Annotated in this window: 44 protein-coding genes, 5 pseudogenes and 1 riboswitch (1 of these 50 running past the window's edge); of the genes and pseudogenes, 25 read left to right on the forward strand and 24 right to left on the reverse strand. The window is 69.1% G+C overall.

The genetic code is table 11. From position 1 onward, the window contains the following. Positions 1-91: 91 nt before the first annotated feature. Positions 92-967: an oxidoreductase gene (locus tag ACFVXC_RS22235; protein ID WP_389907653.1), complete on the reverse strand. Its 876-nt coding sequence runs from the start codon at positions 965-967 to the stop codon at positions 92-94. Between the two features lie 79 nt (positions 968-1,046). Between ACFVXC_RS22235 and ACFVXC_RS22240 the strand changes: the two genes are divergently transcribed. Further along, the gene (locus tag ACFVXC_RS22240) at positions 1,047-1,715 is read left to right on the forward strand and encodes a DNA-binding response regulator (RefSeq protein ID WP_389907655.1); all 669 of its coding nucleotides are present in this window, start codon (positions 1,047-1,049) and stop codon (positions 1,713-1,715) included. Here ACFVXC_RS22240 and ACFVXC_RS22245 read toward each other — a convergent pair. Next, positions 1,702-2,286, reverse strand: coding sequence for a TetR/AcrR family transcriptional regulator (locus ACFVXC_RS22245; RefSeq protein WP_389907657.1), 585 nt, complete (start codon positions 2,284-2,286; stop codon positions 1,702-1,704). The genes ACFVXC_RS22240 and ACFVXC_RS22245 overlap by 14 nt on opposite strands. 102 nt (positions 2,287-2,388) lie before the next feature. Here ACFVXC_RS22245 and ACFVXC_RS22250 point away from each other — a divergent pair, with 102 nt between their 5' ends. Further along, positions 2,389-3,240: an SDR family oxidoreductase gene (locus ACFVXC_RS22250; RefSeq protein ID WP_389907659.1), complete on the forward strand. Its 852-nt coding sequence runs from the start codon at positions 2,389-2,391 to the stop codon at positions 3,238-3,240. A 522-nt stretch (positions 3,241-3,762) separates the two neighbouring features. Here ACFVXC_RS22250 and ACFVXC_RS22255 read toward each other — a convergent pair. Next, positions 3,763-4,785 carry an Lrp/AsnC family transcriptional regulator gene (locus ACFVXC_RS22255; protein WP_389907661.1) on the reverse strand — a complete coding sequence of 341 codons (1,023 nt, stop codon included), beginning with the start codon at positions 4,783-4,785 and terminating at the stop codon, positions 3,763-3,765. 92 nt (positions 4,786-4,877) lie between these two features. Here ACFVXC_RS22255 and ACFVXC_RS22260 point away from each other — a divergent pair, with 92 nt between their 5' ends. The 5 genes and pseudogenes from ACFVXC_RS22260 (at position 4,878) to ACFVXC_RS22280 (ending at position 9,932) form a co-directional block, all read left to right on the forward strand. Continuing rightward, entirely contained in the window at positions 4,878-6,176 is a 1,299-nt protein-coding gene (locus ACFVXC_RS22260) for an amidohydrolase family protein (protein ID WP_389907663.1), read from the forward strand. Then, positions 6,173-7,807 (forward strand): AbgT family transporter, encoded by a 1,635-nt coding sequence (locus ACFVXC_RS22265; protein WP_389907665.1) that lies wholly within the window; start codon positions 6,173-6,175, stop codon positions 7,805-7,807. The genes ACFVXC_RS22260 and ACFVXC_RS22265 overlap by 4 nt, the downstream gene beginning before the upstream one ends. Positions 7,808-7,983: 176 nt before the next feature. Continuing rightward, entirely contained in the window at positions 7,984-8,829 is an 846-nt protein-coding gene (locus tag ACFVXC_RS22270; protein WP_389907667.1) for an LLM class flavin-dependent oxidoreductase, read from the forward strand. Between the two features lie 86 nt (positions 8,830-8,915). Then, a pseudogene (locus ACFVXC_RS22275) lies at positions 8,916-9,026 on the forward strand (non-oxidative hydroxyarylic acid decarboxylases subunit D); the annotation flags it as partial. Positions 9,027-9,065: 39 nt separating this feature from the next. Beyond that, complete coding sequence (locus tag ACFVXC_RS22280; RefSeq protein ID WP_389907669.1) at positions 9,066-9,932, forward strand: LLM class flavin-dependent oxidoreductase; 867 nt, start codon at positions 9,066-9,068, stop codon at positions 9,930-9,932. A 1-nt stretch (position 9,933) separates the two neighbouring features. On the opposite strand, the gene ACFVXC_RS22285 is transcribed toward ACFVXC_RS22280, so the two are convergent. Continuing rightward, positions 9,934-10,560: a maleylpyruvate isomerase family mycothiol-dependent enzyme gene (locus ACFVXC_RS22285; protein ID WP_389907671.1), complete on the reverse strand. Its 627-nt coding sequence runs from the start codon at positions 10,558-10,560 to the stop codon at positions 9,934-9,936. Positions 10,561-10,726: 166 nt separating this feature from the next. Here ACFVXC_RS22285 and ACFVXC_RS22290 point away from each other — a divergent pair. Together ACFVXC_RS22290 and ACFVXC_RS22295 are read left to right on the forward strand one after the other, a co-directional pair. After that, positions 10,727-11,131: pseudogene (locus tag ACFVXC_RS22290) on the forward strand (YciI family protein); the annotation flags it as partial. A 13-nt stretch (positions 11,132-11,144) separates the two neighbouring features. Beyond that, entirely contained in the window at positions 11,145-12,392 is a 1,248-nt protein-coding gene (locus ACFVXC_RS22295; protein ID WP_389907673.1) for an RNA polymerase sigma factor, read from the forward strand. Positions 12,393-12,551: 159 nt separating this feature from the next. On the opposite strand, the gene ACFVXC_RS22300 is transcribed toward ACFVXC_RS22295, so the two are convergent. The 7 genes from ACFVXC_RS22300 to ACFVXC_RS22330 all read right to left on the reverse strand — a co-directional run bounded on the left by ACFVXC_RS22300 (position 12,552) and on the right by ACFVXC_RS22330 (position 19,609). Next, the gene (locus tag ACFVXC_RS22300) at positions 12,552-13,160 is read right to left on the reverse strand and encodes a chemotaxis protein CheB (RefSeq protein ID WP_389907675.1); all 609 of its coding nucleotides are present in this window, start codon (positions 13,158-13,160) and stop codon (positions 12,552-12,554) included. Positions 13,161-13,282: 122 nt separating this feature from the next. Beyond that, positions 13,283-13,957, reverse strand: a complete 675-nt coding sequence (locus ACFVXC_RS22305; RefSeq protein WP_389907677.1) for a hypothetical protein — start codon at positions 13,955-13,957, stop codon at positions 13,283-13,285. Positions 13,958-14,107: 150 nt separating this feature from the next. Further along, complete coding sequence (locus ACFVXC_RS22310; protein ID WP_389907679.1) at positions 14,108-15,385, reverse strand: MalY/PatB family protein; 1,278 nt, start codon at positions 15,383-15,385, stop codon at positions 14,108-14,110. A gap of 78 nt (positions 15,386-15,463) precedes the next feature. Then, positions 15,464-16,516, reverse strand: a complete 1,053-nt coding sequence (locus ACFVXC_RS22315) for an iron-siderophore ABC transporter substrate-binding protein (protein ID WP_389907681.1) — start codon at positions 16,514-16,516, stop codon at positions 15,464-15,466. A gap of 57 nt (positions 16,517-16,573) precedes the next feature. Next, positions 16,574-17,386, reverse strand: coding sequence for an ABC transporter ATP-binding protein (locus ACFVXC_RS22320; RefSeq protein ID WP_389908053.1), 813 nt, complete (start codon positions 17,384-17,386; stop codon positions 16,574-16,576). A 29-nt stretch (positions 17,387-17,415) separates the two neighbouring features. Further along, positions 17,416-18,483, reverse strand: coding sequence for a FecCD family ABC transporter permease (locus ACFVXC_RS22325; RefSeq protein WP_389908055.1), 1,068 nt, complete (start codon positions 18,481-18,483; stop codon positions 17,416-17,418). A gap of 43 nt (positions 18,484-18,526) precedes the next feature. Next, positions 18,527-19,609 carry a FecCD family ABC transporter permease gene (locus ACFVXC_RS22330; protein WP_389907683.1) on the reverse strand — a complete coding sequence of 361 codons (1,083 nt, stop codon included), beginning with the start codon at positions 19,607-19,609 and terminating at the stop codon, positions 18,527-18,529. A 196-nt stretch (positions 19,610-19,805) separates the two neighbouring features. On the opposite strand from ACFVXC_RS22330, the gene ACFVXC_RS22335 reads away from it, so the two are divergent. After that, positions 19,806-20,375, forward strand: coding sequence for an MSMEG_1061 family FMN-dependent PPOX-type flavoprotein (locus ACFVXC_RS22335; protein ID WP_389908057.1), 570 nt, complete (start codon positions 19,806-19,808; stop codon positions 20,373-20,375). A gap of 24 nt (positions 20,376-20,399) precedes the next feature. Here ACFVXC_RS22335 and ACFVXC_RS22340 read toward each other — a convergent pair whose 3' ends face one another. Both ACFVXC_RS22340 and ACFVXC_RS22345 read right to left on the reverse strand, forming a co-directional pair. Continuing rightward, positions 20,400-20,825 carry a peptidase inhibitor family I36 protein gene (locus tag ACFVXC_RS22340; protein WP_389907685.1) on the reverse strand — a complete coding sequence of 142 codons (426 nt, stop codon included), beginning with the start codon at positions 20,823-20,825 and terminating at the stop codon, positions 20,400-20,402. Positions 20,826-21,015: 190 nt separating this feature from the next. Further along, the gene (locus ACFVXC_RS22345) at positions 21,016-24,027 is read right to left on the reverse strand and encodes a family 16 glycoside hydrolase (RefSeq protein ID WP_389908059.1); all 3,012 of its coding nucleotides are present in this window, start codon (positions 24,025-24,027) and stop codon (positions 21,016-21,018) included. A gap of 407 nt (positions 24,028-24,434) precedes the next feature. Between ACFVXC_RS22345 and ACFVXC_RS22350 the strand changes: the two genes are divergently transcribed. After that, positions 24,435-25,640 (forward strand): helix-turn-helix domain-containing protein, encoded by a 1,206-nt coding sequence (locus tag ACFVXC_RS22350; RefSeq protein WP_389907687.1) that lies wholly within the window; start codon positions 24,435-24,437, stop codon positions 25,638-25,640. A 215-nt stretch (positions 25,641-25,855) separates the two neighbouring features. Here ACFVXC_RS22350 and ACFVXC_RS22355 read toward each other — a convergent pair whose 3' ends face one another. Then, positions 25,856-27,091, reverse strand: a complete 1,236-nt coding sequence (locus tag ACFVXC_RS22355) for an acyltransferase family protein (protein ID WP_389907689.1) — start codon at positions 27,089-27,091, stop codon at positions 25,856-25,858. A gap of 564 nt (positions 27,092-27,655) precedes the next feature. Here ACFVXC_RS22355 and ACFVXC_RS22360 point away from each other — a divergent pair. Further along, entirely contained in the window at positions 27,656-28,912 is a 1,257-nt protein-coding gene (locus ACFVXC_RS22360; RefSeq protein WP_389908061.1) for a glycosyltransferase, read from the forward strand. A gap of 9 nt (positions 28,913-28,921) precedes the next feature. Here ACFVXC_RS22360 and ACFVXC_RS22365 read toward each other — a convergent pair whose 3' ends face one another. After that, positions 28,922-29,611, reverse strand: a complete 690-nt coding sequence (locus tag ACFVXC_RS22365) for a DUF899 domain-containing protein (protein WP_389907691.1) — start codon at positions 29,609-29,611, stop codon at positions 28,922-28,924. A gap of 295 nt (positions 29,612-29,906) precedes the next feature. Between ACFVXC_RS22365 and ACFVXC_RS22370 the strand changes: the two genes are divergently transcribed. From ACFVXC_RS22370 to ACFVXC_RS22390, 5 genes and pseudogenes are all read left to right on the forward strand, one after another. Further along, positions 29,907-30,671, forward strand: a complete 765-nt coding sequence (locus tag ACFVXC_RS22370) for an IclR family transcriptional regulator (protein WP_389907693.1) — start codon at positions 29,907-29,909, stop codon at positions 30,669-30,671. Between the two features lie 240 nt (positions 30,672-30,911). After that, positions 30,912-31,975 (forward strand): annotated as a pseudogene (locus ACFVXC_RS22375) (aromatic ring-hydroxylating dioxygenase subunit alpha). Further along, positions 31,972-32,187 carry a hypothetical protein gene (locus ACFVXC_RS22380; RefSeq protein WP_389907695.1) on the forward strand — a complete coding sequence of 72 codons (216 nt, stop codon included), beginning with the start codon at positions 31,972-31,974 and terminating at the stop codon, positions 32,185-32,187. Before ACFVXC_RS22375 ends, ACFVXC_RS22380 begins: the two are co-directional and overlap by 4 nt. After that, entirely contained in the window at positions 32,184-33,155 is a 972-nt protein-coding gene (locus tag ACFVXC_RS22385) for a PDR/VanB family oxidoreductase (protein ID WP_389907697.1), read from the forward strand. Before ACFVXC_RS22380 ends, ACFVXC_RS22385 begins: the two co-directional genes overlap by 4 nt. A gap of 9 nt (positions 33,156-33,164) precedes the next feature. Further along, positions 33,165-33,248, forward strand: a pseudogene (locus tag ACFVXC_RS22390) (NUDIX hydrolase); the annotation flags it as partial. 108 nt (positions 33,249-33,356) lie between these two features. Here the strand turns inward: ACFVXC_RS22390 and thpR are convergent. After that, positions 33,357-33,962: an RNA 2',3'-cyclic phosphodiesterase gene (gene thpR, locus ACFVXC_RS22395; protein ID WP_389907699.1), complete on the reverse strand. Its 606-nt coding sequence runs from the start codon at positions 33,960-33,962 to the stop codon at positions 33,357-33,359. A gap of 224 nt (positions 33,963-34,186) precedes the next feature. On the opposite strand from thpR, the gene ACFVXC_RS22400 reads away from it, so the two are divergent. Further along, complete coding sequence (locus ACFVXC_RS22400) at positions 34,187-35,743, forward strand: hypothetical protein (RefSeq protein ID WP_389907701.1); 1,557 nt, start codon at positions 34,187-34,189, stop codon at positions 35,741-35,743. A 70-nt stretch (positions 35,744-35,813) separates the two neighbouring features. Here the strand turns inward: ACFVXC_RS22400 and ACFVXC_RS22405 are convergent, their stop codons facing one another. Continuing rightward, entirely contained in the window at positions 35,814-37,040 is a 1,227-nt protein-coding gene (locus tag ACFVXC_RS22405; protein WP_389907703.1) for a cytochrome P450, read from the reverse strand. A gap of 792 nt (positions 37,041-37,832) precedes the next feature. After that, complete coding sequence (locus tag ACFVXC_RS22410; protein WP_389907705.1) at positions 37,833-38,558, reverse strand: transglycosylase SLT domain-containing protein; 726 nt, start codon at positions 38,556-38,558, stop codon at positions 37,833-37,835. Positions 38,559-38,562: 4 nt separating this feature from the next. Continuing rightward, positions 38,563-38,755: riboswitch (cyclic di-AMP (ydaO/yuaA leader) on the reverse strand. A 1,279-nt stretch (positions 38,756-40,034) separates the two neighbouring features. Here ACFVXC_RS22410 and ACFVXC_RS22415 point away from each other — a divergent pair. The 3 genes from ACFVXC_RS22415 (at position 40,035) to ACFVXC_RS22425 (ending at position 43,504) form a co-directional block, all read left to right on the forward strand. Beyond that, positions 40,035-41,930 carry a glycoside hydrolase family 15 protein gene (locus ACFVXC_RS22415; protein WP_389907707.1) on the forward strand — a complete coding sequence of 632 codons (1,896 nt, stop codon included), beginning with the start codon at positions 40,035-40,037 and terminating at the stop codon, positions 41,928-41,930. Between the two features lie 306 nt (positions 41,931-42,236). After that, on the forward strand, positions 42,237-42,929 hold the full coding sequence (locus tag ACFVXC_RS22420) for a helix-turn-helix transcriptional regulator (protein WP_389907709.1): 693 nt from the start codon (positions 42,237-42,239) through the stop codon (positions 42,927-42,929). Between the two features lie 32 nt (positions 42,930-42,961). Then, positions 42,962-43,504 carry a DUF3291 domain-containing protein gene (locus ACFVXC_RS22425; RefSeq protein WP_389907711.1) on the forward strand — a complete coding sequence of 181 codons (543 nt, stop codon included), beginning with the start codon at positions 42,962-42,964 and terminating at the stop codon, positions 43,502-43,504. Between the two features lie 381 nt (positions 43,505-43,885). Here the strand turns inward: ACFVXC_RS22425 and ACFVXC_RS22430 are convergent, their stop codons facing one another. From ACFVXC_RS22430 to ACFVXC_RS22440, 3 genes are all read right to left on the reverse strand, one after another. After that, positions 43,886-45,100 (reverse strand): low temperature requirement protein A, encoded by a 1,215-nt coding sequence (locus ACFVXC_RS22430; protein ID WP_389908063.1) that lies wholly within the window; start codon positions 45,098-45,100, stop codon positions 43,886-43,888. 334 nt (positions 45,101-45,434) lie between these two features. Next, positions 45,435-46,721, reverse strand: coding sequence for an MFS transporter (locus ACFVXC_RS22435; RefSeq protein ID WP_389908065.1), 1,287 nt, complete (start codon positions 46,719-46,721; stop codon positions 45,435-45,437). 370 nt (positions 46,722-47,091) lie between these two features. After that, positions 47,092-48,582: an FG-GAP-like repeat-containing protein gene (locus ACFVXC_RS22440; protein ID WP_389907713.1), complete on the reverse strand. Its 1,491-nt coding sequence runs from the start codon at positions 48,580-48,582 to the stop codon at positions 47,092-47,094. Positions 48,583-48,981: 399 nt separating this feature from the next. On the opposite strand from ACFVXC_RS22440, the pseudogene ACFVXC_RS22445 reads away from it, so the two are divergent. Continuing rightward, positions 48,982-49,299: pseudogene (locus ACFVXC_RS22445) on the forward strand (transposase); the annotation flags it as partial. Between the two features lie 141 nt (positions 49,300-49,440). On the opposite strand, the gene ACFVXC_RS22450 reads toward ACFVXC_RS22445, so the two are convergent. Then, the gene (locus ACFVXC_RS22450; protein WP_389907715.1) at positions 49,441-49,788 is read right to left on the reverse strand and encodes a VOC family protein; all 348 of its coding nucleotides are present in this window, start codon (positions 49,786-49,788) and stop codon (positions 49,441-49,443) included. A 406-nt stretch (positions 49,789-50,194) separates the two neighbouring features. Between ACFVXC_RS22450 and ACFVXC_RS22455 the strand changes: the two genes are divergently transcribed. Then, the gene (locus ACFVXC_RS22455; RefSeq protein WP_389907717.1) at positions 50,195-51,148 is read left to right on the forward strand and encodes a threonine/serine dehydratase; all 954 of its coding nucleotides are present in this window, start codon (positions 50,195-50,197) and stop codon (positions 51,146-51,148) included. Between the two features lie 25 nt (positions 51,149-51,173). Here the strand turns inward: ACFVXC_RS22455 and ACFVXC_RS22460 are convergent, their stop codons facing one another. Continuing rightward, positions 51,174-52,151 carry a LacI family DNA-binding transcriptional regulator gene (locus ACFVXC_RS22460; protein ID WP_389907719.1) on the reverse strand — a complete coding sequence of 326 codons (978 nt, stop codon included), beginning with the start codon at positions 52,149-52,151 and terminating at the stop codon, positions 51,174-51,176. 216 nt (positions 52,152-52,367) lie between these two features. Between ACFVXC_RS22460 and ACFVXC_RS22465 the strand changes: the two genes are divergently transcribed. Next, entirely contained in the window at positions 52,368-53,732 is a 1,365-nt protein-coding gene (locus ACFVXC_RS22465; protein ID WP_389907721.1) for an NCS2 family permease, read from the forward strand. Between the two features lie 88 nt (positions 53,733-53,820). After that, complete coding sequence (locus ACFVXC_RS22470) at positions 53,821-55,539, forward strand: adenine deaminase C-terminal domain-containing protein (protein ID WP_389907723.1); 1,719 nt, start codon at positions 53,821-53,823, stop codon at positions 55,537-55,539. Positions 55,540-55,636: 97 nt separating this feature from the next. Here ACFVXC_RS22470 and ACFVXC_RS22475 read toward each other — a convergent pair whose 3' ends face one another. Then, positions 55,637-56,982, reverse strand: the 3' portion of a protein-coding gene (locus tag ACFVXC_RS22475) for a long-chain-fatty-acid--CoA ligase (RefSeq protein ID WP_389907725.1). Its footprint extends 247 nt past the window's final position; 1,346 of the gene's 1,593 nt are visible here — the last part of the coding sequence; its start codon lies beyond the right edge, outside the window; its stop codon occupies positions 55,637-55,639.

Here is a 56,982-nt window from a genome sequence, read left to right on the forward strand (position 1 = left end):
CTTCCAGGGCGCGGCGCGACGTGCGAGAGCGCCGGTCGGTGGCCTGGCTGCGAGCCGGGAGACCACCGACCGGTGAGCGCTACGAGGACTGTCAGGCCTTCAGCTCCGCGAGGTCGGTGGCGTCGAGGCGCAGCCCGGCCGCGGCGAGGTTCTCGGCGAGGTGCGCGGGTGAACCGGTGCCGGGGATGGCCAGCATGTTCGGTGAACTCGCGAGCAGCCAGGCGAGGGCGACCTGCGAAGTCGTCGCGTCGTGCCTCTTGGCGACCTGCGCGAGGCGGTCGTGCTCGATCGGTTCGAAGCCGCCACCGAGCGGAAAGAACGGCACGTAGGCGATGGCGTGCTCCACACAGCGCGCGAGCACGGCGGCGTCATCGTGACGATGCACGTGGTACTGGTTCTGTACCGCGACGACCGGCGCGATGCCCCGTGCCTCGTCGAGTTGCGCCACGTCGACGTTGCTGACCCCGAGGTGGCGGATCAGCCCCTCCTCGCGCAGTTCCGCCAGCGCCGCGAACCGGGCGGCCACGCTCTCGCCACCCGGCTTGTTCACTCCTCCGACCCGCAGGTACACGAGGTCGAGCCGGTCGAGGCCGAGGGCGCGCAGGTCCTCGGTCACCAGGGCGCGCAGCTGCTCGGGTCCTGCCTGGCCGCTGGGCACGCCGTCCGCCGCGAGCAGCGGGCCGACCTTGGTGGCGATCAACAGTTCGGCCGGGTAGGGCTCGAGCGCCTTGCGGATCAGTTCGTTGGCGCGTACCTCCCCCCGAACGTAGAAGCCAGCCGTGTCGATGTGGTCGACACCCGCGTCGACTGCCTGCCGCAGTACCGCGATACCGGTCTGCGGGTCGCGTGCGGGACCGGTGAAAGTGCCCGCGGGCAGCCGCATCGCGCCGAAGCCGAGGCGGTTGACGGAACGGTCGCCACCGAGCATGAACTGGCCGCTCGCTGCGGCCGTGATCTCTGTAGTCATGTCCCCACCCTCAACCCGCGAGGACCGTCGGCGGGCCATATGGCAACGTGTTGCCACGGTCATGAGCGAGACTGGGAGCGTGACCGACCACACCACGCTGACGGTGCACGGCGAGAAGGAGCTGGCCGCGCGGACCGCCGCGCTGTTCGGCGAGACGACGCGGGAGTTCTTCTGCGCCGCGAATGACCTGCACACCTGGGCACGGCCCGAGGCGAGGAAGGCGATGGTGCGCCGCCTGCGCCCCCGGGCCGCTGAAGGTGTGGCCGTGCGCAAGCTCTATACACCGGCCGTACTGGCCGACGAGGAACAGCGGTTGCACCTGTTCGATGTCGCGGACGCCGGTGGGCAGGTGCGCGTGCGTGCCGCGAGCCTGCCGCACGAGACGATCATCATCGACCGGCGGGTGATGATCCTGGCGGGCCGCAATGGCGCACGCGGCCGCGAGTTCACGATCACGACCGCACCGGCTCTGGTCGGGGGTGTCCACGCCCTCATGTGCGCCACGTGGGATGCCGGCACGCCTCTCGCGGACTACCTGCGGAGCGAGAACGAGGGCCTGGACGCCGACTCGTTCACCGTGCTGCAGGCGCTCGCGGCCGGACTCACCGACGCCGCGGGCGCGCGCCGCGTCGGCATGTCCGTACGGACCTACCGCAGGCGGGTGGCCGATCTGATGACGGTGCTGGAGGCCGACTCACGGTTCCAGGCCGGCGTCAACGCGAGCCGACTCGGCCTCACCGGCCGCTGATCCCGGTCGCATCCTTCGTCAGCGCGTCCATGAAGAGATCGACGAGCGGGCGGGCCTGCTCTTCGGTGCCGTGCTGCGCTGCATAGGCGATGCCGCCCATGAGGAGCAGGACATTCTCGGGGGCGACGTCGGTCCGCAGACTGCCGTCCCGGGCGCCGGCCGCGAGGAGCGTGGCGACGGCGTCGGTGAGGAGCGTGCGGCTGTCGGAGTACGGGTCGATCCCGGAGGCGATGACCGCGTTGAGGGCTTCGGACATACCGCTCTTGGCCGTGGCGTAGCGGATGAAGTGCTCCATCCACATCCGGGTGGCCTCGGCGGCCGGATGGCGGGCGAGGAGATCGTCCACCTTCTCGCACACCTGGGTGAGCTGGCGTCGGTAGGCGGCGTCGATGAGGACTTCCCGGGTCGGGAAGTGCCGATAGAGGGTGCCCACGCCGACCCCTGCCTGCCTGGCGATGGCGGCAGGCGCGGTGTCAAGACCCTGTTCGGCGAAGGCCTGAGCGGCGACCTCGAGCAGGCGCTCCCGGTTCTGCAGCGCGTCACTCCTGGTGCGGCGGGGTGCGGCGGGCATACGGGTTCCTTCGCTGTGGGTCGCCGATTGCTTTCCGGAACGTATTCCGCTTAACCTCTAAACGGAATACGTTCCGGTAACACTCTACTCCAGGAGCATCCCGTGCCCGCTCTCTCCGACAAGGCCGTACGCCACTGGTTCATCACCGGGGCCTCCGGTGGTCTGGGCCGCCACCTCACCGAACTCGCCCTCCGAAACGGCGACCGCGTCACGGCGACGGTCCGCCGGCCTGCGGCTCTGGAGGACCTGCGCGAAACGTACGGCGGACGGCTGGCCGTCGAGGTCCTCGACCTCGCCCGGCCAGCCGACGTCGGCGGAGTGGTCGCCAGGACACTTCGGTCAGGTCCGGTGGACATCGTGGTCAACAACGCCGGATACGCGGTCGTGGGCGCCGCCGAGGAGATGACCGCCGAGCAGATCCGCGACCAGATCGAGGTGCTCCTGCTCGCCCCGATGATGATCACCCGGGCCTTCCTGCAGCCGATGCGGGAGCAGGGTGGGGGCCGGATCATCCAGATCTCCAGCGTGGGCGGCCAGATCGGCATCCCCACCCACAGCTCTTATCACGCGGGCAAGTGGGGCCTTGAGGGCTTCACCGAGAGCGTCAGCCGCGAGGTCCGCGACTTCGGCGTTCACCTCACTCTGGTCGAGCCCGGCGCCACCCGCACCGGCTTCGCCTCGGCCCTGCACTACACCACCGAAACGGCCGCCTACCGTGACAACGCCGTCGGCCGGACCAGGCGCCAGCTGGAATCCGCCGACGAGAGCGCGTTCACCGGCGACCCGGCCAAGCTTGCCGCCGCCATCCACGCCACCACTCGCCACCCGAGCCCGCCCCTGCGCCTGGCCCTCGGCTCCGACACCTATGACGCGATCCACGCGGCACTCACCGAACGCCTGACCGCACTCGAGGCTCAAAAGGACCTAGCCGAGTCCGTCGCCTTCGCCAACTGACTGTCCTCGGTGACCCCGTTCCGCACCGTGAACGCGTACAGCAGCGCCCTGTCCTCGGCGACCGAGACATGGAAGACCGGGGTCTGCCGGCGCGCCTCGCTCCACGCCACGATCGCCCGGCCGCCACCGGCTGAAAGGGCCGTCGCGGGGGAGACGAAGCGCTCCGTGGAGAACGCGGTGGACGGGTCCTCGTCGAACCCGAAGCTCCCCCCGCTGCGGCCCGCCCGACCCTCAGCAGCGCCTTGGAGCTACGGGTGACCGTCGGCAGCAGCGCCCAGGCCTACGGGCCGGGGAACTCGCGGGCCAACGGCCAGAGGACAGCGGCCGCAAACGGCGGCTGCTATCGCTTCCGCCCGCTCACCCGCTGGCCCGCCCCTCCGCCCTGCGATCGGCGCACGACTGCACGCTCGGCGGCGCCCGCACGACCCCGAGAGCCGATGGGAAGACGGTCGACTGACGGGCAGCTACGAAGGAGACGGGCGCGTGAGCCGGTGCTTCGTACGGATGAACACCACAACGCCCCTACGCGTCCCAGTAGTTGAGCGGCGCAGACCCCACGCTGTGCCCCCGGCGGTCGAGGACCCGCCCCGCGTGCTTGACCGTGCGCAGCACCACGGCGCGCTCCGTGATCCGCAGATCCAGGTGTGCGAGGCGGCTGTTGAGCAGCGCTTCGGTGGTGTGGACCTCGGACAGGTCCGGCAGCCAGATGTCGAGCATCAGATTGTGCGCGCCCGCGGTGATGCTGCACATGCGCAGGCCGGGCAGGGTACGCAGCGCGCTCACCGTCTCGTCGAGATGCTGGGCGGGCACCGAGCCGAAGTAGACGACCGAGACCGGGAAGCCGGTCAGCGGCCGGGCCAGCGCACAGCGCAGCGAGAGCCGCCCGGTGCCGGTCAGGACGCGCAGTCGGCGCCGCACGGTCGCGGCGGATGCGCCGACGGTCTCGGCGAGGTCCGTCAGGGGCATCCGGCCGTCGGCGCCGAGCGCGAGGGCGATCCGGCGGTCGAGGGGCCGCAGCGGTTCGTCGGGCAGCGCGGGCCGTTCCACGGCGAGCGCGGTTCGCTGCTGCCGGGTGAGACTGCGCAGCCGCCACGAGGCCCCCTCGAAGGGCGCCGCGGTGATGACATGGCTGCGTACGGCGCGCACGCCGGGCAGCTGCGACACCCGCTCGCCGGAGAGGCGGGCGAGGCCGTCGAGGTCGACGGCGGCGACGATCGCGAGCAGATCACGCTCGCCCGAGGTCTGTTTGAGGCTCAGCACATGGGGGTCACGGGCGAGCTGCCCGATGGTGTCCTCGCTCAGTCGCCCGCCCATGTCGATCTCGACCTGGGCGTAGACGCCTTCGTCGTGGCCCGGGGACAGATAGCCGTCGACCCAGGCGATGCCCGCGCGCACCATGCGGTCCCAGCGGCGGGCGACCGTCACCGCGTCCACCTCCAGAACCTCGCCCATCCGTACCCAGGGCACCCGGGGCTGGATCTGGAGGGCGTGCACGATGGCCAGATCCAGCTCGTCGAGGTGGTGAGCCGACTGCTGCGTATCCATGAGAGGTGCCGAATCCTGCGTCGATGGCCTTGTGGTGAAGGATTCCGGCGATTTTACACAGTCGTCATCCCTGATGCCGAGGATCGTCGGCCATGAGCCACGCACAGTTTTCCTCCCTGCGCATCATCCGGGCCCGTCTTGTCGACGGCACCGGAGCGGACCCCGTGACGGACGCCGTCATCGACATCGACGAGGACGGCACGATCGTCCACGCGGGACCGGCGGCCACGGCACCGGAGGCTCCCGCCAGGGCCCGGACGGTGGACGCGGCCGGCCGCACGGTCCTGCCGGGGTTCATCGACACCCACGTCCACCTCGCCATCGAATCGCCCCGGCAGATGGTCCGCCGACACGAGAGCGACCAGACCCTGGAGACGTTCCGCACCGCCGAGCGGTTGCGGATCACCCTGGACGCGGGCATCACCACCGCCCGTGACCTGGGCGGTCTGCCGGCCGGCTACCGGGACGCGGTCGCGGCGGGCCTGACCACAGGACCCCGGCTGCACACTGCGGTCCGCATTCTCAGCCACACCGGAGGCCACGCCGACTTCCGTTCGGAGTGCGGCTTCGACCCCAGCGCCGGCGTGGGCGAGATCGCCGACACCCCGGACGAGGTGCGTATCGCGGTGCGGCGCCTGCTCCGCTCCGGCGCCGACGTCATCAAGGTCTGCGCGACCGGCGGGATGAGCAGCCCCTACGACCAGCCCGACGACGAGGGCCTGACCGTCGAGGAGATCCGCACGGTCGTCGACGAGGTGGCCCGGCACGGCGGCCGTCCGGTCGCTGCCCACGCGCAGGGCACCGCGGGCATCGTCAACGCGATCCGAGGCGGCGTGAGCAGCGTCGAGCACGGCTACGGCCTCACCGCGCAGGCGCGTGAACTGGCGGGTGAGCACGGCACGTTCGTGGTGCCGACCCTGTCGACGGTGTTCGACGGCATCGACCGCTCGACCATGCAGCCCTTCCACTACGAGAAGAAGATCCGCTGGTCCGGCATCACCCGGGAGAACATCGCTGCGGCCATCTCCGACGGCGTACGCATCGCGATGGGCACCGACGCGGCGATGGTGCCGCACGGCCGCAACCTGCGCGAGCTCTCCCACCTCGTGTCACTCGGCATGAGTCCGGCCCGGGCCATCGAGACGGGCACCCGCAGCGCCGCCGAACTCCTGGGCCTCTCCGCGGAGATCGGCACGCTCGAGACCGGCAAGCACGGCGACCTGGTGATGTGCGACGGCGACCCGATCGCGGACATCTCGCTGCTGTCCGACCCGGCGCGCGTCGTGCTGGTCGCCCAGCGGGGCGCCGTACGCAAGGACACGCTCGGCCTGGCACAGGCCACCCCCGCCCCCGCGGTCAGCGGCGCACCATCGGAAGGAGCCACCGGATGAGCACCTCGGTCACCTCCGCGAAGACACCGCCGGGCGGGCCGCCCAAGAGGTCCGTGCTCGACAGGGTCATGAACGGCATCGAGCGCGCGGGCAACAAGCTGCCCCACCCGGTGCTGCTCTTCCTCGGCCTGTTCCTGATCATCGGCACGGTCTCGACGGTCCTCGCCGCCACCGACGCCACCGTCACGGTGCCGGGCGAGGACGAGACACTCGCGGTCAAGGGCCTGTTCAGCGGCGAGGGTGTGCGCTGGCTGCTCGAGAACTTCATCCCGAACTTCACCGGCTTCCCCTCGCTCGGCACCGTCCTGCTGATGATGGCCGCGGTCGGCGTGGCCGAGAAGACGGGCCTCCTCGAGACGGCCGTACGCGCCTCCATCGCACGGGCCCCCAGGCGGCTGCTGCCCTACCTGGTCGCCTTCGTGGCCTGCCAGGCGCACCTGATGAGCGACGTGGCGATCCTGGTGATCCCGCCGCTGGCCGCACTCGCCTTCAAGAACGCGGGCCGCAATCCGATCGCCGGCCTCATCGGCGGCTTCGCCTGCACCTGCGCGGGCTACGCCGCGGGCTTCTCGATCGGCGCGCTCGACGCGCTCTACACCGGCATCACGCATCAGGCCGCCGCGGTCGTGCCCAGCGGCGAGAGCGCCCCCACGCACATCCTCATCAACTACTTCTACACGGCAGCTGCCAGCTGCGTACTCGCCCTGATCGGCGGCTTCCTGATCTCCCGCGTCCTGGAGCCCCGGCTGCCCCAGCCGGACCCGGACGCCGAAGCCCAGGCTGCGGCCGAGGAGGCGAGCCAGGCCGAGACCGAGGCCGAGGGCGAGGCAGGCACGGACGCGGCGGCCGCCGCACGCCCCTCCGTCGTCGTCACGGCCAGGCAGCGCACGGGCCTGCTGCGCTCAGGTCTCGCCGTCCTGCTCTACGCGGCCGTCGTGGTCATCTGTTGGCTGCTGCCGGGCTCCCCGTTGCGCGGCGAGGGCGGCGCGCTGGTCCCGTCGCCGGTCCTCGACGGCATCGTCCCTCTGTTGTTCGTCGCGTTCGTCCTCGCCGGTGTCGTCTACGGCCGCACCGTCGGCACGCTCAAGCGAGCCGAGGACGCTCCCCGCATGATGGCCGAGTCGATCACGGGAATGTCCGGCTACATCGTGTTGATCCTGGTGATCTCCCAGGTCATCGGCGTCTTCGATTGGTCCAACGTCGGCACGCTGCTCGCGGTGAACGGCGCCAACCTCCTGGAGTCGGCGGGCCTCACCGGCTTCACGGGCCTTGTCCTGTTCGTCCTCCTGGTCTGCGTCCTGAACCTGTTCGTCACCTCGGGCTCGGCCCTGTGGTCCCTGGTCGCGCCGGTCTTCGTCCCGGCGTTCCTGCTCCTCGGCATGGAACCCGCCGTCACCCAGGCGGCGTTCCGGATCGGCGACTCCGCGACCCAGATGATCACGCCGCTCAATCCGTACGTCTTCCTGATGCTGACGATCCTGCGCCGCTACGAACCCGGGGCACAGCTCGGCACGGTCCTGTCCCGGCTCTCGGTGTTCGTGGTCCCGTTCCTGATCGCCTGGCTCGCGGTCCTCGGCCTCTTCTACGGCCTGGACCTGCCCCTCGGCCCCGGTGCGGACATCCACCGGTGATCCATCCGGGGACGGCGTGAATCTGCTTGTCCTACCGAACCGACGAACTCTAGAGTGGAAGCACTTCGACGAGACGCTCCCCAGAAGCACGCCGCAGAGCGAGAGCGTTCCACCTCACTGAGGTGCCGAAGGGGCGGCAGCCTGCTTTGCCGACCCTTCCTTCGGAGGTCTCCGCCATGAATATCGGTATCGGTCTGCCCATCGGCGACCCTGCCACCCTGCTCACCTGGGCCCAGCGCGCCGATGCGGGTCCCTTCAGCACGCTCGGCCTGCTCGACCGCCTCGTCTACGACAACCCCGAGCCCCTGGTGGCGCTCGCCCTCCTGGCGGGCGCCACCTCTCGGATCCGCGTCCAGACCGAGGTGCTGCTCGCCCCGCTGCGCGACACCGCCCTCCTCGCCAAACAGGCCGCCACCTTGGACCAGATGTCCGGTGGCCGACTGGTCCTCGGCCTTGGCGTCGGTGGCCGGGACGACGACCACCAGGTCTCAGGCATCGACATACGCACCCGAGGGCGGCGCCTCGACGAGCAGATGGCGGTCATGCGCCGCCTGTGGTCCGGCGAGCCGTACGGGGACGGCGTCGGCCCGATCGGTCCCGCGCCCGCCCGCCCCGGCGGCCCCGAGGTGCTCTTCGGGGGCTTCAAGCCCGCAGCCATCGAACGTGTCGCACGCTGGGGCGACGGCTTCCTCGCCGCAGCTCCGCCCTCCTGGGCGGGCGGACTGTTCGACACCGCCCGCAAGTTCTGGAAGGAGTACGGCCGTGACGGCGAACCGCGCATCGTCGCGCAGATCAACGTCGCGCTCGGCTCCCAGGACGTGGTCCATGACGCCCGGACGAACATGCGCGCCTATTACGCCTTCACCGGCATGGCCGACCGCATGGTTGCCGGACTGTGCACCACACGGACCGAGATCCGTGATGCCATCGCCGGTTTGACCGACCTCGGCGCCGACGAGGTGATGCTCTACTGCTACGGCCTCGATCCGGACCAGGTGGACCGTCTCGCCGAGCTCCTGTGACGGTGCGGCGAGGTGAGGTGACAGGTGTCCGACCGGAAGCAGCACCTCAGGTGGGGCCGAAGGCGCCTCTGCACCCGGCGCACCCCGAGCCCGCCCGCCGCACTCGACGCGACGCCTATCCCGAGCAGTTCAAGATGACGGTCGCCGACATCGAGAACGCCATCGAGGTACCGGCCGTACCGCCGCTGCTCCGCTAACCGGTTGCCGGCCCAGGCCCGGTGCAGCAGGATGCGGGAATGCGCTTCTCGGTCAACATTCCGAACTTCGGCGACTTCGCTGATCCCAGGGCCGTGGCGAAGTTGGCAGTGGCGGCGGAACAGGCCGGATGGGACGGGCTGTTCGTCTGGGACCACGTGCTGCATCGCAAACATGCGGGCAGGCCCTTCGGGGATCCCTGGATGCTGCTGACCGCCGCCGCCCTGGCGACCTCCCGGATCAGGCTCGGCACGCTGGTCACCCCGGTGGCCCGGCGGCGCCCGCAACAGCTCGCCCGCCAGGTGGCGACTCTGGACGTCCTCAGCGGCGGCCGGGTCACCTTCGGCGCGGGCCTCGGCGGGCCCATCGAGGACGAGTACGCGAGCTTCGGCGACACCTCGGACCCGAAGGTGCTCGCCGAGCGCCTTGACGAGGGCCTGGACCTGCTGCAGCGCTACTGGTCGGGCGAGCCGGTGAACCACGAGGGACGGCATTACCAGGCACGGGACGTTACGTTGCTGCCTGCCACGGTGCAGCGCCCTCGCCCCCCGATCTGGGTCGCCGGCTTCTGGCCGAACCGCCCGCCGATGCGCCGGGCGGCCCGCTGGGACGGCGTGGTCCCCCTGTTCACCGACGCCAAGCACGGCCACCTGCCGCCCATCGAGCAGGTCCGTGACCTGGTGGCATACGTGCGCAAGCAGCGCGAGGACCGGTCCGGCGCCCCCTTCGACATCGTCCTCGGCGGTGCCACACCGGGCGACGACGCCGCCAGGACCCGTGACCTGATCGGCCCGGCGGCCGAAGCGGGGGCCACTTGGTGGGACGAGCGTCAGATTCAGACGAGCGAAGACCTGGACCGGCTCACGCCGGTGCTGCGCCGCGTCGAGCAAGGCCCACCGGTCTTGTGAGTCAGGCGGCCGTCCTCAGCGCGGCCACTCCCGGCCCGTCGAGCTCGTCCAGCGCTTCTCGCCGCCCGGACACGGCCAGAAGCAGGGAAAGCGCGGTCCCACACACCTCGGGACCTTCCCCGATCGACAAGTCGACGTCCGAAGGGACAAGCCGGAGACCGGCCACCCGCTCCTTGGCCCCGCCGAAGGACGCCGACGTACGGACCTGCAGACGCAGCGATCTGACAACAGCCTCTGGCCGGTAGGTATGGGTGAGGCCCAAGGGCCGACGGATGTCCTCACCGTGGACGACCTCCTCGACGAGCCTGGTGTCGAGGGGCGCCGGAGGACCCGACCTGCGTGACGCCACCTGACGCAGTCGCTCCAAGGTCTCCTGCGGTGAGCCACCGCGTTCGCGCTCCACCCCGCGCGCGTTCTGACGGTCGAAGTCGAAACGCGCCCGGACCATGGCACTCACGAAGCCGAGACGTGTCGTGCGAGCGGTGTCGACCAGATGGGCCACCACGTCGTGCACCGTCCACGCGCCACACAGCGACGGGTGATCCCACCGCTCGTCGTCCAGGCGCGTGAGGTCCTCGATCAGCGCCGCGCGCTCCGCGTGCACCAGCGACCAGACATCATCGTTCACGGCTGTTCCTCTGCTCGACCCCAGTGTCCGACATCTGACAGGGGAGACCCGAGGCACGGCAGAAACTCATCGCCGGGCGGACGGCGACGGCGAGAACCTGTGACTGGCTCCGCCTCCGCGGCCAGTACGACCACAATGGGCCGCACCAGTACCGAGGAGAAGCACGATGGCCAAGTACCTGCTCCTGAAGCACTACCGCGGCGCCCCGGCTTCGGTGAACGACGTCCCCATGGACCAGTGGACGCCGGGGGAGATCTCGGCCCACGTGCGGTACATGAGCGACTTCGCGGACCGGCTCGTGGGGACCGGCGAGTTCATCGACAGTCAGGGACTCGCTCCCGAAGGGACATTCGTCCAGTACGACGGTGAGGGGCGCCCGCCGGTGACGGACGGCCCGTTCGCCGAGACCAAGGACCTCATCGCCGGTTGGATGGTGATCGACGTCGACACTTACGAGCGTGCCGTCGAGCTGGCCGGGGAACTCTCGGCCGCCCCTGGCGCGGGCGGCAAGCCGATCCACGAGTGGCTCGAACTGCGCCCGTTCCTTGCGGCGACGCCCACCATCACGGAGTGTGACCTCATCCATGAACGAAGCCCTGCTCCGAAGCCTCACTCCAGGAGTGCTGGGGACCCTCGTCCGCCGCGGAGCTGACTTCGCGGCGGCCGAGGACGCCGTACAGGACGCACTGATCGAGGCGGTCCGCGGCTGGCCGACCGACCAGCCGCGGGACCCGAAGGGCTGGCTGGTCATCGTGGCCTGGCGCAAGTTCCTCGACGCTACCCGCGCGGACACTGCCCGTCGCCGACGTGAGGACCGCGTCGACGAGGAGCCGGCGCACGGGCCCGCGCCATCGGCGGACGACACGCTCCAGCTCTACTTCCTGTGCACCCACCCTTCGCTGACGCCGTCGTCCGCGGTCGCGCTCACGCTGCGCGCCGTCGGTGGGCTGACCACCCGCCAGATCGCCCAGGCCTACCTGGTCCCCGAGGCTACGATGGCGCAGCGCATCAGCCGGGCCAAGCGCACCGTCTCCGGTGTGCGTTTCGACAAGCCCGGCGACGTCGCCACCGTGCTGCGCGTCCTCTACCTGGTCTTCAACGAGGGCTATTCCGGCGACGTCGACCTCGCCGCCGAGGCCATCCGGCTCACCCGGCAGCTCGCGGCAGCGACCGGCCACCCCGAGGTGGCGGGACTGCTCGCCCTCATGCTGCTCCACCACGCCCGGCGCGCCGCCCGGACCGCGTCCGACGGCAGCCTGGTGCCGCTCGCCGAGCAGGACCGTGACCGGTGGGACACGGAGACGATCGCCGAGGGTGTCGAGATCCTCCAGGCGGCTCTCGCCCGCGACCGCCTCGGCGAGTTCCAGGCCCAGGCCGCCGTCGCGGCGCTCCACGCCGACGCGCCCACCGCCGAGGAGACCGACTGGGTGCAGATCGTCGAGTGGTACGACGAACTCACGGACCTCACCGACAGCCCGATCGTCCGGCTCAACCGCGCCGTGGCCGTGGGCGAGGCCGACGGACCGCGCGCCGGACTCACGGCACTCGCCGCCCTTGATGACTCACTGCCTCGCTACACCGCTGTGGCCGCGTATCTCCACGAGCACGACGGCGACCTGGCGACGGCGGCACGACTGTACGCCGAGGCGGCCCCCAAGGCATCCAACCTTGCCGAGCGCGACCACCTGACACGCCAGGCCGCCCGGCTCAACAGTTCGACATCAACGTCAACGGCGATTTCTTCACCCGACAAAAGGCCCTCCCGCTCCTCAACGGGGGCGCCTCAGTCGGATTCACCGTGGGTGCCGGAGAAGGCATCGGGTCCGCCATGACAGCTGCCGAGAGCACTCTGGTTCCCCTCATACGGTCCCTCGCGCCCGAACTCGCCCGCCTGCATCACCGGTGACAACGTCTACCTCACCGTTGCCGGAGGCATCGGAGTTCACGCCCAACCCTGACAGGCAGTCACCCACCGGTACCCGACGGAGAGTTCAGGAGTCGCCGGCCGACTGCAGGAGCTGATGGATGAGGGGCGCGATGCCCTCGGCCGGGCGTACGAAATCGACCTGGCCGGTCTCGATGGCGGATCTGGGCATCCCGTGGAACGTGGCCGTCGCGGGGTCCTCCACAATGACGATGCCCCCGCGGCTCTTGACCGCTTCCACTCCCCGGGCGCCGTCGCCGTCGGATCCCGTGAGTACGCAAGCGATGATCAGCGGCCCGTAGACCTGCGAGGCCGACTCGAAGAGGGGGTCGGCGGCCGGGCGTGCGAAGTTGACCGGGCCCTCCTTGGACAGGGACAACTTGCCGTCCGCCTCCACACACAGATGGTGGTCGGGCGGCGCGATATAGACCTCTCCCGCTCTCGGGCGCTCGCCACCTTCGGCCAGTTTGACGCGAAGGCTGGTGTGGGGCGACAGGACGGCGGCGATGCGCGTCTCGCGGGAGCGGCGCAGATGCTGGGCCACCAGCACGGACGCCGGAAGCCTCGCGTCCAGGCCACTCAGCAACGTCCGGAGGCCCTGGACACCCCCGGCGGAGGAGGCCACCATCACGATCGCGCTGCGGTCATGGGACTCGTGCGGATGCGTGCTGTTCACGCGAAGACCCTAGCCCGGCCGCCCCCTCCTGTGAGTCATCGCGGCCGAAGCGGACTTGAGTGTCGGCGACAGACGCCGTATCGGCGAGCACCTCTGCGAGGTGCTCGCCGATACGCAGTGGGTCAGCTTGTGGAGGGCTCCGGCTGCGGTGCTGCGGCCTGCTCTGCCGAGGCGGCCGTGCTGTAGAAGACGGAGGAGCCCTGCTTGGTGCGGTGGGCGCGGCCCTTGGCGACCAGGCCTTCCACCGTGGTGCGCACGACGGTGGTCTTGATGGTGCGCTCGGGGCGGGCCTGGGTGAGCGCGGTGGTGATCTCGGCGGCCGAGCGCGGTTCGCTCTGCCGACCGAGGTGGTCGTGGATCAGTTCGACCAGCGACGGCCCGGCCGTCGGCGCGGTCGCCTTCTTCGCGGCGGCCTTGGGCGCACTCTTGGCCGGCTCGTCCTGGGCCTTGCTCTGAGCCGGGGCCTGCGCCTTGACCTTGGTCTTGGCCTTGGCGGCCGTGGGCTTCTTTGTCCGGGCGGCACCGGAGTTCTTCGCACTGCTCCGCGGAGCGGGCACAGCACCCTTGCGAGGTGACGCCTTCTTCGCGGCGGCCGCCGGAGCGGCGGGGGAGCCCAGGGCCTGCTGCATGCTCAGCAGTACCGCGTGGTCGCTCTCCAGCGCCTGCAACTGCTCCTGCAGCGCGGCCACATCGACCCCGACGCGTTCTTGTTCCTTACGGTTGGTTTCCAGGTCCGCGGCCACTTGGGCGGCGTACTGGGCCTGCACTCCGGCATTTTCCGGCTTGGTGTCTGACATCGTGGTGACCTTTTCGTGGGCGCACGCAGTCGTGCGGATGGCGGGGCGTGCTCACGACTGAGCACTTCTGGTGAGGGCACATCTGTTTGCACCCCTGAATGGTGACTGCCCAACCTGCAACAGCAGTAACTCATGTGCGGTTAGCGAAGGTTACGTGCTGGAGTCCATGTGCGGATGCATTGGGTGAAGATTTTGGTTTCGTCCGGAACAGTGACTGTCTCTTGTCGGCCTTCCGGTGACGGCCGAAGCCATCCGCCGGACCGCCTCGGTGAGCACCTCGGGCGAGGCGGCCAGGTTGAGACGGACGAAGCCTTCGCCGCCGGCTCCAAAGGCCTTCCCGGAGCTCAGAGCGACACGGCCGCGATGCAGGAACGCTTCGGCCGGGTCGTCGCCCAGGCCCAGTTCCCGGCAGTCGAGCCAGGTGAGGAAGGTGCCCTGTGCCGGTGTGCAGCCGATGGCGGGCAGGTGTTCGGACAGGAGAGCGGCCAACAGCCGACGGTTGTCGTCGAGGCCGCGAAGCAGTGCGTCGAGCCAGTCACCTCCGTCCCGCAGGGCCGCCGTGTGGGCGATGACGCCCAGGTGACTGGGGCCATGACTTACCTCTTCGGGTATGCGTGCGAGGTCGTCGGCGGCTTCGGGGCCCGCGATGGCGAGGGCCGCCTTGAGCCCGGCCAGGTTCCAGGCCTTCGACGCCGACATCAAGGACAGTCCGTTCTCCGCTCCCGGCACGCTCAGGAACGGCACGAATGATGCGCCCGCCGCCACGATCGGGGCGTGTATCTCGTCCGCCACGACACGCACACCATGCTCGCGCGCCAGGTGCGCGACCCGCGTCAACTCGTCGGCGGTGTGCACGGTCCCGGTCGGATTGTGCGGGCTGCACAGCAGATACACCGGCCGGTTCGTACCTTGTGCCGCACTCCGCCCCGCGCGCCTGAACGCGTCCTCCAGCGCGGCGAAGTCGATCCGCAGGTCCGCACCCAGGGGCGAGTCGACGACGGGTCGGTCCAGGTTCCCGACGAACTGATAGAAGGGCGGGTAGACAGGACAGTTGACGACGACGGGGTCACCTGGCGCGGAGACCAGCTTGAGCATCTCGACGACGCCGAGCATCACGTCGGGCACGATCGCCGTGCGCTCGACGGCAAGTCCGTCCCAGGCCCACCGCTTGTGGGCGAACTCGGCCAGCGCCTCGGCGTAGGCACTACCGGCGGGATAGCCGGTGTCGCCGAGCGCGACAGCATCGGTTATCGCCTCGGCGACAGGCTCCGCGAGCGGGACATCCATCTCGGCCACCCACAGCGGCAGTACGTCGTGCGGATAGGTCCGCCACTTCAGGCTCGTACGACATCGCAGTTGTTCCAGCGAGAGCCGGCTCAGCGGGTTCGTGCCGTCCGGCACGACGGGATCGCGCGACACATTCTCCATACGTCAAAGTAGGCAGACCCAGGTGGATTCCTGCCTACTTCGACGCGATCAGATGTCAGCCCGGGGCGTACGACGTGATCAGCGCAGGGCCTTCGCGAACTCGGGGACGACCTTGTCCAGAGCGTAGGAGACGGAGAGGACCGAGTCGGTGGCGAAGGCGGAACTGAGCGTCGACTTCGGGTCGAAGACGACATCATGTCCGGCCTTGACGGCAGGGATCTCCTTGTAGAGCGGGTCGTTCTCGATCTTCGACTTGGGGAGGCCGATCGGCGCCATGACCAGCAGGTCGGAGTCGAGCATGTCGAGGCTCTCGCGGGAGACCGTGACGGAGAAGGACTTGCCCGCCTTGGCGTCGACCTCGGGGTTGTTCTTGAAGCCGAGCCGCTCCAGGAAGTCGACGCGACCGCTGCTCTTCACGTAGGCGCCGTAGCCGACGCTGGTGCGCGAGCCGGACGTGGCGGTCTTGCCCTTGAACTCGGGGTGCTGCGCGGTGGCGGCCTTGAACTTCTTCTCCGTCTTGGCGATCAGCTCTTCGCCCTTGTCGTGGAGACCGAGCGAGTCCGCGACCATCCTGATCTGCGTCTCCCAGTTGGTCAGGTACTGCTCGCCGCCCTTGGGCACGCCGATGGTGGGCGCGAGCTTGCTCAGGGTGTCGTAACGCTTCTGGTCGCCGCTGGACTTGGTGTCCAGGATCAGATCGGGCTTGAGGGAGGCGATCTTCTCGTACTCCGGCTCCAGCGTGCCGATCTTGGTCGGACTCTTCTTGTACAGGCCCTTCGCCCATGTCCCCACGCCGTCACCGCCGAAGGCGAGCCAGTCGCTGGCGCCCACGGGCTGGACGCCGAGGGCGAGCGCGGTCTCCGCGTCTCCCCAGCCGAGCGCCACCACGCGCTGCGGCTTCTTCTGCACGGTGATCTCGCCGAACTTCGTGGCGACCTTCACCGGGAAGCCCGCCGTCGAGGCGGCGGAACCGCCCTTGTCGTCGTCGGAGGACGAGCACGCGGTCAGACCGCCGGTGAGGGCGAGGGCCGCCACGGCCGCGGCGACGGAGTTCCGACGGCGACCGGAGGAACGAACGGAGAGGGGGCCGCGCGAGGCCCGCGTGAACAGCGACTTGAGACGTAGGGACATGTAGTTAGGGTACCCTAAGTTGATCGGTGAACGGGATACGATGCTCCGGTCCACCGGTCATGTCCGGTCAGCCACGCGGTGGCGGCCGATCGGGACGATGAGCGGTGTGCCCGACACCGGGTCGGCGACCAGCGAAGAGCGCATCCCGAAAGCCTCGTTGACCAGTTCCTCGGTGACGACGTCCCGCGGTTTCCCCTCGGCGATGACGTGGCCGTCCCGCATCGCCACAAGGTGATCGGCATAGCGGCAGGCCAGGTTCAGGTCGTGGAGGACCACCACGATCGTGGTGCCGTGCTCCTGGTTGAGATCGACCAGGAGGTCGAGCACGTCCAGTTGATGGCTCACGTCAAGATAGGTGGTCGGTTCGTCGAGCAGGAGGATGTCCGTGCGCTGGGCCAGTGCCATGGCGATCCACACGCGCTGGCGCTGGCCGCCCGACAGCTCGTCCACCGGACGCCCCGCCAGGTCCAGGACGTCCGTGGCGAGCAGCGCGTCGGCGACGGCGGCGTCGTCCTCGGTGGTCCAGCGCCGGAACCAGCCCTGGTGCGGGTACCTGCCGCGGCCCACGAGGTCGCTGACGGTGATGCCGTCGGGCGCCACGGGGGTCTGGGGCAGGATGCCCAGGCGTGCGGCGACCTCGCGGGTCGGCATCGTGTGAATGCTGCGTCCGTCCAGCAACGCGCTGCCGGACGTCGGGGTGAGCAGCCGTGCCATGGCACGCAGCAGCGTCGACTTCCCGCAGGCGTTGGGGCCGACGATCATGGTGATGCCGCCGGGTGGGATGTCCAGGCTCAGGCCACGGACCACTTCGCGGCCGTCGTAGCCGAGGTGGATGTCCCGTGTGCCCAGGGTGTGTTTGCCGGCGCCCATGTCCTCGTCCTTCTGTTCGTCCGCCACCGTCATCCGGCCCTTCCCGTGCGATTGGCGCGGGCCAGCAACCACAGCAGGTAGGGGGCCCCGATCAAGCTGGTGACCGCGCCGACCGGGAACTGGCTGGACCACAGCAGGTGTTGAGCGGCGAAGTCGGCAGCCGTCACCAGCAGCGCGCCGGTCAGCGCGGCGGGTACCAGTGCGGCACCCGAGCCCGGTACGAGACGCCGGGCCACCGGCGCCGACACGAACGCGACGAACGCGACTGGACCCGCCGCCGCCGTGGCGACCCCGGCCAGCGCGACCGCACAGCCGAGCAGCGCGAGTCGGCCGCGGCCCACGCGGGTACCGAGCCCGGCCGCTGTCTCGTCGCCGAGTTGCAGCGGGCCGAGGTCACGCGCGGCGACAGCGGTCAGGGGCAGCAGGAGCACGAGCGCGCCGAGCAGCGGCCACACCTGCTCCAGGGTGCTGCCGTTGAGGCTGCCGGTGAGCCACACGAGCGCGTTCTGCGCCTCGGTCACCTCGGAGTTGGTCAGCAGGTACGAGGTGACGCTGGAGAGCCCCGCGCCGATGCCGATGCCGACGAGCACGAATCGCTGACCGGACACGTTGCGACGCCAGGCGAAGGCGTAGATGACGGCGGCACTCAGGAGCGCGCCGCCCAGCGCGGCGGCGGACAGGGCGATACCGCTCACCGCGAAGCCGAGCGAGGCGAGGACGGCCGCCGCGCTCGCACCCTGGCTGATGCCGATCACGTCGGGGCTGGCCAGTGGATTGCGCAGCAGCGCCTGGAAGAGCGCTCCGCTGAGACCGAAGGCGACGCCGACGAGCAGGCCGAGCAGCACACGCGGCAGCCTCAGTTCCACGACGACGAAATGCGTGCCCGGATCCCCGCCGCCGGTCAGTGCGCCGATCACGTCGCCGAGCGGCACGGACATGTCGCCGAAGCTCAGCGCGGCACCGAACACGGCCGCGGTGGCCGCCAGGAGAACCAACTGGACCAGCGCCACGCGCGTGCGGCGAGCCCGCCGCACGGCATGAATGCGACTCACCGCCTCGGCCCGCGACACATCGCTCCTGTCGCCGGCGACGACCACACCGGCCTCGTCCCTGCGCCCGCCCACTACTCCCACACCCCGCTCACAGTTCGGACAGCTTCCGGCGGCGCACAAGGAGCACGAACGGAATCGCACCGATCGCGGCGGTCACGATGCCCGCCTGCACCTCGGAGGGCGGGGCGATCACCCGCCCCACGATGTCCGCGGTCAGCAGCAGCGCCGGGGCGATCAGTGCGCTGTACGGCAGGACCCACCGGTAGTCGGGTCCGGTGAACAACCGGGCGGCGTGCGGGACGACGAGCCCGAGGAACGCGATCGGCCCAGCGACCACCGTCGCGGCACCGCAGAGCAGCACGACGGCCACCGCGCAGGCGGTGCGAGCCAGGCCGATCCGCTGACCCAGGCCCCGCGCGAGGTCGTCACCCAGGGACAGGGCGTTCAGGCGAGGTCCGAGGAGCAGTGCGACGACGGTGCCGACAGCGATGAACGGCAGAGCCTGCCACAGCACGGGGGCGTCGCGCCCGGTGAGCGAGCCGACCTGCCAGAAGCGATACTGGTCGTACGACTTCGAGTCGGTGAGCAGCATCGATGTGGTGAGGGAGAGCAGCGCCGCACCGGTCGCCGCACCGGCGAGCGCCAGTTTGACGGGCGTGGCGCCCTCCCGGCCCATGGAACCGATGCCGAACACGACGACGGAGGCGACGAGGGCGCCGAGGAAGCCGAACCAGATGTAGTGACCGGGATCGGAGATGCCAAGGATGCTGATCGCGAAGACCACGGCGGCGGAGGCACCGGAGTTGACGCCGAGGACGCCCGGATCGGCGAGGGGGTTGCGGGCCACGCCCTGCATCACCGTGCCGGCCAGGCCGAGCGCGACACCGGCCAGGAGACCGGCCGCGGTACGTGGGATCCGTACTTCCTGCAAGATCAACTGACCCTTGTCGGACAGATCCGGGTCGAAGATGCCGGGCAGCAGATCACCGGCGCCGACATCACCGGAACCGACCAGCAGGCTTGCCCACATGATGAGCAGGAGGACCGCGACCAGCAGGACGAGACCGGCGCCGAGGGCGGGACCGCCACGGCCACGGCCGGGCGCCGCGGAAACCGTCGCTCCCGGGCTCCTGGCGCCGCCCGAGGGTTCGGAAGTGGCTGCTGCCTTCATGGCCACCGCCTTTGGGGCACACGCCCTGTGCGGCTGCTCCCAGCCATGAATCAATTGCTCCTTGTTCAGGCAGGGGCACACTCACCTGCCATTTTATACTCCAGTAAGGTGAGCCTAACATTACATAATCGCCAGTCTGTTCGTCTTCTTGCCTGTTCGCCGACCTGTGAGGTTGCTCCCCGTGCCCGACGCCGCGATACCCGCAACCGTCCCGTCCCCAGGCGGCAGCGCGACGGCGCCGCACGCCTGGCAAGAGCTCCGCTCGGGCGAAGAGCTGACGGAGTTGCTCGGCGCGCCGCACCCGATCGTCATCGACAAGGTTCACGACGAGCTGACCTCGCAAGACCTGGAGATCCTGGCCCGCTCTCCGTTCTGCCTCCTCTCCACATCGGACGCGGCAGGCAACTGCGACACCTCCCCGCGAGGCGACGCGCCGGGTTTCATCCACATCCTCGACGCGCGCACCGTCGCCCTTCCCGACCGCCCCGGCAACCGGCGAGGCGACAGCTTCCGCAACATCCTGGAGAACCCGCACGTGGGGCTGCTCCACCTGGTGCCGGGCAGGGCCGACATCCTGCGCATCAACGGCCGGGCACGGATCCTGACGGACGCTCCGTTCTTCGACTTGATGACCGCCAAGGGCAAGCGGCCCCGCCTGGCGATCGTCGTGGAGCTGGACGAGATCTATCTGCACTGCTCACAGTCACTGCGGCGCGCCGGAATCTGGCAGCCGGAGACCTGGGCGCAGGACACGCCCAGGCCCTGAGCGCGACCGGTGTCGAGCCCCCGCTCAGCCGTCCCCGTCGGGCGGTGTGCCGCAGCTGGGACCGCCAGGACCGTCGAATTGCACCGAGCTCAGGAAGTCCCGGTAGGTGGGGAAGAAGTTCCCCTTGCCGGTCGGGCCCGAGGAGGTCACGACCGTACAGCCGCTGTAATTCGCGTCGGACCAGAGGTAGATGGTCGAGGGCGTCCGGTTCCAGTCCGACTTGGCCCGGTCACCCATGCCGAGGGCCGCGAGGTCCGGAGTGCTTCCCTTGAGCGTGATCATGTCACCGGTCCCGTCGAGGCCCGAGAACATGCAGTAGGAGCCAGCGGGGCACCGGTCGTATCCGTCGGCCGCGTGCGCCGTGGAGAGCGGCGCCATGGTGGCGGCAGCGGCAGCCACCGTCACAAGTAGTACGGAGAGCTGCTTCCTCATTGCGATTGCCCTGCGCATGATTGTCCGCCTTAGTTCTCAGGGCTCGTGAGTCCGAAAGCCCGTGGGCCCGTGAATCCGTGAGGCCCGCGCACCGCCACAGCGGTGCGCGGGCTGTTGTCACGTCAGGCTCGTTGCCCTGTTCGGTGATCGGCTATCCCTCGCGTCCCCCGCAGGAGTGATACACACATGCGGGGTCACATCTGGATGATCAGTCCACGGGCTCGATCCATACGTTGCGGAAGCGGACCTTGTTGCCGTGGTCCTGGAGCCGGATGGCGCCCGCCGCCGCGGATTCGGGATCGCCCGCTCCGGTCTGGCCGTCGACGGCCACGTTGTCGTGGACCTTCTTGCCGTTCCACACCACGGTGATCCTCGCGTCCGCGGTCTTCTTCCCGTCCGCGCCGAATCGGGCGGCGCGGAAGACGATGTCGTACGTCTGCCACGTCTCCGGCGCGGTCGAGGCGTTCAGGTCGGCGGCCTTCTTGGTGTAGATGGCGCCGGCCTCGTTCGCGGCGAGCTTCTCCACTCCGTACGAGTCCAGGATCTGGACCTCGTACCGTTCCTGGAGGTAGATCCCGCTGTTCCCGCGATCCTGCCCGGTGACATCGTCCGGCAGCTTCGGTACGCGGAATTCGGCGTGCAGCTTGAAGTCGCCGAAGGCCTGCTTGGTGCGGATGTCCCCGCAGCACACCTCGATCGACTTGTCGGCCGTGTGCGGCCATTCGACGCTGCGGCCGTCGGTGTGCTGCCAGGCGGTGGAAGTGCTGCCGCCGGAGAACAGGTCGATGCGGCTGTCCGGTCTGCGTACCTCGATCATGTCGAGATTGACGTGACCGGTGTCCTCGGGCCGGTAGGAGTAGGAGATGGTGTTGCGGCCTTTGCGCAGGGCGAGTTTCTCGGTCTTGGTCGACCAGCGCTTCCACGTCTCGGTCGACGGGAGCTCCGTCCGGCGTGCCTGCCCGCCGTTCACGCTGACGCCGAGCGTCTTGGTGCCGGCGGACGGGTTGGGGCCGTTGGAATAGCGCAGGCCCACGGCGTAGGTGCCCTTGGCCGGAGCCTGGACGTCGAAGGTGGCGGTGGCCCCCGGGTCCTTGAAGCTGTCGACGAAGCCGCCACCGGTGTACCCGGCGTGCTCGGTGTCGATGTCCGCGCCGCCGGAGAGCCGCGCCGACTCGGCGTCGTACGACGTGACCGGCTCGTCCTGGCCCGGGCGCGCGTTGAGCGTGTACCAGGCCTCGGTGGACCACAGCTGCTCGTCGTCGGCCGAGGAGAACGGGCGCGGTGAGCGTACGTGGACCACCCGGTCGCTCTTGAGCCCGGGGATGGTCAGCTGGACCGTGCGGCGGTCGCCGGAGATTTCGGCGCCGGTGACGGGCAGGGTCTCCTCGTCGACCTTGGGGCCGCCGTACGCGGGGGTGGGGGCGTAGCGCCACTGCTCGACGGAGTAGGCACCGCTGGTCAGCTTCTCGATGGTCTTGTCCGACAGCGGCTTGGTGTAGGTGAGTTTGAAGCCGTCGCGGGTGGCGCGCATGGTCTTGATGTCGAAGGCGGTCTTGCCGTTCGGGGTGAGCTTCTGCAGGCCGAAGCGGAGCTTGCCCTCCTGGCCCCAGTTGCCGTCCGCGCCGAGCCCGCCGGTGTAGATCGCTCCGTCAGGACCGGTGGAGATGCGGGTGATGCCGGACTCAAGGCCCTGGGTGTGCCGGAAGACCGCGCCCTGGAACTCGCCGTTGACCTTCTCCAGATCGGCGCGCTGCAGGCCGCCGTAGGTGACGTCGCCGAACATCAACTGTCCGGCGAAGGCCCCCTTCTTCACGGTCATGGGGGTGCTGGGGGAGTTGGCTATCTCGTTCTGCGGCAGCCACAGCACCGGCTTGGTGACACTGTTGTCGTCGAACGGGCCTTCGGGGTTCGTGTAGTGGTTGAAGAACCGGTCCTGCTTGACGTGCACGAGCTTCGACGCGGGCAGCCAGCCGCCCTGGTTGTCGGTGACGAACAGCTCGTTGTCCGGGCCGCGGCCGATGCCGTTGGGGGTGCGCAGACCACCGGCCAGGTAACTGACCTTCCCGCTCGCCTTGTTCACCTTGATCGTGGTGCCGCGGTTCGCGGCGGGCTGCGGATCGGTCGTCGCGCCGCCGTAGTTGATGGCGACGGACAGGTTCAGGTAGAAGTTGCCCTTCTCGTAGAGCAGCCCGAATGCGAACTCGTGGAAGTTGCCGCCGTACGGCCACTCGGCGATCTTCCGGATCTCGCTCGCGTCGTTGTCGCCGTCGATGTCGGCGAGCTCGGTCAGCTGATGCTTCTGAGAGACATACAGCTTCCCGTCGACGTACTTGATGCCCATCGGCTCCTTGAGTCCATCGGCGATCTTCTTGTACGTGACCTTGTCGGGGCCGGTGTCGCCGGTGACGTTGTCCAGGACGTACACCTCGCCCTTGGTCTCCTGGCTGCCGCCCCATGTGGTCACCGCGAGTCGGCCGTCGGGCAGCCAGTCCATCGCGGAGACCTGCGGTTCAAATCCCTTGGGCCGCAGGTCGGTCAGCTTGTAGCCGGGATTGACCGAGGTCAGGGGAAGGCCGTCGCCGGGAGTGTCGTAGCTGCCCTCGCACTCCTTGCGGCCCGGCGCGGTGACCCGCACCACGCCGGCGTCGGTGCTGAGGACGGAGTTGGGCACGAGGGTGAAGGCGTCGGCGCCCGGCGGCTTCCACTGCAGGGTGACCTGCTGGTCGTTGCCGCGGTCGAAGTGGTCGATGCGCAGCGGATGGTAGCCCGGGGCGAGCGTGATCTCGCCGTCCTTGGGCTCGGCGCCGTGCAGTCCGTCGTGGTCGATGACCTTCTTGTCGCCGATGAGGAGGCGGGAGCCGTCGTCGCTGATCAGACGGAAGGTGTACGCGCCGTCGTCGGGCACTTTGATGTTGCCGATGATCTGCGACACGAAGTTGTCGGTGAAGCCGAAGCCTTCGGTGGAGGACCAGTCGACGGTGGGGATCAGCTTGTCGACGTTGGGGGTCTGGGCGGGCTTGAGGTCGCAGAGCTTGCTGAGCGGGGACTGGATGTCGAACACCCGCAGCGTGACGCCCGGCTCCTGCGGCGGAAGGTCGGCGAAAGGCCTCTCGTCGGCTCCGGCGGTCGGCGCGGTGAGCCCGCCGGCGAGCAGCAGCCCGAGGAGTACCCCGGTGGTTCTGCCGCCTCTGCGCGGTCTCAGACGCGTGCGTCGGCGGATGCGGCGTGGGGTCGTGGCGTGCTCGTGTGGCTTCACTCTGTCTCCTGCTGGGCGCTGTGAAGCGGCCCGGGCCGCCTCGGCCCGCGTCCGCGGAGTGGAGTTCATGCACATACCGGTGGTGCGGGCTGCGGCTTCTGGCCGTGCCTGACGCAGACTTCCGTACGAGAGCGACGCCCAGCGTACGAAGCGCGCCGTGCATCGTCCATACTTTGTCCTTAATAAGGAGAAACTGGCCGGGAGTTGGCGCGGTAGCGGTGCGGCGGCGTGGGGGATGTCCGGGCAACCGGAACCGCACATGAGCCGCTCGGCGTCTCGGCCACGGGAGATGGCTGATCCCCACGGGAGATGGCTGATCCCCACGGGCGCGGGGGCCTCGGAACATACAGGGCGAATGGGGCAGGTGGGGAATGGCGTCGCTCGCGGAGCTTCTTCGGGAGCTCAAGGAGCGGTCCGGGCTCAGTTATGGAGTGCTGGCCAAGAGGCTTCACATGAGTACGTCCACGTTGCACCGGTACTGCAACGGGAACGCGGTGCCGGCCGAGTTCGCGCCGGTGGAGAGGTTCGCCCGCCTCTGCAAGGCGAGCCCGGAGGAGCTGGTGGAGGTCCACCGGCGATGGATCCTGGCGGACGCGGATCGAGGGCGGAAGGCGGAGCTGGCGGCTGCCAGCGCCCCGGAGTCCGATCCCGGTCCTGAGTCCGATCCCGGTCCTGAGTCCGATCCCGGTCCTGAGTCCGATCCCGGTCCTGATCCTGAGTCCGAGCCTGCGACGCAGTCGGGCCCCGCCCGCGTGACCGCCTCGACGCCGCTGCCCCCTTCGCGCAGACGGCGGATCCTCGTCCTCGCCGCTGCCGTCGCCGCGGTCGCCGGGATCTGCTCCCTCGCTCTTGCCATGAACGGCGGTGGTGACGGTGACAAGCACGAGCAGAGCCTCGGGCCCAGCGCCCCGTCGGATCCGAGTGCCTCGCCGTCCGATCGGCCCGGCAAGGCCGGGCCCGACGGCGCGCACGGCGAGGGCTCCGGCATGCCGCTGACGGCGCGCACCAGGCCGTACGCCTACGAAGACGACTGCGAGCAGGAGTTCCTGGTGAACCGCGAGCCCGACGAGGTGCCGGAGCGGCCCACGGCGCGGGACGCCCCCGGCTGGGTCGGCGACCTCGGTGCCGTCTCGGCCCGCAACCAGTACATCGAGGTCACCGTGCAGGGCATGGGCAGGGACACCGTCGTCCTGCAAGGGATGAACGTCCGCGTGCAGAGCACCGGCGCACCGCTGGCCTGGAACAACTTCCAGGTGGGTGCCGACTGCGGCGGCAAGGTGGATACCAAGGCCTTCACCGTCGACCTCGACGCCGCGACGCCGCGTGTCACGCAGAAGGACGACCGGCGCGACTTCCCGTACAAGGTCAGCGAGAACGACCCCGAGGTCTTCTACATCGCGGCCGGCGCCGACCTGCACGACGTGCGCTGGTACCTGGAACTGGAGTGGTCAAGCGGCAAGCGGCACGACGTGCTGCGCATCGACGACCAGGGCAAGCCGTTCCGCACCAGCGGCCGGGAGGGACGCCCCTTGTACAGTTGGTGGGGCAAGTGGGAGAGGGAGCCGCAGGACGGCTGAGCCTGCCGAATCACGGTGTCGCTGCCGCTCGGCGACCGGAGGCGACCCGCATCAGGGCCGAGACCCCACCCCCGCCGGACTGCACGACCGGTCGGACCTGGTCGACCCGCCCTGTACCCCGACCGCCGACCCGAGGGACAGCCGAGCGTCGGGGCCTCTACCGGCGCTACCGGCGCTACCGGCGCTACCGGCGCGCGAGAGCGGAGGACTCCCGGCTATCTGGGCGATACGAGTGTGGCCTTGGGTGCAGGGGGATGTGCCGTGACCTCGGGCTGCTCCTGCTCCTGCTCCTGGTCCTGTTCCTGCTCGCGCTGACGCTCTTGCCCTGGCCCTTGCCCTTGCTCTGTGAGGAGGTAGGCGCGACGCCACCCGAGGAACGGGCGTTCGATGCCATGGAACGTGACGACGGCCGCAGCCAATGTGATGGGCAGAACTGCCGCTGTCGCTGTGATGAAGGCATCCACCACAGGGCGCCCCGTCAGCTCGATCCACCAGCGGTGGGAGATGATCGCCGTAACCACCATGTAGTGGAGCAGATAGACGGAGAAGCTCATTTCGCCGACTTTGGCGACAGCCCTCGACACGAGCCCCGTCGAGGTGAAGGTGGCCACGTAGGTCAGTACCACCAGGGACCACAGGGTTCCTTCCACGTCGACCCAGAGCAGACGTGTGGCGTGCCCCTCGTGGAAGGAATGGGTCTGGTTGAAGGCCCAGACCGCACCTGTGACCAAGGTTGTTGCGATGCCGACCTTCAGCGGTCCCTGGAACCGCTTTCGATGGTGCACGAAGAACCAGGCGGCCACCATGCCCATCAGGAACTGATCGATTCTGCCGGCGAGGCTGTAGTAGAGCATCGAGTTCACGTTGATACTGCCGTCGGCCGAGGCCCACACCAGTGTTCGGATCACGGCAACGCCGGCCAGAACCTTGAGCAGAGCCGCAGGGCCGTGCTTGGTGAGGAGCCTGCTGAACAGCGGGAACATCAGATAGAACTGCAACTCGACCGCGATGGCCCACCACATGCTCGACACGGCCCCCAGATTGAGGGATCCGGGCAGGTTTCCGAGGCCGACCAGGGACTGGAGCACGGCCAGCAGGTCCGCACCCTGCTTGTGCGCGCCGACCCCCAGGATGATCAGCGCGATGTAGAGCGGGAAGATCCGCAGAACCCGGTTGCCCAGGAACCGGCCATAGTGAACGTCCTTTCCCAGGGTGCCGATGGTGAAGATGAATCCGGAAAGGACCATGAAGAGGGCCACTCCGGTGTGTCCTTCCAACACCATGGTGGCCAGGGGGTTATCCGTATACAGCCAGCCGTGCGGGTCACCGTTCGGGATCTCTCTGAGGTACGGAGAGATCATCTGCGTGCCGTGACAGAGGAGCACCAGCACGGCAGCGTAGGCACGCAAATGATCCACGGACACGAGGTACTGGCGATTGCTGCTGCGCATGAATTGTCCCCGGCCTCTCATCACCAACGTCGCGACGGCCTCGCGACGGCGAACGGATCAGGGACGACAGGACCATGCGCGGCAGTCCAGACAGCGCATATGCGTGGGTTCTCGTCTTTTTGTCAGAAGATTTCACTCGTTCGAGGGGCGCCTGCGATATGAAAATGCCGCCAATTGCCTCCAGATGGTCGACTGTCGGCGCTCGCTGGCGCCTCAGCGTGCGATGCGCACACCGGAAGATCTACTGACGCAGCCACAGGGAGTTGAGGGGCTTTCAACAACCTTGGTGTAAAAAGAGGCTGGCCACCAGGCGGTCGGTGTGGAGATCCGAACGGCGCGGCACAAAATCAAAACCCGGAACAAGGCGCCGGAAAGCGCAGCTTGAGAAGGGCGGCTCTTATCCTATCTACCAAGTCCGTCAACTGCTCGGCCGCTTGGGTGCAGGCTCGCAACCTTCAGTGGATCTTGTCGTTGGGACGGTGAGTGGCCCCGTTTCCCGCATTTGCGTCGTGTTGGGCCTCGGCGACTATCCGCATGGACTGCGGTTACTGGAGCGTCGGCATCTTGCATATCTCGTTCCTGATCCATAATTCATTTGGCTTCGGTGGCACGATCCGTGCCACTACCAACCTCGCCAACGCGCTCGTCGAGCAGCATGACGTGGAGATCATGTCGGTCTACCGGCACAAGGATTCGCCTGCGTTTCCCGTTCATCCCCGGATCCGGCTTCGACATCTCGTGGACCTGAGAATGGGGACCCCGGGATATGAGGGTGACCTGCCTGAGTCTCAGAGGCGCTCCGTCGTATTTCCCCGCAACGAGACGCAATACCCGTACTACAGCAGATTGACCGATCAGCGAATTGCTCAGTACTTGAGCACTCTGGCGAGCGACGTCATCGTGGGTACTCGACCAGGCCTGAACGCACATATCTGCTTGCAGGCCAAGCGAGGGCCGCTGCGCGTAGGGCAAGAGCATCTGACCTTCCGGAATCACACGCGAGCGCTACGGCTTTCACTGCGTCGTCTGTATCCGCGACTGGACATGCTGACGACCACGACCTTGGCTGATGCGAACACCTACCGGAGGCACATGATGCTTCCAGGAGTACGCATCGAAGCATTCCCCAACCCCGTCCCGGCGCCACGAAGCGCCCCGTCGGGCGACAGGGAGAAAGTAGTGGTCGCCGCCGGGCGGCTCGTCCCGTCGAAACGGTACGACCTCCTGATCCGGGCCTTCGACAGAGTGCGCCATGTGCGCCCGGACTGGTGTCTTCGCATCTTCGGTCCGGGGATCGCCGGAGGTCACGGAAGGCAACTACAGGGGCTCATCGAGCAATTGGGGATGCAGAAGCATGCGTTTCTCATGGGCGCGGTCTCGCCCTTGGAATCTGAGTGGCTCAGAGCGGGGTTGGCCGCGAGCGCGTCCGACCACGAATCGTTCGGCATGACGATCGTTGAAGCGATGCGGTGTGGCGTGCCCGTCGTCTCCACCGACTGCCCACTGGGACCGAGAGAGATCATCTCCGATGGCGTCGACGGGCGTCTCATTCCCATGGGCGACGAGGGATCCCTGGCCGCGAATCTACTGGAGCTCATCAACAGTGATGAGCTGCGTCAGCGGATGGCTGAGGCGGCACGAGCCGCCTCAGCGCGCTACGAGCCGGCACTCGTCGCGGACCGCTTCGCCGATACCTGCGCGCGACTGACGGGGCGGCATGGCCCGAGCGGGGCTCTGAGAGCCGTCCTCCACCAAACCCGGGGCTCAGTGATCGGCGCGGCCTACGGCATCAAGGACGCCGTCAAGAAGAGACTCAACTGAGGTACGGGGCTACGCAGTTGTAGGACCGTAGCGGGCGGCGATGTCCTCGGAGCCTGCCCACAGGCTGTAGGTGGGGGACTGTGGCCAGCCCTTGGGCGAGTCCTGCCACTCTTCCTGCCGCCCGTACGGCAACAGGTCGATCAGCGGGAAGGTGTGACTGAGCTGCTCGGTGCCCCGGCCGTTGGTGTGCCAGGTGCGGTAGACGGTGTCGCCGTCGCGCAGGAAGACGTTGACCGCGAATCCACCGCCGGGCGGTGCGCCCACATCGGTGCCGAACGGGCTGTCCGCGGTGGAGTACCAGGTCATCTTGTTCCCGACCCGCCGCCTGTAGGCGAGGGCCTCGTCGATGGGCCCTTGCGTGACGATGACGAACCTGGCGTCGTAGGCCTCCAAGAACTCCGGTCGGGTGAACTGGGACGTGAACCCCGTGCAGCCCGGGCACTGCCACTTCTTTCCGGGGAACCACATGTGGTTGTAGACGATCAGCTGAGACTTGTCGCCGAAGATGTCGGTGAGCGGGGCCGGTCCGTCCTCGCCCTGAAGGGTGTAGCCGGGCATCTCGACCATCGGCATCCGGCGGCGTTGCGCGGCGATCGCGTCGAGTTCCCGGGTCGCCGCCTTCTCCCGGACGCGCAAGTCGTCCAGCTGGCGCTCCCAGGTCTCGGTGTCGACGACAGGGGGCAGTGCCTTGAGGGTCATGAGTACCTCCGGTTCGCGGTTGTACGTGCAGACCGTGCCCGTTCACCAAACTCATCGGGAGCAGACGCGGGCGCAGCTCTGGTCGCTCTCCCCGCCTCCCGCCCACGGCCTCCCGTCCACGGCCTCAAGGACCGATGGGGGAGCACTATGTCTCGACGCGGCCGCGACCGTCTTGCACACTGACCGCCACAGCCAGTCGGGAATCAGTGAGGGATCTTTGGAAGACTCGCTCGCAGGTGAGCCGCAGCAGGCCGGTGGGTCGCCGTCACCGGCGGCTGGCGGGGGAGGCGCCCAGATGCCCCGGTCCCGCCGTGGCGCGGAGTCGGGCACGGGGCCCGTACTTGGCCGCGCCCTGCGGATCCTCGGTGCGTTCAGCGCGAAGTACCCGGAGATGACGTTGAGCGAGCTGTCCCGGAGGTCGGGGCTTCCGGTGTCGACCGTGCACCGGATGCTCGGCGAGCTCATCGCCTGGGGAGCGCTGGAGCGCGGTGACGAAGGGTGTTACCGCGTCGGCCTGCGCCTGTGGGAAGTCGCCTCGCTCGCACCGCGTGGGCAGGGCCTGCGGGAGCGGGCCCTGCCGTTCCTGGAGGACCTCTCCCAGGTCACCCGCGAGAACGTTCAGCTCGCTGTGCGCGAGGGCACGGAGGTCGTCTTCGTCGAGCGCATCGCGGGGTCCGGTGCGGTGCCCGTGCTGACCCGCGTGGGCGGGCGCTTCGCCCTCACGGCCAGCGGCGTGGGCCTTGTGCTGCTCGCGCACGCCCCTGCCGAGGTGCAGGGAGAGGCGCTCGCCGGCCCCATCGAGCGATTCACGCCGGGCACGGTCACCGACCCGCGTACATTGCGGCGCATGTTGGCCGATGTGCGGACCAACGGCTACGCGGTCAGCGATCGGCAGGTCACGATGGACGCCCTGTCGGTCGCAGCGCCGGTGCACCGCGGCGGCACGGTGATCGCCTCGGTATCGCTGGTGGTCCGTCATGGCAGCGCCTCCGCGCCCGGTTTGGCCCGGCTCGTCTGTACGAGCGCCCGGGCGATCTCCCGCGCCTTGACCACGCCGTAGATCGGAACTGCGCCGTCCGTCCCGTCAGGCGGGCCGGGATCACGCAGATGTTTCCCGGCATCCGGAAAGCCCCCTGGTGACCCGGGGGCGCCGAGCCCACCATTGGTCCGCACCGGCCGACGTACTCCCGCGCCAAGCGGCCGATGAGCCACCGCCTGCCGCAGATCAGGAACGCGCGCCCATGTCGTCGGCACCACGCGCACTCAAGCCCTGCGACGCTCCACTCCGAAGGGAACGATCATGACTGCTTTCGTACGAAATCAGTGGTACGTCGCCGCTTATGGCCGCGAGGTCGGGCGCGAGCTGCTCGGACGTACCGTGCTGGGCGAGCCGATCCTCCTGTACCGCACGGAGGACGGCCGGGCGGTGGCGATGTCCGAGCGCTGTGTGCACAGGCGTTTCCCGCTGTCGCAGGCGCCGAGTCGGCTGGACGGGGACCGGGTGGTGTGCGGCTACCACGGTTTCACCTACGGCACCGACGGCGGATGTGTCTTCGTACCCGGCCAGCGACGCATCCCACGCACGGCGCGCCTGAAGACGTACCGGTGATCGAGCAGGACTCCTTCGTGTGGGTGTGGATCGGCGACAGTGAGCCCGGGGACAGTCTGGCGCCCCGCGCTCCGTGGATGGACTCGCCCGAGTACACGGTGGTGTCGGGCATGGAGCCGATCGACGGCGGCTACGGTCTGCTGGTCGACAACCTCATGGACCTGTCGCACGAGACGTACCTGCACGGTGGCTACATCGGCACACCGGAGGTGGCCGAGACGCCCATCACCACCGAGGTCGACGACAAGGCCGGCATCATCCGCGTCAGCCGCCACATGGACGACGCGGCATGCCCTCCGTTCTACGCCAGGTCCACGGGGATCGAGGGACGCATCAGCCGCTGGCAGGACATCGAGTACCACGCACCGTGTCTCTACTTGCTCCACTCGCGCATCGCGCCGGTCGGCGCGCCCGGCCCGAACCCGGACGGCAGCGACCCGCACGCCTTCCATGTGGAGGTCGTCTACGGCATTACCCCGTCGACGGAGAAGACGACGTACGACTTCTGGGCCGTGGCGCGCGACTTCGCCCTCGACGACCAGAACGTCACGGAATTCCTGCACGACAACAACCACACCGTGGTCATGCAGGACGTCGTCGCCCTCAATGTGCTGCAGAAATCCCTGGACACCGAACAGGCCGGCTACCAGGAGCTGAGCATCAACATCGACACGGGGGGACTCGCAGCCCGCCGCATCCTCGCCCGCCTGGCCCAGGAGGGGACCGGGACGCGGGCGACGGCGGTGGCCCGGTGATCCCGCTGCACCCACCCGCCCTCGCCGGTGAGGACGTCCACCGCATCCACTGGGTGCTCGGCACCGATCGGCTCCTGGCCGTCTGTCACTGCGGTGCGCAGCGGGAGTTCGAGGATCCGGTGGTGCTGTGGGACTGGCTGCTCGGCCACCCCGGGGACCACCGCCCCGGCCCTGCCCCGGAGTCCGCCCCGGAAAGAGAGTCTTCATCATGAACAGCACGAGCCTTCCACCCGCCGGGGGCGAACTCGACCTGACCCTGGTGCGCAAGGAGTCTCTCGCCGAAGGCGTCGTCCGCCTCAGCCTGACCCACCCCACCGGCGAGCGGCTTCCCCAGTGGAGCCCGGGCGCCCACATCGACCTGGTGCTGGGTCCCGACCTGGTGAGGCAGTACTCGCTGTGCGGCGATCCGGGGGACACCTCCCTCCTCCAAGTGGCCGTGCTGCACGAGCCGGAGGGCCGGGGCGGCTCCCAGTACGTGCACGACATGCTGGCCGAGGGCGACACGGTCAGGGTGAGCGTCCCCCGTAACCGGTTCCAACTGATCGACTCCCAGCGCTACTTGTTCATCGCGGGCGGCATCGGCATCACCCCGATCCTGCCGATGATCGCCGCCGCCGACCGGCGGGGAGCCGACTGGCGGCTGGTGTACGGCGGGCGCAACCGCGCCACCATGGCCTTCGCCGAGCAGCTCACCACGGACCACGCACACCGGGTGGCACTGCGCCCCCAGGACGAGACCGGCCTCCTCGACCTGGAGGGGCTGCTCAACAGCCCCTCCGCCGGCACCCTCGTCTACTGCTGCGGTCCCGAGCCCCTGCTCGACGCGGTGGAACAGCGGTGTGCCGCCTGGCCGGAGAACACGCTGCACGTCGAGCGCTTCACGCCGAGGGTGCGGCAGGACGACGCCCCTCCGGCCTCTTTCGAGGTGGAACTCTCCCGCACCGGCATCACGGTGACGGTCCCGCCGGACAAGAGTGTCCTGGAGAGCGTCGAGGAGGCCGGCGTGCAAGTGCTGTCCTCATGCCAGGAGGGCACCTGCGGCACCTGCGAGACCGCGGTCCTCGACGGCGCGGTGGAGCACCGAGACTCCCTTCTCACCCCTGCTGAACAGGCGTGCAATGACACGATGTTCATCTGTGTCTCGCGCGCCGCCTGCCCGCGCCTCGTCCTGGATCTGTGAGCCTCCACTGACGTCGGCCTCGCTCTGGCGCGGACCGTTCCGGCAACCGGCCACGTCGCTCCTGTCCCGGTCGGCGGTCTGATCCAGCATTGACCCTGGCGACGGAACCACCTGCGGCCCGGCCACGGTTCGACGAGACGGCGCAACGGGCAACCCTGAGGCAGGTGTGGCGGCTGTGAGTGGGCTGGCGCGGCTTTGCCGTCAGAGGGCGTGAGGGCTTGTCCGCGTCGGCTCGTCGAAGCGCCAGGCGCCGATGTCGCGGTAGTGGATGGGGCCTGGGCCACGGCCGGTGTTGCTGGCTACGAGGTGCAGACGTTCGGCCTTCCATGGGCGGCCGGTGAACCCGGCGAGCCCGGCAGCGGCTTGCACCGCACATGACGGGGTGTCGCGGCGGGCGCGGGCCAGAGTCAGATGCGGGCGGAACGGCCGGTGCGCATGGGCGATACCGCAGTTGTCGGCGACGGCACGCACCTGGGTGGCGAGCTGGTGCAGCTCTTCCAGGTCGCCGTCGATCCCACTCCACAGGACTCGCTCGTCGAAGTGTCCGCCGCCGCGCAGGGCCAGGGTGAGGGGGCTGCGGGCGGCCGCGAGGCGGGCGAGCGGTGCAGGCAGGAGCGGGACCACCGGTGTGGGTACCTCGCCGAGGAAGGCCAGGGTGACGTGCCAGTCCTCGATGCGATTCCACCGCATACGGGGATGCGCGCGATAGGCGGGCCCCAGTGCCTGTTCCAGTTCCTGCTTCGCGTCGTCGGGCGGTGCGAGAGCGATGAACACACGAACGGTCGCGGGCTGAGTCTCTTCGTTCACAGAGATCTTCGTACCGTATCCGGGCGGGCGGACAGTGACCGGCCCCGGGGCCGATACCGAACGCCGCCGATCGTGCACCGGGTTGTGCGTATCTCTTGTCGGGAGAGTGCCGTCCTGGATCGGCCTCTGCTACGCAGGAAATGGCCTCGTACAAGGGCCGAGGGCCGACGGGCGAGACCGGAGGTCGCGGCCGGTACGCCGCAGGCTGTCAGTGGGAGGGGAACATGGCCGATTCCGTGGGTGGGGAGGGGCCGCGGGTGCCCGTGACCGATCCCAGGCTGGGGGTCGACGTCGCTGCGGGGCGGGCGGGGAATCCTCGCCACCGGCTGGTCACGGTGGGGGATTCGCTGACGCAGGGATTCCAGAGCGCGGCGATCTTCAACACGTCGTTGTCGTATCCGGCGATCGTCGCGTACGAACTGGGGTGTCTCCCGCAGTTCCGGTATCCCCTCTACGGGGGGCTTGGCGGGCTGCCCTTCAACCTCGAGTGGTTCCTGCGTGACCTGGAGGACCGCTATGGGCGGGGTGTGGACTGGTGGGAGGTGCCGCTGGCCTTGTTCCGGGCTCGCCAGGTGATGGACCGGGTGGAGGACTACTGGGAGCGAGGGGCAGGCCTGACCGTGCCGTCGACCACGGCGATCATGCACAACCTTGCCGTGTTCGGGTGGGATCTGCGCGATGCGCTGTCGAAGTCGGCGGACGAGTGCCGTAAGCGGATCGACGTGCCCAAGGACGACCTCGTGAATCAGATCGTGCAGAACGCCGGTGAGCGCGCCGCCCTGAGGGTGCTGCCCACCCAGCCCCGGACAGCGGGGGCCCTGACCCAGCTGGGTGCGGCGGCCGAGCTGGGCAAGGACATCGAGGGCACCGACGCGCAGGACGGCATCGAGACACTGGTCGTCTTCCTGGGCGCGAACAATGCCCTGCGGGCGGTGACCGACCTGCGCGTGGTGTGGAGTGAGGACGCCGGCTTCGACGACCTCGACGCCAAGCGCCACTTCACGGTCTGGCGGCCCAGGCACTTCACGTCCGAACTGCGCAAAGTGGCCGCGGAAGTCGCCGACATCAAGGCACGCCACGTCATCTGGTGCACGGTTCCGCACGTGACCATCGCGCCGATCGCACGCGGTGTGGCGGTCAAGGTCCAGCCCGGTTCGCGGTACTTCCCCTACTACACCCGTCCGTGGATCAGCGACCGGGACTTCGACGTGGGCAGGGACCCGAGCATCACCGCGGAGCAGGCGCGGCAGGTGGACGATGCGATCGACGCGTACAACTACGCGATCACCGATACCGTCCGCGCTGCCCGGACCGAGGGGAAGGACTGGTACCTCCTTGAGACCTGCGGCCTGATGGACCGCCTGGCATCGCGCCGCTACATCGAGGACCCGCTGGCGCGTCCGGACTGGTGGCGGCCCTATACCCTGCCGCCGGAACTGCAGGCACTGTCACCGCCGCCGAACTCGCAATTCCTCGCCAGCAAGGGCGGACGGCGCGCGGACGGCGGCCTGTTCTCGCTCGACGGTGTGCACCCCACGACGGTCGGATACGGGATTCTCGCCCAGGAGGTGATCAACGTGATGCGGCTGGCGGGCGTCCGGTTCTTCCGCCCCGACGCGAGCACCCCTCATCAGGACCCGGTGCTCGTGGACTTCGGCCGGCTCATCCGCCACGACACACTGGTCAACCGTCCGCCGGGAAATCTGGGCTCGGCCCTGGGCATCTTGAGCTGGGCCGATGAGGCCCTGGACCTGTTCCGGCGGCTGTTTTCCACCCTGTGATGGATCGTCAAGTTCGTCGGGGGAGAGCGGTGCCTCTGGCGCTGCCGGTAGTGCTGGGCCGAGTCGGTTCTCAGTGTTCTGGGCCAAGGACGACCGGCAGTTCCCGGTGTCCGTTGGAGATGAACGACTCCGCGGGGCGCAGTGCGGATGCGGGAACGGCGAGAGTGAGGTCGGGGAAGCGGGTGAACAGCGCCCGCAGCGCGATCTGGGCTTCCATCCGGGCCAGAGCCGCGCCTAGGCAGACGTGGACGCCGTGGCCGAAGGCGAGATGGGTTTTGTCGGCCCGGGCCAGGTCGAAGGAGCCGGCGCTCGGGCCGTGGAGGTTGGGGTGGCGGCCTGCTGCCGCGTAGGAGGCGAGGATGGCCTCGCCCTGGCGGATCACGAGTTCTGGTGTCAGGGCGATGTCCTGGACGGCGTAGCGCATCGGCAGGTGCGCGACGGGTGCCTCGTAGCGCAGCGTCTCCTCGACGACGTCTGCCCAGGCCCTTGTGCCCTCGCGGACCTGGGCGAGCTGTTGAGGATGGCTGAGCAGCGCGACGACGGCCTGGTCCAGCAGGTTGACGGTGGTCTCGTAGCCCGCGCTGATCACCAGAAGGAGCGTGTCGAGCAGTTCTTGCTCACTCAGCGCGGAGCCGTCATCGTCCCGGGTGGCTATGAGTACGGAGGTCATGTCCTGGCCGGGCGCGGCGCGCTTGGCCGCGACCAGATCGGCCAGGATCGCGTACGCCTCCTGGGTGTTCGCGGCGGCCTCATCGGGGCTGAGCGTGGTGTCGAAGACACCGTCGACAGTACGGCGGAAGCCGGGCCGGGAGTGGTCGGGGAGCCCCATGAGTTCGCTGATGACCCGGATCGGGAGCGGATAGGCGAACCGCTCGCGCAGGTCGGTGGGTTGTCCGGCGGGAAGGGCGGCGAGTTCATCGAGCAGCGTGTCGGTCATCTCCTCGATACGCGGCTGCAGGGCGGCGATACGGCGCGAGGTGAAGGCCGGGCTGACCAGGCGCCGCAGCCGCCGGTGGTCGCCGCCGAAGGCGGTGAACATGTTGTCGACGGCCACCCACAGTGCCAGCGGCCAGGTGCCGAGGATCTGGTCGGGGAACATCGGCCAGTGCCGCCGGGGGTCTTTGGAGACCCGCGGGTCGGTGAGGAGCTGTTTGAGCAGGGCCGGGTCGGTCACCGCCCATGCCTCGACGCCCAGGACGTCGACGCGGGCAGCCGGGCCGCGTGAGCGCAGCTCGGCGTCCTCGGCGTGTCGGTCGCTGCCTGCGGCGTCCAGGACAAGGATCTGCGGCTGGTCCATGCGAGAGCTCCTCAGATAGGGGCGACAAGCGGCGCGGTGCGGGCGGGCGGCGGACAAGGAAGCCAGATCGCGGTGGCAGAGGGCGGAGACAGCCTGCTCCAACCCGCGAAGTACGTCCAGGAGTTGCGCAGTGGCCCGCTGAGGGATCGGGCCGGCGCCCGGCCGGGCAGGCCGGTGCTGGGACGCGATCGTGCCACCGGGCCGCACCACTGGGCCGCAGCGGATACCGGCCGTTTTCTCGCCGACCGCGGGGCCGACCACGACACATTCCGTCGTCCGCTCCGGCAGCGCGGACCCTCCCGGTGATCGGGGAGCGGGGCCAGCAGTGTCCCGTAACCGCGTCCCGCGCGACTCCGCCCCGTGCCCTACGCGAGAGGAGCGCTACGCGAGACGCGTGCTGACCTGTTGATCAGGCTGACCTCGCTGATGAGGAGGAGCCGCCCTGACCGGCGCCGGCGAGCGAGCGGCGGGGCGGCGGTTCCTGGCCGTCGCCGACGGTCCGAGGCTGAGCTTCGTCGAGCTTGCCGACGTCCTGCGCGACCGGCTCGGCTAGCTCGCCGCGCGGGCTCCCGAACGGGAGGCTCCCGGCAAGGCTCTCCCGCGACCGGTCATCCACAACGACCGGGCCCGCGAGGAATTCGGCTGGCAGCCGCGCCCCGCCCCGCCTCATCCCGCCCCACCCCGCTGCGACGACGATCGTCGACTCGGCCAAGTGCCTGCGGGACCTGAGGCTTCTGGAGGCGGGGCTGTGACAGCCGCCGGGGCGGTCTAGGAGGGGCCGTCCGGGACGGTCTAGTAGGGGCCGTTCACGTTGTCGATCGAGCCGTAGCGGTCGGCCGCGTAGTTGCAGGCGGCGGTGATGTTGGCGACGGGGTCGAAGCTGTCCGTGGAGGTGCCGGGCACGTGGTACGCGGCGAATGTGGGGTCGATGACCTGCAGGAGCCCCTTGGAAGGTGTTCCGGCGGCGGCGTTGGAGTCCCAGTCGTTGGTGATCTGAGGGTTGCCGGAGGACTCGCGCATGATGTTGCGGTGGATGCCCTCGTAGGTGCCGGGGATGCCGTGCTGGGCCAGTACGTCGAGCGACTCCCTGATCCAGCCGTCGAGGTCGTCGGTGTACGTCTTCTTCGCCGGGGCCGCGGCGGGCTCGGCGGTGAGGGTGTCCGGGCGCTCGGAGCGGTCTGCCCGCTGAGCGGGGGCATTCTCGCCGAGGGTGAGCTTGAGACCGGGGTGGATCATCTTGGGGCTGTCGCCGAGAGTGCTGCGGTTGTCCGCGTACAGCTTCTTCCAGCCGCCGCTCAGGGAGTGCTCGCGGGCGATCTTGGCGAGGGAGTCACCGGCGGCGACCACGTACGTCGTGGAGGCCGCGGCGGGCTTGGCGGGGGTGCCGGCCGGCGCCGCGGCTGCGGTGGTGGCGCCGAGCACCGGGAGGACGAGCACGGCGCCGCCCGTGCCTGCGACGGCGATGTTCCGGGTGAGCGGGCTGGACTTGGGGCGGCGGTGCTTTCCCTTTGCAGGCATGACGATTTCCTCTCCGTCGCCTGCGAGGTGAGCTGTCGGGTTCGGACGGGAGATGTCCGGCCGCACTGTGAATGCGACTTCACCCCGGAGCCGTTCCGGAATCCGGATCGGCGGCTTACCTGGGTCCCCCGCTCCTGCCGTGCGTAAGTGAGTGGGATGGGTTTCCGGACAGCGGCAGGATTCGGCGTTCCATCCGGATTGACGGTGACGTTAGGCGAGGAATGCCGGAAGGAACAAGACACGAATTCGCATAGGCAATGCACGAGGGTCCGTCTCCCGGCGAACAGAACAGTTCGCACTCATTGATCAAAAACCCCAAATTTCTTAGTGCGCAACGGAAGTGCGCCCAGCGGTTCGCAGTTGTTCCCAGCGGTGCCGTGGCGGGAAGCGTGACCCAATTCACTGAAGGGAATGCGGCCCCATGGTGCACCAGACGGCTTCATTCGGCATCAATGGCGCGCAAAACGGACAATAGCCCCCGCGTGACTCTGGCGGCGTGAAGGGCTGATTCACTGAGAAAGCCGGACATAAGGGAAGATGTATTGCGTATTAAAACGGTCAAATCGTTGCGTGATTGCATCGATGCTCACACGGCTATGCCCGGCCCGTACTCGGCAGACCTGCCACGGCGGCACGGGTGCCGACAGGGGGCTTGTGGTGGCGGTTCACCGCCCTCGCTTTCGCGAAACAGGCACTCCCTCGGGTCCGCAACCACAACCAGCAGAACCTGGCGGGAAACGGTGCTCTTGGGCCAGGTCCTGCTGTGTGTGCCCCCTGACGGCGACGCCATAGGGCTCCGGCCGGAATCCGCCGCTGCCTTGCCCCGCACTCGGCAGGTGTACCCGGCCCGGAGTCGGCGGGGCCGCGGCAGAGAGTGGTCACTGCGCCGAATGGTCCTGACCCGTCGGCTCAGCGGCTTCGGAGGGGTCAGAGGCTTCGGAAGGGGTGGAACCGGCCGATGTTCCGCGCCAACGGCTAACTCCATCTCCGTCCCCGGGCCGCTGCGATCTCTCGGGGACAGGGGCTTCTCTGTTCCTGTATCCGTGCGGAGGTACGGTGTCGGCGGAGCCGGTGCTGTCGACGCCCGTAGGATCAACCCTCGGTGGCTTTCCGTCATTTCACTTCCCCCTCCCCGCAGGGCGAGGCCGGCTGTTCGGTCCGGTCCGCCCCTCTGGATGTGACGGCATATCAATTCTCTTTCGAGTGCCGTGCATCGTGAATTCACCCCGGAACTGAGAATTCCTTTCGGCTGACAGCCAGGCGAGCCGAGAGGGCGCCCTGGAGGCAATTTCCGCAACTCCCGCCCGGGGGAGGGAAATCCCGGGATCCGACCCGGCAGGAGCGGCCCGCACCTCTTCTCTGAGTATTCTTCGAGGCTCGGGCCGAAGATCGTGACGCGCCCGGCGGAGTCCGGGGTCCGGGGAGTACGGAGCTGTAGTGTGGTCGCCGGTTTCGATGCGGGCGGAAGGCACAGGCATGGACGACCAGGACGCAGCAGGCCGCGCATATCTGCCCATCGCCGAGCACGGCCTGATCGGGGACCTGCGCGGTGCGGCACTGGTGGGGACCGACGGGCGCATCGACTGGTTCTGCGCGCCGAGGTTCGATTCCCCCAGCATCTTCGGGGCGATCCTGGACGCGGAGAGTGGCGGGGTCTGGGAGCTGACGCCGCTGTGTGCAACCGCGTCCCGTCAGCAGTTCTACGTTCCTGACAGCGCGATCCTCGTCACGCGTTTCCTCACCGAGGAGGGCATGGTGGAGGTGCAGGACTTCATGCCGGTTCTGCGCCCCCACGACGAGCGGCACCGCCAGCGGCTGGTGCGGCGCGTGGTGGCCGTGCGCGGTGCCATGCGCATGCGCACCCGGATCGCTCCGCGCCTGGACTACGGACGGGCCCGCCACCGGATGCTGACCGGCGAGGGCGAGGTCAAGTTCATCTCCGGGTCACTGACGCTGGTGCTGCGCAGCGATGTGCCCCTGTCGGCCAAGGACGGCGAGGCCCACGGTGAGTTCGAGCTCGGCGAAGGCGGCCAGGCCCTGTTCGTCCTGGACGTCGGAGCCGGGCCCGACGCCGACGCCGACGCCGACGCCGACGCGGCGCAGGGGAAGTGCGCCGCCCCGCCGGATCGGGATGAGGTCGACGAACTGTTCGACGGCACGGTCGCCTTCTGGCGCGGCTGGCTGAAGCGGTCGACGTATCAAGGGCGATGGCGCGAGATGGTGCACCGCTCCGCCCTCACCCTCAAGCTCCTGACCCACGAGCCCACTGGCGCGATCATCGCGGCACCCACGCTGGGGCTGCCGGAGCGCATCGGCGGTGAACGCAACTGGGACTACCGCTACGTCTGGATCCGTGACGCCGCCTTCTCGCTCTACGCGCTGCAGCGCCTGGGTTTCACCGACGAGGCCGAGGCGTTTGTCGCATGGCTGACGCGCTGTCTGGCCAGGACCGGCGCCGACGAGGCGGCGGGCCCGCTGCGCGCGATGTACACCATCGACGGTGACGCGGAGCTGCCGGAACGCGAACTCGCACACCTTGAGGGGTACTGCGGCTCGGCGCCGGTGCGCGTCGGCAATGCTGCCGCACGCCAATTGCAGCTGGATGTCTACGGCGAACTGGTCGACTCCATCTACCTGTTCAACAAGTACGGGACGGGCATCTCCTACACGGCTTGGCAGGACCTGACCCAGATCATCGAGTGGCTCCTGGAGAACTGGGACAGCGAGGACGAATCGATCTGGGAGACCCGCGCCGGCCGTCAGCGTCATACCTATTCGCGACTCATGTCATGGGTGGCTGTCGAGCGCATGGTGCGTATGGCACGCCAGCGTGGCCTTCCCGCCGACCTCCCCCGGTGGATCGCTGCCCGAGACGCCATGTACCGCCAGATCATGGAGCAGGGATGGAACGCGGAACGCGGCAGCTTTGTGCAGCGTCTCAGTGACCAGGACGGGCCGTCCTGCGACGTGCTGGACGCGTCACTGTTGATCATGCCCATGGTCAAGTTTGTCGCACCGCGTGATCCGCTCTTCCTCTCCACCATGGACGCCATCCAGGAGGCCCTGGTCGTGGACTCACTGGTGTTCCGCTACGACCCGGCCGAGGCTCCCGACGGCTTGGACGGCACGGAGGGGACGTTCTCGATCTGTTCCTTCTGGTGGGCGGAGGCCCTGACCCGCAGCGGCCGGATCGAGGAGGCGCGGCTGGCCTTGTTGAAGACGTTCACTTTCGCCAATCACGTCGGCTTGTACGCCGAGCAGATCGGCACCACCGGCGAGCAACTGGGCAACTTTCCGCAGGCCTTCACCCATCTGGCGCTGATCAGCGCGGCGGTCAACCTGGACCGTTCCATGGACGCCGCCGGCGCGTGAACGGCGCTGGGCGGCTCCCGGACCGCGGAATTCCCGCGCCGGTCCGCTCTTCACGCGGTGCGCCGCCGACCCGAAACGCGACACTGCCCGGAGCCGCTGCCGTGTCCATCTGGCCGAGTCCCTGCGGGAAGGGCGCCAAGAGCTGGTGGTCGGCGTGGCAACGACGCACTCGACCGTGCGGGACGTGGAGACGAGCGTCATCATCCACGCCTAGCCACTGGACCATGCGTCAGGATCGAAGGCTCGACCGGTGGCCGGTATGCCGCCCCTTCTATCTCCAACTTGTGTTGTTCCTAGAATGGCGAGGTGAAGGACATCGACGCGATCGCGGTGCTGCAGGATCCTGTGCGGCGCCGCCTGTACGAGTACGTGGCGGGGCAGGGCCGTGAGGTCGGCCGCAACGAGGCCGCCGAGGCGGCAGGGGTGGCGCGCACGCTCGCCGCGCACCATCTGGACAAGCTGACGGAGGCGGGCCTCCTCGAGAGCGGCAGCCGCCGCTTGACCGGCCGTTCGGGGCCGGGGGCGGGCCGCCCCGCCAAGGTGTACACGCGAGCGCGGGCCGAGCACTCGGTGTCGCTGCCCGCCCGCGACTACCGCACAGCCGCCGAACTGCTCGCCGAGGCCGCCGAACAGGTCGGCCTGGACGCCGCGCTCTGCGCGGCCGCGCGCCGCCGGGGCGAGACTCTGCGCGGCTCGGCGGCGCCCTGTGGCGGCCTCGACGAGGCGGTGGAGATGTTGTCCGCGCGCGGCTACGAACCGCATAGGGAAGTCGCCGAAGCGAAGGACGTGGAAGGTGCCGACGTGGCGCCTCGCGTGGTCCGTATGCGCAACTGCCCTTTCCACGCCGTCGCCGAGCGCTTCCCGCCGCTCGTCTGCGGGATGAATCTGGCGCTCCTGGAAGGGCTGCTCGGCGAGGGCGGTCCCGTCCGTGCCCGTATGGATGCCAGGCCGGGGGAGTGCTGTGTCGTACTCGAAGCTTCTAAAAACAATATTGATTGACATAGAAAAGCGGGCCGTGCTGGGATGAGGCCATGACCGCATCCGCGCATGCCGCGCACCTCGCCGAGCTCAACATCGCCACGCTCCGCCACCCGTTGGACGACCCGCGCATCGCGCCGTTCGTCGAGATGCTCGACCCGGTCAACGCCGCAGCCGACGACGCGCCCGGCTTCGTCTGGCGGCTCGTGGAGGAGGGATCGCCCGATGCCACCGGTCTGCGTCCGGCGGGCGAGAACGTCATCGTCAATCTGTCGGTGTGGGAGACCCCGGAGGCGCTGTGGGACTTCACCTACCGCAGCGGGCACTTGGAGGTGATGCGGCAGCGCCGTGAGTGGTTCGAGCGACACGTCGAGGCGCACTTGGTGCTCTGGTGGGTCCCCGCAGGTCACCTCCCGACGGTCGGCGAGGCCTTGGGCCGGCTGGCGGACCTGCAGGCGAACGGACCGTCGCCGCGCGCGTTCACCTTTGCCTCGTCCTTCGCCGCGGCCGAGGCCGCCGAGCATCTTGAGGTCGCGGCGCCGACGCGGCCCGCGCCGGCCGGAGCGACGCTGACACCGGCGGGGGACGCGAACTGACACATGGTTGCCCGCGCGTCGGCGGCCTGCTGGCCCTGGTGAGAGGGCGGCGCGTTCAAGCGCCATCGCGGCCCCACCCGGCACCGGTGCCCTCGATGTTCCGGGCAAATGGTGTGCCTGGTCCACGACTTCGCGGCACCACGACGCCGGGACATCAAGGCGTGGACGGCCGTTGCCGCGCTCCCCGACGCGGAATCGCGCTACGAAGGCCGGGAGCACTGCGGCTGCACAAGGGACGCCAGGTTGCGCCCCCGGACCTGAGCGACTCCGAGCACGCGGTATCTCAGCCGCACGAACGGGCACCCCATGAGTCGAGATGCTGCGCCGCCCTGATTGGCAGACACCGGCCTGACAAGCGGTAGGTGACTCCCGTCAGCCCTCTCACGCGCCGAGTTCCTCCAGAATCTGTTCCTGGTGGCGGTGGCCGATCGTCTCGTAGCCGATCACGGTGACGAACGGCGCGAGCATGACGACGAGCAGGCACACCGCGATGGCGACGCCGGCCGCGGCCAGGAGGACTGCCGCGATGAGGACGGCCAGCGTGAGAGAGATCAGAAGCAGGTGGAATCGGTCCGCCGTGGACAGCAGCAGCGTGTGCAGCAGATAGACCATCAGCAGATAGAGGCCGACCGGGAGGGCCAGGGAGAGGACCACAGCCACGTCGCTGAGCTCGGAGTGGTGCTCCAGGTGGAGGCCGGCCACGTGCAGTCCCGCTCCGGCGCTGGCGATACCGATGAACAGGGGGATGTGCCCATAGCCGAAGAGGTATCCGCGGCTGCGGCGGTGGACGAGGACGTCGCCGAAGGGAGTGGCGAAGTAGACCCACCACATGCCGAAGGTCAGTCCGACGCCGGCGACCACGACGGCGATCGCGTTGCCGCTCCAGTGCGTGCCGTCCGCGCCGCCCAGCAGGTCACCCGAGGAGGCGACGGTCCCGACGACGCCCTCGCCGAGCACGATGATGGCAAACAGGCCGTAGCGCTCGGCGACGTGGTGGGGGTGCCAGGGGGTGCCGTCCGCAGTGCCCTGGGTAAGCATCGGAAGCGCCAGTTCCAGCGCCCCGAGGACGACGAACGCGATGAACACGGCGGCCAGTGGGAGATGAGTGAAGGCGACCGTGATCCAGGCGAGCTGCACGATCACGGTCCAGCGGATGTTGGCCATGCCGACGTTGTGGAAGGCGGGGGAGTCGCGGGCGGCACGCCACCACTGAAGCACCAAGGCGACGCGCATCACCACGTATCCGAGCACCATGACCCGCAGTTCGAGGTGTCCGCCCTCTTCGACGGAGTGGAACATCGCGGGCAGGCCGAGGGAGAAGACGACGACGCCGATCATCTGGACCATCGTCAGGGCCCGGTAGAGCCAGTCATCGGTGCCGAAGGCGGAGGCGAACCAGCTGAAGCTGATCCAGGCGACGCTGATCGCGAACATCGCGAGGACGAACGCGGTGACCGCCTGCCCTGCGTGCCCTTCGGCGATCATCTCGGCGAAGCGGGATGAGGCGGTGCCGACGGCGACCACGAAGGTGAGGTCGAACAGGAGCTCCAGCGGCGTGGAGACCCGCCCGTGCTCCTCCGGGTCACGCCCGATCATCGGGACCAGCCGATGCGAGAGGGCGGCCTTGCCGGGGGTATCGGGTTTGTGAGCGTTGCTGGGGTGCTGGGGGTCACTCATGTCCAGCATCATTTCGCACGCCGTTCACTACAGCCTCGCGCCGCACGGCCCGGTTGAGCATGTCGATGAAGGAGAGCAACGACTGCCGGTGAGTTCCAGCAACGCCGCCGGGGTCGCGGGAGCGCCGACGGAACGGGCGGAATCGCGGTCACGATGCCGACCGTTCCGTGTTGTCAATCGTCGCGGTGGCTGGACAGCTCCCGGCGATGGTCCCGCAGGCGGCGGACAGCCAAGGCACGAGTGGCCCGCGTCTCTACCTCCGTTTCGCCTTCGAACCCTGTGGCGGTGAGCCCTCTGTCCTGTCGTGGGGAGAGCCGGTGCTGTCCATCCTTCTCCAAATCGGGAAGATCACCGGGCACAGTGTGGCGAGCAGATACACACCGCCAACCGTGAGCAGCGTGGAGGGCCGTCCGGCCGAATCCACGAGGAAGCCCGCAGCCGCTCCGCCCAGCGGAGTGACCAGTTGGACCGAGGCCGTTGTCGCGCTCAGCACGCGGCTGCGCAGTTCCTCCGGCACCGCCTCGTACGTCACTGTGGCCATGATGGGGTTGAGCACACCGCAGGCGAGGCCCTCGAACGCCATGGTCACGGCCAGCGGCGTGAAGCTGTTGGTGGAGGCGGCCACCACGAAGCGCGGCAGGCCCACGATGAGGAACGCGACCGTGAACACGGGCCACCGCCGAAAACGGCTGCCCACGGCCCCGTAGACGAGCGCCCCTGCGAGTGCGCAGACTCCGAACGCCGCGTTCAGGAGACCGAGGTCGATGGAACCGCCAAGCTCCTCACGGGCATGCACGGGGAGGAGCACGGCACTCCATCCCTGGTCGAGGCCCCTGGTGACCAGCGTCATCAGGCACAGGCCCAGCAGCAACGGCGTGGCCGCCACGAAGCGATGGCCTTCCGCGAGTTCACGACGGTAGGCACGCAACGACGTCGGTTCGACCCGCCGCTGAGCCTGTGCCTGAGGCAGGCCGCGCACCCCGAACGCGAACAGTGGCGCGGCCACGGCGAAGGTCACGGCATCCACCAACAGGACGTTCGCGGCTCCGAGTACGGCGATCAGCGCACCTCCGACAGCCGATCCGGTCAGCGCCGCGCAGCGTGCCGCGCCGTCGTACAATCCGGCAGCCCTGGTCAGCGGCATTCCGGCGTGTTCGGCGAGCGTGGGCAACAGCACGCCGCGGGCCGTTTCACCCGGCGAACGGCACAGCCCTGTCACCGCCATCAGCACGCACAGCATCCAGAACCGCAGGATGCCGGTGAACTGCAGCAGCGGGATCGCCGCAACCGCGATCCCGCAGGCGAGATCCGAGGCGACACTCACCCGCCGTCGCCCGATCCGGTCGATGACCGGACCACCGACGAGCGCAGCGAGCACCACAGGCAGCAGCGTGCAGAACGCGACCACCCCCACCTTGGCGGCGCTGCCCGTGCTCTGCAGCACGAACCACGGCACGCCCATGTACGTGAGGCAATTCCCAGTGATCGAAACGAGGTTGGCGGCAAGAGCCGTTGTCAGGGGACGGCGATCACCCGTCATGAAGTCTTCGGGCACTACGGTGGTCTCCCATGAGGGGAAGCGCCCACCGCGAACCAAGCAATTCAGCCGGTGGGCGAGGCGAAGTGGTCAGCGTCTGGCGCGCATGGCGAGGCGCACCGCGATGCGGTGTCCACGAGCAGCGCCTCCAACACTTCGCCGGGATGACCACCCGGCACCTCCCCGCATTGTCACCTCGGCCACCGGCCCTCCGCAACGACGATCCGTTCGCAACGGGCGGCCCGTGCGGAGAGTCGTACGAGATGCGCGGATGAAGGCAGAACCTGCCGACGACATGAATCCGGGGCGACGCCGGTCTTGAGCTCTGCGGCCAGGTAGCGGTTGACTGCCCGTCCTTGCTCCGGGTGTGGGCTCAGCGGCCGTTCAGCGGCTTTCCGTACTTGTGAGCCGTGGAGAGGTAGGGAAGGCCGAGCGAGCGGGGCGAGAAGGCCGCCGAGTGGGCGGCGGAGGCGCGGGGCAGGAGCCACACGGCGCCCAAGGAGGCGTTCTCGCCCGGGGATCCGACCGTGACATCGGGGACGCCGTCGGCGTTGTAGTCGTCCGCGGCGACCGCCGCACCGAATGTGTCGTCCACCTCGGCGGCCCCTGGTGTGCCGGGCGTGTCCTGGTTCCATGCGGTGGACGCGGCCGCGCCGGTTGCGTCGAGCAGGCCCCGCGCCCCGCCGTGGAGCACCCAGGCGGCGCCTGCCCCCGTCCTGTTTCCGATGGCCTCACCGGGCGCGCCCGCGATCAGGTCGTCGCGGCCGTCGCGGTTGACGTCGGTGACGGCGAGCGCGGCACCGAAGCGGTCGCCGTCCTCGGCCACTCCCGGGACGCCCGCCGTGTCCTGGTTGAGGGTCTGGGTGCGGCCGCCGAAGGAACCGTCCACGGAACTTCCGTAGTGGACGTGGATGCCGCCCCCTTTCGCGATCTTCTCGGGGCCGCACGGGTCGTCGATGTTCTCGTCGGCGATCTCACGGCACTCGCCGAGCGCCAGGTCGTCGTGGCCGTCGCCGTCGAAGTCGCCTGCTGCCAGGGCGCTCACGCCGGCGTTGTCCGTGTTCCAGAAGTCGGCCATCTCGGACCGGGCGGCGTCCCACCTGAACAGGCGCACATGGGACTGTGTGTGGGGGTTGCCCGCGGTCCAGTACGCCACCGCCAGGTCCGCCGTGTTGTCGCTGTCGAAATCGCCGGTGGCAAGGACGGGGGCGCGGCCTCCCATGGGGGCGGCGACGATAGTGGTGATCATGCTGTCTTCGCCCTGGATGACACGGGCGACGACTTTGTCCGTGCCGCCGATCACGATGACCTTGTTGCTGCCGCTGCCGCTGCCGCTGCCGCCGCCGGTCAGGTCGGCTGCCGCGACCGATCTGCCGTACGCGGCCGACGGCGAGGGCCCGGTGAGGACCGATGATCCCGGCCCCGGCCCGTCCTTCGAACCGCCTACGGCGATGACCATGCCCGCGTCCGTACCGCGGTCGGTGACGTCCTCGCCAGGGACACCGGCGAGCAGTTCGGCGATGCCGTCGCCGTTGAGGTCGGTCAGGGCCACGGACGCGCCGAAGCGATCGCCTGCCTCCGGGGATCCGGGTACCTCGGCGGTGGCCTGGGTGACGCGGATGCTTCCGTGGGAGCCGACGCCCTTCGGGCCGCCCCAGACGACGTTCACGTAACCGGCCTTGGCCTGGCCCGCGACGGTGCCGTCAGGGACGCCGACGGCGAGGTCCGCGTAGCCGTCGCCGTTGAAGTCGCTCAGGGCGGGGCGGGGCGGGGCAGCGGTGGCGCCGGACGGGAACACGAACCCGGCGGTGGCCGCGGCGGCTACCGCAACGGCGTACGTCAGGATGCGGCGGCTGTGCGGCATGAGGGCTCCCACTCGGTCGACGGGATGCGCGCTATCTGGTGTGACTGCCGAAAGGCGGAGCTGGTTGTACGCGGTTGCGCCGCCGGTGAAGTCGAACGGAACGTTGATGTTCGGGAGGAGGCCAGGCGGCAGTAGACAGGCCGCCAGAGGGCCGAGTGCCGGCGGGGCGGGCGATAAGGCTGCTGCCGGGGGCCTTGACCATACTCATGGGAGCCCCACACAGCCGTCTAAGCCTGCTCGCCTGCCGCTAGTCGTCCTAGCTTGTTCTTTAACTTCCGGCGTCGAATGGTCCGTCGAACTTGATCACCCGGTTCGGTAACTGCCGTACACGGAGGCGGCCTTCGGCTGAAAATGTGCTCCGACCAAGGAACACACACATTCAGCACGAAGACCGTGAGGATGAGTCTGCTGCATCACGACGCCCGGCGAGAGTCGTTGGCGCAACTGTCATGCTTCCGGGGCGAGTTCTACGCTAGCCTGACCGCTCGTTCGGACGCTCTGTTCGAGCTGACTGATGCTGTTCTGTGCGGTGACGGTCCGGTGCGGTCACTGGCCGAGCTCTCGCTGGTGGGTGAACACCGCCGCGGCCATGGAGGGCTCTATGCCGCGGTGGCCCGTGGCCGACCACATCCGCAACCGCAAGAAGCACGGCTCCCGTGGCGGTCGGCCGCCGGCGTTCGACAAGATCGACTACCGCGAGCGGCACGCGGTCGAGTGCGGCATCAACCGACTCAAGAGGCACCGGGCGGTGGCCACCCGCTATGAGAAACTCGCCGTCCGCTACGAAGCGACTGTCCTCGTCGCGGCCATCAACGAGTGGCTGTGACCAGTACCTTCACCCACACCGCGGGAAGATCGTCAGCGGTGGCCCAGCACGTTGACCACCTGGCCGTTGGGGTCACGGACAAAGAACCGGCGCACTCCCCACTCCTCGTCCTGCAAGGGGTGCACGATCTCCGCACCGCTCTCCCGCATGACCGCATAGGCCGCGTCCACATCGTCCACCTCGACACTCATGTCGGGCGTGACCGGCGCGGTCTTGTCGCTGGACATGAAGCTGACCTGCGCCGCCGGGCTGGACGGGGAAGCCAGCGTCATGATCCAGCCGTGATTCATGACCTCCTCGAAGCCGAGCAGGCCGTAGAACTCCCGGCTCTCCTGCGCAGCCTCCGACTGGACAGTGGGTACGACACGACGAACGGTCATCGACAACTCCAAGTGAGAACAGACGTGCCTTGAGGCTCCCCAGGAGTACTACGCCGCACCAGCCGCCGCACGCACTTTCGATACACGTCGTAGCCGTCCTAGTCGCCCCGGCCACTTCGCCCCGGCCACTTCGGCACCGCGCTGCAAGGCGGCGGATATTGCCTCCGCCACTTCAACCGGGGCCGGACAGGCGGATGCGGCCCGCATTGCCGCGGCATGCCTGAGGGCCACAGCGCAGGGCGCCCCGCCTCCGCGCGGGGCGACGGCCCCGGACACTCTGCCGCGCTGAGTTGTGCTGAGATGATCCGAACGACTGCCTGTGCCCGGGATCAGCCACGTATTGTGCAGACGGATACGGCGTGTTGTGCAGACGGATACGGCGTGCGAGACATCCTGGAGGGGCGCCATGGTCGGTGTTGAGGACGTGGAGAGCGCGGCGGCGCGGATCGCCGGGCATGTGGTGCGCACTCCCACACTGCCCAGCCCGGGGCTGACCGCGTTGCTCGGGGTACCGGTCACGGTCAAGCTCGAGTTGTTGCAGCGCACTGGTTCGTTCAAGGCGAGGGGAGCCGTCGCCAAGCTGCTGGCGATGACCGATGAGCAGCGCGCGGCCGGGGTGGTGGCGGTGTCCGGCGGCAACCATGGTGTCGCCGTGGCGGAGATGTCGGCCGCGCTGGGTGTGCACGCCACGGTGGTGATGCCGCGCACCGCACCGGCACGCTCGGTGGGGGCTGCCCGGGCCGCCGGAGCCGACGTACGGCTGACGGCGACCATGGCCGACGCCTTCGCGACCATGGACCGGCTTGAGGCGGAAGGGCTCACCCTGCTGCACCCGTTCGCCGACCCGGTGGTCATCGCGGGGCAGGGCACGGTGGGACTCGAACTCGCCGCAGACGCCGGTGAATTGACGGACGTCCTGGTCTCCATCGGCGGCGGTGGTCTGATCGCCGGTGTGGCGGCGGCGCTGCGGGCACGTCGGCCGGACGTGCGCGTGTGGGGCGTGGAGACCACCGGAGCCGATGCGATGACCCGGGCGCTGGCCTGCGGTGGGCCGGTTCACGTGGATGTGGATTCACGCATCAGCACGCTGAGTGCGCCCACGGTGTCCCCGCTGACGTACACCATGGTGCGTGACCTGGTCGACGAGGTACTGGTCGTGCCCGAGGCGGAGGCCTACGCGGGCGTGCTCGAGCTGGCCGAGCACGCCAGGGTATGGGCGGAGCCGGCGGCGGGCTGCCTCCTGCCGGCCGCCCGCCGTGTCCTTGCCAAAACCGGCGAGGCGACCAGGCTCGGCCTGGTGATCTGCGGCGGCAACGCATCGGTGGAGGACGTGACCGCTTACGCGGGAACGAGCCTCTGAGCCGGGCCGGATCAGTCAAAGGCGGCTACAGGCCGCGCGGCGGAGCCGTCGACGCACGCAGTACGGGAGCGGCCGGCAGGCGCGAGGTGACCGTGCGCCGGTGGCCGTCGAGCAGCTCGTGCAGGCGGGTGACGGCAAGTGCCCCGGCTTCTCGGAGCGGCACGTCGAGCGCGGTCACCGGAGGCGTGGTGGCGCTGAGCGTACTGAGGTCGTCGGCTGCGGCCAGGCTCACGTCATCGGGTACATGCCGTCCGGCCACGCCGAGGCCGTGCAGCAGTCCGAGTGCCAGATAGCTGTTGTAGGCGAGGACGGCCGTGGCGTCGGCGGGCAGCGCGCGTGAGGCCTCGATTCCGGCGTCGAACGTGGGCGGCAGGGGCCCCAGGACGCGGACACGGGCGCCGGCCGCCGACGCCTGTGCGGTGAGCGCGGTACGTCGCTGTTGGTCTGCCCAGGAGTCCGCGGGACCGGAGACGTAGGCGATGTCGCGGTGGCCCTGTGCCAGCAGGTGGTCAAGGAGTTCGGTCAGGCCCGTGGCGGTGTCGGCCACCACGGCGGGCAATCGGCCCACCTGGCGGTCGACGAGCACCAGCGGGCGCCGGCGGAACCGCTCCCGCAGTGCGGCGTCCGTGCCGACCGGCGTCACCATGATCAGGCCGTCGGCCTGCTCGGAGAGCCGGTCGGCGAGGGCGGCCTCACGCTGCGGTTGATACTCCGAGACCGCGATCAGCAGATGGCTCTCGGTCTCCTCCGCCGCCTGCTGTGCGCCCATCACCAGCGGCGCGAAGAACGGGTTCGAGAGGGTCGGCACGATCAGGCCGATCAGGCCCGTACGTCCCGTGGTCAGCGCGCGAGCGGCGGCGTTGGGTTGGAAACCGAGCCGGTCGGCCGCGTCCCGAACGCGAAGCCGCGTGCTCTCGGCGACCAGTTCGGGGCGTTGCAGTGCCCGCGAAGCGGTGGCCTTGGACACCCCCGCCGCACGCGCCACGTCCAAGAGCGTCGCCAATGCCGTCCCCTGCCTCATGGGCCCGGCAAGGATCGAAGATCCGCCCGAGGTCCGTGTTCACTTTCGCCTGCCGTCGTGCCATGATACCCGCAACCGGTCTTTGCAACCGGTTTCAGAGACCGGTTGCAGAGACCGGGCCAAGCCGGGTTCCCTGCGCGCCCGCACTCTGACCGCGCCGACAACCGCGTGCCCGCCCCTCACCCCGCCGAGGTCCCCATGCCCACCACCGCTCCGCCGCCCGGCGAGCAGACCGACGCCACCACCTCGCCGCCCGTCTCGCTCGTCGAGCGGCACTTCGGCGTCCGCGGTCGCGGCAGCAGCCACCGCACGGAAGTCGTGGCAGGCGCCTCGATGTTCATGGCCGCCGCCTACGCCGTCGTCGTGGTCCCCGGCCAGCTGGCCTCCGCCGGTGTGCCGCACGGCGCCGCGACGACCGCCGTCATCATCGCCATCGCCCTCGCGACGCTGGCCATGGGCCTGTTCGCCAACCTGCCGTTCGTCGTCGCCCCGGGACTCGGCGGCGTGGCCCTGATCGCGTTCACCATCGTCGGACAGGACCACGTCCCCTGGGACACGGCGCTGGGCATGGTGTTCTGGTCCGGCGTCGCCTTCCTGCTCCTCACCCTCTTCGGCATCCGCGACCTCGTCACGCGGCTCATGCCGATGAACCTCAAATACGCCATCAGTGGCGGCCTGGGCCTCTACATCGCCCTCATCGGATTCCGCGACGCCGACCTCGTCGTCGGCAACGCGGACAAGGCCGCGCTCGCGGTCGGCGACTTGTCCAAGCCCACCGCGCTGCTCGCCCTGGCGGGCCTGTTGCTGCTCACCGCCCTCGCCGCACGCAAGGTGCCGGGCGCCTTCCTCATCACCATCGCAGCGGTCACCCTCGTCGGCGTGCCGCTGGGCGTGACCGACGTCCCCGACAGCCTCTTCGCGGCCCCCGACTCACCCGGCCCCCTCCTCTTCCACATCGACATCCTCGGCGCCCTCAAGCCCGAGTACTTCCCCTACATCTTCGCGTTCTTCGTGTCCGAATTCTTCTCCATGACCGGAACCCTCCTTGCCGTCTCCGGGCGCGCCGGTCTCCTGGACAAGGACGGCAACATCCCCGGCTCCCGCCGCCCCTTCCTCGTCGACTCGGTCTCCGTGATGGGCGGTTCGGCCGTGGGCGCACCCTCGATGACCGCCTACCTGGAGTCGTCGGCCGCCGCCGACGCGGGCGGCAAGACCGGCCTTGCATCGGTATGGGCCGCGTGCGGCTTCGCCCTGCTGCTGCTCGTCACCCCGTTCGCCACCCTGATCCCCTCCGCCGCCACCGCACCCGTGCTGATGTTCATCGGCCTGAACATGCTCGGCGCGCTCAAGAACGTCGACTTCAAGGACCCCACGAACGCCATCCCGGCCGCCCTGACCGTCGCGACCACGCTGTTCTTCGGCAACTTCGGCACCGGCATCGCGACCGGCCTCGCGGCCCACGTCCTGGTGAAGACCGTCAGCGGCCGGATCCGTGAGGTGCCCTGGCCGCTGTGGATCGTCATGATCCCGTTGGGCTACTACTTCTACACACTCGTCCCCTGACCGCCCCACGGCCGCGACGACAACCACCCTCCGGGGGCGGTCCGCACCCGCCCGCGCGTGACGACACCCTTTCAAGGAGCACGAGCACATGAGTGAGCAGCACGACCTCCGGATCAGCGGTGGGCGCGTGATGTCCACCTTCACCGGTGAGGAGTTCGCCGCGGACGTACTGGTGCGGGGCGACCGGATCACCGCGGTGCTCCCGCCCGGTACCCCGGCCACGGCCCGTGAGGAGATCGACGCGGCCGGCATGCTGATCGTCCCCGGCTTCGTGGACGCCCACATGCACATCGAGAGCGCGTTCCTGACGCCTCAGGAGTTCGCCGCCGTGACGCTGGCCCGCGGCACGACGACCGTCCTCGCCGACCCGCACGAGATCGTCAACGTCGCAGGCCGGGACGCCATGCGCTGGATGATCGACGCGGGCCGCCAGACCGCCCAGACCCAGCTGTGGGGCGTTCCCTCGTGCGTACCCGCGCTGGAGGGCCTGGAGCACGCCGGGGCAGCTCTCTCCGCCGACGACATCGCGGACATGCTGGAGTGGCCGGGTGTCGTCGCACTGGGCGAGGTCATGGACTACCGCGCCGTCGTCGCGGGCGACCGCCGCATGCACGAGATCACCGCCGTGGCCCGCGCGCACGACGCGATCCTCGACGGCCACTGCCCGAACCTGACCGGCGCGGAACTGAGCGCGTACCTGGCCACCGGTGTGGACTCCGACCACACCAAGAACCGCACCGAGGTGGTCCTGGAGAAGGCACGCCTGGGCATGACGATGATGCTCCAGGAGAAGTGCCTCACCCCGGACGTGGCCACAGCTCTGCTGTCCTTGCCCCAGCTCCCGCCGTTGTGCCTGGTCACGGACGACCTCGCGGCCGACCACATCGTCGAGCGAGGCCACCTGGACCACATCGCGCGGGTCGCCGTGGCCGCCGGGTTCCCGCCCCATGCCGTCCTCAAGGCCCTGACCTGGACGCCGGCCCAGCGTCTGCGGCTCCACGACCGCGGCGTCGTCTCGCCGGGCAAGCGGGCCGACCTGGTCCTGCTGCGGGGCGAACTCGCCGCGTTCGAGCCCGCACTGGTGCTGGCGGGTGGCCACATCGTGGGCCGCGACGGCGCACCGGTACAGGAGACACCCGCATCGGAGACCCTCGCCGTACCGCCCCTGGACAGTCGCGTGGACGTAGAGCCCCAGGACGAGGACGGCTTCCGCTGGCGCGTGGACCTGCCGGACGGCACGCACCGCTTCCGGGCCATGAGCGTCAACCCGCGCGACACCTACACCGAAGCGACCGAGGTCGAGCTCCCGGTCTCGGGCGGCGAGGTGCACTGGGAGGGACGGACCACACTGGTGCGCGTACGCAACCGCTACGGACGCCCCGGCGTGGTCTTCGCCCCGCTGCTGGGCCGGGATCTGGGGGAGGGCGCCGTGGCATCGACGTACGCCCACGACAGCCACAACCTCCTGACGATCGGCACCTCACGTGCGGCGATGGCCGCGGCCGCCGCGACCGTCGTCGCGGACGGGGGAGGGGTGGCCGTCGTCCGGGGCGCCGAGGGCGCAACCGTGGCGGCGCGCATGCCGCTGCCCGTGGGCGGCGTGCTGTCCGCCCGCCCGGCCCACGACGTCGCCGACCAGGCCGCCGCGGTGCGCACGGCTCTGGAAACCTGGGGCTGGAACCACCTCAACCCGTTCATGAGCGTGTCGACCCTGACCCTCGCCGTCTCACCCGCCCTCAAGATCACCGATCGCTCACTGGTGGACGTGGCACGCCGTGAACCGGTCACCGCAACGATTACTGACTGACCGGAGAAGGCCGAGCGAGCCGCCGGAGCAGCCGGACTTGAGGCGGTTGCACTGCACAGGTCCGGCTGCTTGTTCACGGCGCGCGCCCCTGGCCGGCTCAGGGGCGCGCCGGTGTGCCCGCGTCGTCTTCACGCAACTGGCCCTTGATGACTTTTCCCCCGGCATTGCGGGGAAGTTCGGGAACCAGCCTCAGATCCTTGGGCATCTTGAAGGAGGCGAGTTTCCCGTCGAGGAAGTCGGTCAGCCGGGTCAGTGACAGCTTGCCCCGCGGCGCCAGGGTGACGAAGGCGACCGGCACTTGGCCCCAGCGCTCGTCCGGCCTGCCGATCACCGCGACGTCACGGACCGCGGGGTGTTCGGCGATGACGTTCTCCAGTTCGGCGCAGTAGATGTTCTCGCCGCCGCTGATGATCATGTCTTTCGCGCGGTCGACGACCCAGACGAACCCCTCCGAGTCCTGTTTGACCAGATCTCCGGAGTGGAACCACCCGCCGTGGAAGGCAGCCGCGGTCTCCCGCGGCTTGTTCCAATAGCCCTGCGTCACAGTCGGGCCGCGATAGACGATCTCGCCGACTTCGCCGGCCGGGACGTCGTTCATGGCGGCGTCGACGATGCGGTACTGGAGGGTCGGGATCGGCCGGCCGACCGATCCGAGCTTGCGCAGGGCGTCGGCTCCGCGCAGGACACAGGTGATCGGTGAGGTCTCGGTCTGGCCGAAGACCGCCACGTTGAGAGCCCGGGGAAAGCTCTCGCCCATGGCGCGCAGGGTCGCGTCGCCGGCGGGGGCGGCTCCCCAGCTGATGACGCGCAGCTTGAGGTCGCGCCGGCGGATGTCGGGCTGGGCACAGATCAGCTCCCACTGCTGCGGCACGTTGAAGACGATCGTGGCGCCCTCGCGTTCGTAGGCATCCAGTACGGCGGCGGGGTCGAAGGCCCCCAGGGGATGGATCACCACGGTGCTGCCGACCAGGAAGTTCGCGACGATCGAACCCAGGCCTGCGATGTGGAAGAACGGCGCGGTGAGGAAGCCGACGTCGGAGTCGTCGAAGATGTCCATCGCCCGGATGCAGGTGATCGCCTGTATCTGCAGGTTGCGGTGGGAGAGCATCACGCCCTTGGGCCGGCCGGTGGTCCCCGAGGTGTACATGATCAGCGCGGTCGACTCCTCGCTGATGTCGGGAAGTTCCATCGGTTCGTGCGCCGAGAGGAACTCCTCGTAGGCGAAGGGCGCTTGGGCTCCGGCCGCGCTTGCTGCGACGTCGCCCTGTTCGCCGATCACGATGACCGTGCCGGTCGACGCGGCGGTCGGCACGGCGCGCAGCAGCGGCAGGAGCCGTGCGTCGACGACGATCGCCGCGGGCGTGCAGTCGGTCAGGATGTAGTCGAGTTCCAGGGGCGCCAGCCGGAAGCTGAGTGGCACGGCCATGGCCCCCAGGGTGTTCG

Origin of the sequence: Streptomyces sp. NPDC058257, assembly GCF_042881845.1 — a bacterium.
GTDB lineage: Bacteria > Actinomycetota > Actinomycetes > Streptomycetales > Streptomycetaceae > Streptomyces.

What these genes read in the sequence shown, in the direction of transcription:
- ACFVXC_RS22235 (WP_389907653.1), bottom strand. Translation starts at nt 967, where the DNA reads ATGACTACAGAGATCACGGCCGCAGCGAGCGGCCAGTTCATGCTCGGT.
- ACFVXC_RS22245 (WP_389907657.1), bottom strand. Translation starts at nt 2,286, where the DNA reads ATGCCCGCCGCACCCCGCCGCACCAGGAGTGACGCGCTGCAGAACCGG.
- ACFVXC_RS22255 (WP_389907661.1), bottom strand. Translation starts at nt 4,785, where the DNA reads ATGGATACGCAGCAGTCGGCTCACCACCTCGACGAGCTGGATCTGGCC.
- ACFVXC_RS22260 (WP_389907663.1), top strand. Translation starts at nt 4,878, where the DNA reads ATGAGCCACGCACAGTTTTCCTCCCTGCGCATCATCCGGGCCCGTCTT.
- ACFVXC_RS22265 (WP_389907665.1), top strand. Translation starts at nt 6,173, where the DNA reads ATGAGCACCTCGGTCACCTCCGCGAAGACACCGCCGGGCGGGCCGCCC.
- ACFVXC_RS22270 (WP_389907667.1), top strand. Translation starts at nt 7,984, where the DNA reads ATGAATATCGGTATCGGTCTGCCCATCGGCGACCCTGCCACCCTGCTC.
- ACFVXC_RS22280 (WP_389907669.1), top strand. Translation starts at nt 9,066, where the DNA reads ATGCGCTTCTCGGTCAACATTCCGAACTTCGGCGACTTCGCTGATCCC.
- ACFVXC_RS22295 (WP_389907673.1), top strand. Translation starts at nt 11,145, where the DNA reads ATGAACGAAGCCCTGCTCCGAAGCCTCACTCCAGGAGTGCTGGGGACC.
- ACFVXC_RS22305 (WP_389907677.1), bottom strand. Translation starts at nt 13,957, where the DNA reads ATGTCAGACACCAAGCCGGAAAATGCCGGAGTGCAGGCCCAGTACGCC.
- ACFVXC_RS22310 (WP_389907679.1), bottom strand. Translation starts at nt 15,385, where the DNA reads ATGGAGAATGTGTCGCGCGATCCCGTCGTGCCGGACGGCACGAACCCG.
- ACFVXC_RS22315 (WP_389907681.1), bottom strand. Translation starts at nt 16,516, where the DNA reads ATGTCCCTACGTCTCAAGTCGCTGTTCACGCGGGCCTCGCGCGGCCCC.
- ACFVXC_RS22320 (WP_389908053.1), bottom strand. Translation starts at nt 17,386, where the DNA reads ATGGGCGCCGGCAAACACACCCTGGGCACACGGGACATCCACCTCGGC.
- ACFVXC_RS22330 (WP_389907683.1), bottom strand. Translation starts at nt 19,609, where the DNA reads ATGAAGGCAGCAGCCACTTCCGAACCCTCGGGCGGCGCCAGGAGCCCG.
- ACFVXC_RS22340 (WP_389907685.1), bottom strand. Translation starts at nt 20,825, where the DNA reads ATGCGCAGGGCAATCGCAATGAGGAAGCAGCTCTCCGTACTACTTGTG.
- ACFVXC_RS22350 (WP_389907687.1), top strand. Translation starts at nt 24,435, where the DNA reads ATGGCGTCGCTCGCGGAGCTTCTTCGGGAGCTCAAGGAGCGGTCCGGG.
- ACFVXC_RS22355 (WP_389907689.1), bottom strand. Translation starts at nt 27,091, where the DNA reads ATGCGCAGCAGCAATCGCCAGTACCTCGTGTCCGTGGATCATTTGCGT.
- ACFVXC_RS22365 (WP_389907691.1), bottom strand. Translation starts at nt 29,611, where the DNA reads ATGACCCTCAAGGCACTGCCCCCTGTCGTCGACACCGAGACCTGGGAG.
- ACFVXC_RS22370 (WP_389907693.1), top strand. Translation starts at nt 29,907, where the DNA reads ATGCCCCGGTCCCGCCGTGGCGCGGAGTCGGGCACGGGGCCCGTACTT.
- ACFVXC_RS22385 (WP_389907697.1), top strand. Translation starts at nt 32,184, where the DNA reads ATGAACAGCACGAGCCTTCCACCCGCCGGGGGCGAACTCGACCTGACC.
- ACFVXC_RS22400 (WP_389907701.1), top strand. Translation starts at nt 34,187, where the DNA reads ATGGCCGATTCCGTGGGTGGGGAGGGGCCGCGGGTGCCCGTGACCGAT.
- ACFVXC_RS22405 (WP_389907703.1), bottom strand. Translation starts at nt 37,040, where the DNA reads ATGGACCAGCCGCAGATCCTTGTCCTGGACGCCGCAGGCAGCGACCGA.
- ACFVXC_RS22410 (WP_389907705.1), bottom strand. Translation starts at nt 38,558, where the DNA reads ATGCCTGCAAAGGGAAAGCACCGCCGCCCCAAGTCCAGCCCGCTCACC.
- ACFVXC_RS22415 (WP_389907707.1), top strand. Translation starts at nt 40,035, where the DNA reads ATGGACGACCAGGACGCAGCAGGCCGCGCATATCTGCCCATCGCCGAG.
- ACFVXC_RS22425 (WP_389907711.1), top strand. Translation starts at nt 42,962, where the DNA reads ATGACCGCATCCGCGCATGCCGCGCACCTCGCCGAGCTCAACATCGCC.
- ACFVXC_RS22430 (WP_389908063.1), bottom strand. Translation starts at nt 45,100, where the DNA reads ATGATCGGGCGTGACCCGGAGGAGCACGGGCGGGTCTCCACGCCGCTG.
- ACFVXC_RS22435 (WP_389908065.1), bottom strand. Translation starts at nt 46,721, where the DNA reads ATGACGGGTGATCGCCGTCCCCTGACAACGGCTCTTGCCGCCAACCTC.
- ACFVXC_RS22440 (WP_389907713.1), bottom strand. Translation starts at nt 48,582, where the DNA reads ATGCCGCACAGCCGCCGCATCCTGACGTACGCCGTTGCGGTAGCCGCC.
- ACFVXC_RS22450 (WP_389907715.1), bottom strand. Translation starts at nt 49,788, where the DNA reads ATGACCGTTCGTCGTGTCGTACCCACTGTCCAGTCGGAGGCTGCGCAG.
- ACFVXC_RS22455 (WP_389907717.1), top strand. Translation starts at nt 50,195, where the DNA reads ATGGTCGGTGTTGAGGACGTGGAGAGCGCGGCGGCGCGGATCGCCGGG.
- ACFVXC_RS22465 (WP_389907721.1), top strand. Translation starts at nt 52,368, where the DNA reads ATGCCCACCACCGCTCCGCCGCCCGGCGAGCAGACCGACGCCACCACC.
- ACFVXC_RS22470 (WP_389907723.1), top strand. Translation starts at nt 53,821, where the DNA reads ATGAGTGAGCAGCACGACCTCCGGATCAGCGGTGGGCGCGTGATGTCC.